Consider the following 55,825-nt stretch of genomic DNA (forward strand, 5'->3'; position numbering starts at 1 on the left):
TCGCGGATAGATGCTTTGGTAGAAATCTCAACACATTTTTCATATTGAGGTTTTGCTTTGTATTCCATGATACCAGGAATTTCGCGGAACTGGCGACGAACCTCGTTCACCATGTCCATCGCTGCTCTTCCCACCGCTGCAATAGCCAATGAAGAGAAGATAAATGGAATCATTGCTCCAACAAATAAACCGGCTAATACATCCGCTTTGTAAATATCGATAGAAGTGATTCCGGCGATACCTACGAATGCAGCAAATAAAGCTAAAGAGGTTAAAGCTGCAGATGCAATGGCAAATCCTTTTCCTGTTGCTGCGGTAGTGTTACCAACGGCATCAAGATTGTCGGTACGCTCACGAACTTCCGGAGGTAACTGACTCATTTCGGCAATACCGCCTGCGTTATCGGCAATTGGTCCGAATGCATCAATTGCTAATTGCATTGCTGTAGTTGCCATCATACCGGCAGCAGCGATTGCTACTCCGTATAATCCTGCAAAGTGATAAGAAGTCATGATACCGGCAGCAAGTACGATAATTGGTAAAACCGTAGATTCCATACCTACTGATAATCCGCCAATAATGTTGGTAGCGTGACCGGTAGCTGAACGTTGAATAATTGAATTAACCGGACGTTTACCCATTGCAGTATAATACTCGGTAATGATCGACATTAATGTTCCAACTACAAGTCCAACTAGAATTGCGTAGAAAACATTGATGGCAAGAATTTCACCGCCGCGTGCTGCATTTACCCAATGCATTTTTTCAGGAAGGAGTCCGATTACCAGGAAGTAAGATGCAATGGCAGTAAGTACGATAGATGACCAGTTACCCATATTAAGAGCAGCCTGTACAGAATCTTTTTCTCCTTTTACGCGCACAAACCAGGTTCCAACGATGGAGAATAAAAGTCCAACTCCGGCAATTACCATTGGTAATAAAATGGGTGCCATTCCACCGAATTCGTCATTCGATTTGATTTCTTGTCCCAATACCATCGTTGCTAAAATGGTAGCTACATATGAACCGAAAAGGTCAGCTCCCATACCGGCAACGTCACCTACATTGTCACCCACGTTATCGGCAATGGTTGCAGGGTTACGAACGTCGTCTTCAGGAATACCTGCTTCTACTTTTCCTACGAGGTCAGCTCCAACGTCTGCCGCTTTGGTATAGATACCTCCGCCCACGCGTGCAAAAAGAGCAATGGATTCAGCTCCTAATGAGAATCCGGTTAAAACCTCAATGGCTTTACGCATTTCTACTCCGGTGATGTCTGCTCCGGCAGGAACATACATATTGTAGAATACAATAAATAAAGAACCGAGACCAAGCACTGCTAATCCAGCAACTCCTAAGCCCATTACGGTTCCACCTGTAAAGGAAACCTTTAATGCTTTAGAAAGACTGGTTCTTGCTGCTTGCGTGGTACGAACGTTAGAACGTGTTGCAATGCGCATACCGATGTAACCGGCCAATGCTGAAAAAACGGCTCCGATAACGAAGGCCACGGCAATTACGGGACTGGAATGTTCTACCATGGTTCCGGAATAGGCCAGAAGAATTGCTGCGATAACTACGAAGTAGCCCAGAATCTTCCATTCTGCTTTTAAAAAGGCCATTGCTCCATTGGCAATATAACCTGCCAGCTCCTGCATATTGCTGTCGCCGGCTTCTTGTTTGTTTACCCATGCGCTTTTCACCGCCATCACTAACAGGCCGATGATTCCCATTGCAGGGATCAGGTAAATTAAATTGTCTTGTAAAAACTGCATAACAAATGAATTATGTTCTCTTCTGTCGAATTTTAAGGGGGGCAAAACTAGGGCTTAATAATGAAATCTGCAAACCCAAAGCAAATGGATGTCCGGCTGAGGTGGTTTATCCTTGTTTTTGGTCTTTTTGTCCATTAATTAGGATGCGTGCATAATTTCTGTAACAAAGAACGATGGCTTTCTGTTAAATCCTTTTAGTAAGGATTGAGACATGACAGGATTATTACCATTAACCGTTGAACAGAAGATAGAAACCAGAAATGCGGTTGTCCGCATTCACACGAATGGTTTATTGACTTTACATCATTTACCCGGTGTTACCGAATCGCATTTGGATGATTTTAAACGAAATCATGAAGCGTTGAAGGAATTAGCCAATGGAAGGCCTCGTCCCTTTTTAATGAATACGGGAGGTGTACACCGGATTTCTAATGAATCGAAATCCTACATGAATTCCACCTTATTGCATTTAGCAGAACGGATGGCTTTAGTTCCGGGGGATTCAAATGCCATGGCTAAAATGGCCATACGTATTTATTTGATTTTGCACCGGCCCGCCATTCCAACGGCCGTGTTTCGCGATGATGAGCAGGCCGTTAAGTGGTTATTGTCACAAAAAAAGGAGACCTGAGTCTCCTTTTTCGTATCAATATTTATACATCACTTCCTTTACTGCCCGAATAACACGCTCGGGGGAGGGAATAGCTTCTGCCATTAAGGAGGTGGCAAAAGGGAATGGGGTATCGGTTTGTGTAACGCGCCAAATGGGAGCATCGAGGTGATCGAACGCATAGCGCTGTACCCAATAGGCAATTTCAGACGAAATAGAAGCCAGCGGCCAGCTTTCTTCAACCACTACCAAACGATTCGTTTTTTTCACGGATTCAATTACGCAGTCGTAATCGATCGGACGAATAGTGCGCAAATCGATGATTTCTACTTCAATTCCTTCTTTTGCCAGTTCATCGGCAGCGGCCTGACACACTTTTAATATTTTTCCGAAGGTCACAATGGTGACATCCTTTCCTTTGCGTTTAATATCGGCAACCCCAATTGGAAGCACATACTCTCCTTCGGGAATCATGCCTTTATCGCCAAACATTTTTTCTGATTCCAAAAACACCACAGGGTCATTATCGCGAATGGCGGCTTTTAAAAGACCTTTTGCATCATATGGATTAGAAGGAGTGATCACTTTTAATCCCGGAACGTGAGCGTAAAAAGCTTCAAAGCTTTGAGAGTGCGTTGCTGCGAGCTGACCCGCCTGTCCGTTTCCACCGCGGAAAACGATGGGGACGTTGTATTGTCCGCCCGACATTTGCATCATTTTCGCTGCAGAATTAATGATTTGGTCGGCAGCCAGAATAGCAAAGTTCCAGGTCATGAATTCAACAATCGGACGCAGACCGTTCATAGCGGCACCAACTCCGATTCCTGCAAATCCTAATTCGGCAATGGGTGTATCGATAACACGTTTTGGACCGAATTCGTCCAGCATTCCCTGGCTTACCTTATAGGCACCATTATATTCTGCTACTTCTTCGCCCATCAGGAAAACACGTTCATCACGACGCATTTCTTCGCTCATGGCTTCACGCAGGGCTTCACGAAATTGTACTTCTCTCATTTCCGAAAAATTAGAACAGGGCAAAAATAACAAAAGAGCACTACAAACTACATAAAATATGTTTTTCCCTTGTATGGTATATATTTCTTATTTTCAAGCCCTTCTATGATGAGTGAAAAACTATTGGGCAGATTTGTGTTTTTTGGACTGTTGTTGCTGGGGATTTACCTCTTGCCCGGCAGGGTAATAGGTCCGGAATTCGACGGTATGCCGGGTGATTTGGGAGATACGCGCTTTAATAATTATATCCTGGAGCATGGTCACCGCTACCTTTGTGGTAAGGAAGACTATTTTTGGGGAGCTCCATTTTTTTATCCGGAGGCGAATGCTATCACCTATTCCGATAATTTATTGGGCGTTGTCCCTGTTTATTCTGTTTTCCGCTTTTTAGGTTGCGATCGTGAAACAGCATTTCAATGGTTTTTCATTGCCATTTGCATTTTGAATTTTCTGTCGGCCTTTTTTATGCTTAAAAAATGGAGTGGAGATGTAATTGCGGCATCCATTGGTGCATGGTTGTTTGCATTTGGTTTACCGGTAATTGCTCAGATTAATCATATTCAACTTTTACCCCGCTTTTTCGCTCCGATTGCCATAGTTTATTTGCTCCTTTTTTTACAATCACTCAAGTGGCAGGAATTATTGGTTTTGTGTCTGGCCGTTGTTGGTCAATTCTACGGTTCCATGTATCTCGGATTTTTATTGGTGTTGATCTTGTTCGTTATCGTTCTCGTACATCTTTTTTATCAGTCGTCGTACAAACAAATTACTTTTTCGCTCTTAAAAAATAATGGTCTTCGGTATGCATTAGTTCTAGCAGGCTCCGCCATATTGGTATTTCCTTTGGTTTGGAAGTATTATCAACGATCCAAAGAAATAGGGATGCGTCCCTGGGAAGAAGTAGAACCTTTACTTCCACGTTTGCAATCGTTCGTTTATCCGGGCAATGGCACGGCACTTTATTCCTTTTTAGAAGGAAATGCAAATGGATTACAATTCCCCTGGGAGCATGTGATTTTTCCGGGAGTTTTAGCAGTGCTGGCCTTACTCACCTGGCCATTTTTTTCGCGTATTACCCGGACTAAATCCGATGCAAATGGGAATGTTTTGTTTATTTCCTTTTTCATTATTTGCCTGTTGTTTTTGAGTGTAGGTGGATTTACCATGTATAAATTCATTTACAAACTTCCGGGTTATGGTTCAATGCGTGCACCTGTGCGTTTTATGTTGCTGTTGCTCTTTTTCTTTTCGGTTTTCATCACCCTTTGGGTGAAGGAATTAAGAAAGAAAAAAAATGGAACGATTGTTCTTGGTGTCATTCTTCTTTTTATGCCCATGGACCAGCTGGTGAAACAATCGAATTTAATTCGCCATTCGAAAGCGGAGTCGATGGCACGCATTGCACCCATCATTTCAAAAGCGAATGAACAACAGCCTGAAAAATGGAATGCCATGGTCTGGTTTGGAGCAGCAGGTGAAGATCCGAATCTGGTTCAGCTGGACGGAATGCTGGCGGCTCAATCGTGCGGAATGAAAACTGTAAACGGCTATTCTTCTTCTTCGCCATCCGGCTATTGGCCCTTTTGGGTATCACCCGGTGAAGAGACCTTGCGCGACTGGTTGAAATTCAAGGGTTATGAATCGGATAGTTCGAAAATCCTGATTCTTCGTCCCTAATCTGATTTTCTTCCGATTCCATCACGAAGATTTTTTCGTGCCTTGGTGATAATTTCTATTTTTGCCTTCTGAAAATTCTGAATTATGAAAATACTAGTTGCCATCAGTAAAGCGCCGGATACCACATCCAAAATTGCTTTTGCTGATAACGATACCAAATTCAATGAGGCCGGCGTGCAATACATTGTTAATCCTTACGACGAATGGTATGCTTTGGTGCGTGCTTTGGAATTAACCGAAACCAGTGGTGGAACGGTTACTACCATTACCGTTGGTACTCCAGCCGACGAACCCATTATTCGTAAAGCTTTAGCCATTGGAGCCACCGATGCAGTGCGCATTGATGCCGAAGCTACGGATGCATTTTTTGTTGCAAGTCAAATTGCAGCTTATGCAAAAGACAAAGGTTTCGACATGGTTATGCTGGGTAAAGAAACCATCGATTTTAACGGATCGCAGGTTGGGGGAATGGTAGCTGAATTGCTCGATTTACCTTATGTGTCGATTGCTTCCAAATTAGATGTTGCGGGTTCTACTGCAACTATTGAATGCGATATTCAAGGCGGAACGGAAGTGGTTGAGGCCAATTTACCATTGGTGATTAGCTGTGCTAAAGGAATGGCGGAGCAACGCATTCCGAATATGCGTGGAATTATGGCTGCCCGTACCAAACCATTGGCAGTTGTTCCTCCGGTGGAAGTTGCGAAACTCACCAACGTGAAAAAATTCTCGATGCCTCCTGCAAAATCTGCCTGCAAAATGATTCCTGCAGACAATGCCGGTTCATTGATTGAGCTTCTTCACAATGAAGCTAAAGTAATTTGATCATTCATTTAAGAAATTCGATATGGCTATTTTAATTTTTGCCGACACCAGCAATGGTAAAGTCTCTAAAAATGCTTTAGAAGCTGCTTCTTATGGAGCAAAAGTTGCCTCGTCACTTGGCACAAGCGCAACTGTAATCACTTTTGGAAATGCTGATGCCGCTGCATTGGCTGCTTTCGGAACGCAGGGTGTAACTAAAGTACTCGTGAATCGCTCTTTAAGCAATGCCGATTCGCGTCAGATTTCTAAACTGGTAGTAGGTGCTGCCGAAAAAGAAGGTGCCTCTGTTATTGTTTTTTCTCACGATTTGATTGGTCGCGCAGTGGCTCCGCGTGTAAGTGCACGTTTGGGCGCAGGATTGGTTTCCGGTGCTATTGATTATCCGAATACTTCTGCCGGTTTCACTGTAAAGGTGAATTTATTCTCCGGTAAAGCCTATGGTGAAATTGAAGTGCTTTCTGAAAAGAAAGTTATTTCTGTATTGCCCAATTCCGTTGGACTAGCCAATGCGGGTGGTTCTGCAAGTGTGGAAGATTTTGCATTTGATGCAGGTGCTTCTTCTGTGAAGGTGAAAGAAGTGAAGAAAAATGAAGGCGAAATTTCCTTGCCGGAAGCCGAATTGGTTGTATCTGCAGGTCGCGGAATGAAGGGTCCTGAAAACTGGGGAATGATTGAAGAGTTAGCTAAAGAATTGGGTGCCGCAACAGCTTGTTCGCGTCCCGTTGCCGATATTGGCTGGAGACCTCACCACGAACATGTTGGTCAGACCGGTATTGCCATTGCTCCAAATCTCTATATCGCCGTAGGTATTTCCGGTGCTATTCAACATCTGGCCGGTGTAAACCGCTCTAAAGTAATTGTGGTGGTAAACAGCGATCCGGAAGCTCCTTTCTTTAAAGCGGCCGATTATGGAATTGTTGGAGATGCTTTTCAGGTGGTTCCTCAGATCACGGAAGCGCTTCGCAAATTCAAAGCTTCTCATAACTAATTGTTGAGGTAATTTTTTTATTATCTTTAAAACGAAATAACAGGGAGGCTGATTGCTTCCCTTTTTTCTTTTTCATGGAAAAGATCAAATTGGAAATTGTAGGTTTATCCTATAGTCAGACGCAATCCGGAGCCTATGCTCTGGTTCTTGGTGAAGCCGGTGGTAAGCGACGTCTTCCTATTATTATTGGTGGCTTCGAAGCACAGGCCATTGCCATTGAGCTGGAGAAAATGACGCCTAGCCGACCTTTAACCCATGATCTTTTTAAATCTTTTTGTCAGCGTTTCGATGTGGGCGTAGAGGAAGTCATTATTTACAATTTGGTGGAAGGAATTTTTTACGCCAAAGTAGTTTGTAAGGGTGATGGCAAATCGGCAGAAATCGATGCGCGCACTTCCGATGCAATTGCTCTTGCGGTACGTTTTGGTTGTCCCATTTACACCTACGAGTTTATTTTAGCTTCTGCGGGATTGGTATTCGATGAAGAAAATTCGTCATCCGACGACGATCATGATGAGGCGGAGGAAGAAGTTGATCTGGGGGAATTGAGTCACCCCGCCGATTTTACAAAAATGTCGGTTAACGATTTGGAAAAATCCCTGCTGGAATCGCTGGAGGATGAAGATTACGAAAGAGCATCACGCATTCGTGACGAACTCAATAACCGCAAAAAAAATTAAGCATGAAATGGTGGGTCGCATTGCTTGCTGCATTGGTATTGTTGGCTTCGTGCGGACAACAACCGGAGAGCGATCCCGCAAAATTATTAGCCCGTAAGTGGGTTTCTTCTGCTGATTCAACACAATTCATTTTGTTTACCGGAAAAACGGATGTCGACCGGAATTTTTCATTGCATTTACAGGATTTCGGTAACGATACATTACAAGGAAGCTGGAAACTCGAAGGTGCCATTGTACATCTGAATATTCAGCGATCGGTTAAACTGGAACAGGAAGTAGATTCCTTATCATTCAGTGCCGGAGCGGAAGGATCGAATGTGCATTTGTATTCGAAAGAAGAAGAAATAGCGCGGATTGGAAATGATGGATTGAGTGATCTTGCTTTTCAAACTGATTTAATGATTGACACCTTAAGTGAACATCGTTTGGTGTTGGTTAGGAAAGGTGAAAGTCCGATGGTTTTTACCTATCACCCTAAACTAAAAACCTATTCCTTTTCTGTTGAATCTGTTTTAAGAGGTGTAGTAGGAATTTTGGTTTTGGTGTTTATCGGTTGGTTGTTTTCCGAAAAGAAAAAAGCGATCAACTGGCAATTGATATTAACCGGAATTGCTATTCAGTTTGTTTTTGCCATAGCAGTATTGCGCGTTCCATTTGTTGCTTCGATATTTGATGGGATCTCTCATTTTTTTTTAGGTGTGATATCATTTACGCAGGAAGGGACAACTTTTTTATTTAGTAGTTTTGGTACAGGGAAAATTGAAAATCCGTTAATGAATTTTGTGGTAATGGTTTTACCAACGGTTATCTTTTTCAGTGCGCTGACCAGTTTATTGTTTTATTGGGGGATTTTGCAACGAGTTGTTTATGCGCTGGCATGGGTGATGAAAAAAACGATGCGTCTATCCGGAGCAGAAAGCATGGCTGCCGCAGGGAATATTTTTCTTGGTCAAACAGAAGCTCCTTTGCTGATTAAACCCTATTTACCGAACATGACCCGTTCTGAAATCATGTGTTTAATGACAGGAGGAATGGCCACTATTGCAGGCGGGGTATTGGCTGCTTATGTCGGATTTCTCGGTGGCGATGATCCCCAGGAACAATTGTATTTTGCCAAACACTTACTGGCAGCTTCGGTGATGTCTGCCCCTGCCGCTATAGTAGCTGCAAAATTATTAGTGCCGGAAACAGAAGAATTTAATGCAGAAATGACTATTCCTAAAGACCGGATTGGATCGAATGCTTTGGAAGCGATTACCAATGGTACTTCGGATGGTTTACGTCTCGCAGCAAATGTGGCCGCCATGCTATTGGTGTTTATCGCGCTGATTGCAATGGGGAATTATATTTTGAAAGATTTTATCGGTGAACTGTCAGGAATTAACGAAGTGATAAAAGCCAATACAAATTACGATGGATTATCACTTCAATTTATTGTAGGATACATTGGTGCACCAATCGCCTACCTTATGGGCGTGCCTTCGGAGGATACGATTTTAGTGGGACAACTTCTCGGTGAAAAAACGATTCTGAATGAGTTTTACGCGTATACTACATTGGGGAATTTAAAAGCTTCAGGCGCGTTTCACTCGGAGAAATCCATCATTATGGCTACATATGTATTATGTGGTTTTGCCAATTTTGCCTCTATAGGAATACAAATCGGTGGAATTGGGTCTCTGGCTCCGAATAAAAAATCTACGCTTTCTCAGTTAGGGTTTAAAGCACTTATCGGAGGAACATTAGCTTGTTTATTCACTGCCGTGATGGTGGGGATGCTCATGTAATTTTTTTGTATCTTTTTCCTTGTGAAAATTTCTCGTCGACAATTTATTCCCGCTGCCTTATCGGGTATGGCCGTTATCGGTTTTTCGTCCTTCATTAACCTGGAAGAAAAGCAGAGACCCAGCACTATTAAAGCGCCTGCGCTAAAGCGTGGTGATTTAATTGCTGTAACATCACCTGCAGGTGCACTTCGTGATGCAGAAACGGCGCATGAGTTTAAAAAGAAGCTGGAAGATTTGGGTTTTCGCGTGAAGATGGGAGAAAGTGTTTTTTCTAAAGAAGGATACCTCGCAGGTAGTGATGATTTGCGATCGCGTGAATTGATGCAATTGATTACGGATAAAAATGTAAATGCCATTGTAGCCATGAAAGGCGGTTATGGCTGCGCACGGATATTGGATAAAATCGACTATGACATCATCCGCCAGCATCCGAAAATCATTATGGGATTTAGTGATATTACCTCACTCATCAATGCCATTTACGAAAAAAGCGGACTCATTTGTTTTCATGGTCCGGTAGGGAATTCCTCCTGGGGCGATTTCACCATGAAATATGTAGAGAGTGTATTGATGGAAGCGCATTCCACGCATTATTATCCCGGTAAAAAAGCGGAAGATCAAATCAGAACGATATCACCCGGTGAAGCAGATGGTATTCTTGTAGGTGGTAATCTGAGTGTTTTTTGTTCGATGATAGGCACACCTTATCTGCCGGATCCGAATGGAAAAATTTTGTTTTTAGAGGAAGTGAAAGAAGAACCTTTTCGGATCGACCGTATGTTGGCGCAATTAAAATTGTCGGGCTATTTACAATCGTTAAAAGGAATTGTAATCGGAAAATTCCGCGATTGTGTGGCAGAGGAAAAAGAGTTTGAAATAAAAACCGAAGTGCTGTTTGACACCTATTTTAAATCGCTGGGAATACCGGTTTACAGCGGAGCAATGATTGGGCACATTAGCGATAAATATACGCTACCCATTGGAGCAAAAGTGCGAATGAATGCCAATAAAGGTGAAATGCAATTGTTAGAACCTGCCGTTTTGAAATAATGGCTGATTAAGAAGGAACACTATGAAAAGCAAAAAAGAAAAACATCAACACACGCGCGCTGCGGAAAAGGGACAGGAACCTTCCGTGAAAACGAAAGCGAGTGATACACTTTCAGCAGGATTAAAGCGAAGTGCATTTCTTTTTTTAGCGCTGATTGGATTTTTGGTGTATTCCAACACCTTAAATCATGGTTATGTGCTGGATGATTTTTCGGTGATAAAGGATAATAAATTAACGACACAGGGACTATCTGCCATGCCGCAATTTTTTAAAACCGGATTGCGCGATGGAAATTTTCTGGTGGAAGATAATTTGTATCGTCCCATTACCAAAACCGTATTTGCAGCCGAATGGCAGATTGCTCCCGATCAACCTGCATTCGCTCATTTTGTAAATGTAATTTCTTACGCCTTTTTGTGTGGATTTTTCTTTTTATTACTGCTGAAATTATTTCCTGGAAGATTTTATTTAGCCTTTATATCGGCTTTGGTTTTTGCCGTTCATCCGATCCATACCGAAGTAGTAGCCAACATCAAGAGTATTGATGAGATTCTTGCTTTGATGATGGTGTTTTTAAGCATGTGGTTTGCTCATGATTATGCGATAGGCGGTAAAGCAAAATATTTACTTGCTGCTTCACTGATTTATTTGCTGGCCTTGTTTACGAAAGAAAATGCCATTACGTTTTTAGTTCTGGTTCCATTAACCATGTATTTTTTTACGGATACATCCTTTAAACGCATTGGAACCGTATTTGGCGTGATGGGTGTTTTCACTGTTATGTATCTGATGATTCATAAAAGCGTTATTGGAATGATTGGAGTGGATAATGTCCCTGTGGTTGATAATTCTCTATTCGTTACCCAATCGTTCGGGGAACAACGCATGACTGCCATTTACATTCTCGGACTTTATTTAAAATTACTCCTGGTTCCTCATCCGCTTTCCTGTGATTATTCCTACAATACTATTCCTATTGTAAGCAGTGCTGCTCATGCAGGATTCATCTTTTCCTTATTCATTCACGGCGGATTATTTGTTTATGCGCTGTTGAAATTGAAGTCGAAGAATCCCATTGCCTATGCGATTTTGTTTTATCTGATCAGTCTCTCCGTTGTAAGCAATGTTTTCGTGCTAATAGGAACCAATATGGGAGAGCGATTGTTGTTTGCTCCTTCGGTTGGATTTGTACTGGCAGTTGGATTACTGGTTGAACGTTTTGGAGGATTTATCTCTGAGCGGGAATTATCCTTTTCCAAATTATTTTCCCGACTTTCGTTTTCGGCCATCTTACTTCCTGTTCTTTTTGCATTTTCATACAAAACCATCGATAGAAACAGAGATTGGAAAAGTGATAATACCTTGTTTGAAGCCGATGTTAAAACAGTTCCCAATAGTGCACACATGTTGTATTATCATGCAGGTATGATTGCCAAACCGGATTCCTTAAAAATGATGAGTCCGGATCAGAAAATGATTACCCTGCAGAAGTCGGAACAAGAATTGTTGAAGGCATTGCAGATTTGGGAACCATTTCCGAATGTCCATGGATTAATAGCAAGAATTTATAAGGACATGGGAAATTATGAAAAAGCCATTTTTCATTATAACCGGACTTTATCGCTCAATAATAATGACCCTACGGCTTTTAATAATTTAGCCACCTGTTATTTTGAAACGGGTCGACTCCCACAAGCTGAATTTAATTTTAAAAAGGCAGTGGAGATAAGTCCGATTTGTTATGCCGACGCCATGTGTAATTTGGGAAGCGTTTACGGAACCATGGGTGAAATCAATTTGCAGCAGGGTAAACAAGATTCTGCAAAAATATATTTCGATCGGGCTATTGGTTTATTTAATCAAACGTTGGGATGTGATGCTAGCTATGAGAACGCGTATAAATTTTTAGGATTTACCTATCGAACACTGGGAGATTCAGTTAAATTCCGCGACTACATGTTTCAGTATGATCAGGTAGTAGCGAATAATGCAAAGGCAAAAGCAGTAAAATAAAAAAGGGGCGAGAGCCCCTTTTTCTTTATTTGGAAACGTAAATGCTTACACCAAATTCACAAGCACTGCAAATTCCGTAGTCATCCTTTTCTTCTCCCTTTTCTTTCCGGCAACCTTGAGCAATTAAGGTGCCTTCCAGAATTTTTCCGGGTTTTATACTTCCTTTTTTTTCTTCACCAAACGAACTCTTCACTAATTTATCGTAATACGATGATTTAAATTTTACGGTTAGTTTAATGGTGGAGTTGTTTTTTACTTCAATTTGGTAATGGCAAGCAATTCCTTTTCGTTTTACCAGGGCAATACGATATTCGATATCGGCAGTGGTTTTGTCTTCGAAATATACCGTTTGTTTGGTCCATGGTGTAAATTCTCCCATTTTTCCATCTGCCGGCGGACGAACACCGCTTACAACTTGTGCCTGAGATTGTAGTTGGAATGCAACGACAAATAAAAACAGAGTGATTGATTTAGCAATTAAGTTTTTCATAGTTTAATGATGGGTTTAGTTTGTACACTGGAAGAGTTGTTTTCGATACTTAAAAAGTAGATACCCGGAAGCAGTGAGGAAATATTTATTTTTTCCGATGAGTTAAGCTGACTCAACTGCATAACGATTTTCCCGCTTAGGTCGGAGATGCTCGCTGAAGAAAAAATTTCATTGGAAGTACCTCCGGATATGGCGATAAAGTCTGCGGTTGGATTTGGACTAATAGAATACCGGATTGGATTGTTTTCCTGAATGGAATTTGTAGCTTCAATGCACCATGCTGTGGTTATGCTTCCGTCATTTTCACTGCGGTACAATAATTTTTTACCTGTGTTGATGTCGTACCAGGTGTAGTAATACGAATCAGGACCAAGACTGTTTGTTCTGAGTTCAGAAATCATAGCCACATTGCTGAATGATCCTTGTGGAAGAATTAAGGTTCCGAATCCGCAAAAGGTTACTGTGCGGCTACCGGTTTGATAACTGGAAACAGTAGTAGCATCGCTGTAGTTTGTTTTCGCATAATTATCCGTAAAGCTTTGTCCGTAATTAAACGGAAAGATTAAATGCTTATCCGGGTCCTGAAAAATTTCATGTTGGGCACTGGGTTCGTAAGATCCCCATTCAGTTAAACTATCTGCACTAATTCCATAATAATTGTAAGGAAGATTAGCCGTAAGTGCCGGATCATATTCGCAATAGTTGGCGGAACTGTACATGCTTTGATAAGGCGTAGTATTGGGATTTTGAAAGGATAAATTAATAGTAGGATATCCCGCCATAGCTGTTAATCCCGAAGCATCCCAGGTAACACCATTTCCGGTGGTGGTGGATAAGGCCGTATTATACGAATTGTTATTGGCTACCTTAACGGAAACAGATTGACTGAGAGAAACACTAAAGTTGGCGTAGCTGAGGGTTTGACTCCTTCCGTTGGTAAAAAGAAGTAGTGCTGGAATAATAAAGTAGATTTTTTTCATCGCTTCAAATGTTTACACAAATGTTAAGCGAGAATCAGAAAGAGACAATACGCAAAAAGTAGTAAAATTCAGGCCAGGTTTTTTCCGGATATTTTATTGATGGCCATAGTACGGGAATTCACCTGCAGCTTTTCGTAAATGTTCCGGATGTGAGTCCGTACCGTTTCAGTGCTGATGAATAATTCTTCTGCAATTTCTTTATACCGTAACCCTTTTGCCAGTCGATCTAAAATTTCCTTTTCACGAAGTGATAATTTACTCCACTCATCTTCTTCGGTTGTTGTTCCGGAGAATGAGCTAACCACTTTACGCGCAATGCTGCTCGACATGGGTGATCCGCCTTGTTGTACTTCAACAATCGATTCCAGGATTTTGGATGGGGGAGTGGTTTTGCTCAGATATCCTGTTGCTCCTGCCTTAAGTGCTGCAAAAACTGTTTCGGAATTTTCGAGTGAAGTGCACATGATAAACTGTGTGTTTGCTTTTTTCTTTTTAAGCAGCTCCACACACTCAATACCGCTCATGCCGGGCAAATGAATATCTACCAATACCACATCTACCTCCGCCACTTGCAAAGCGGAAACCGCATCTTCGCCGTTTTCGAAACTGGAAACGAGCTCAAAATCCGGATGTCCCTTTACAATAACAGAGAGCATCTCACGGATTTCTTTTTGGTCTTCGATGATGGATACTTTTATTTTCATGGAATCGACTTCAAATCTACTTCGCTATTTTTAGTTAGGCATCACATAAAAGTAGTATTCTGCAATTCGGGGTGAATGGGAATGCTTAAACGGACACGTGTGCCTTCCGGGGAAGAATCAATTTCAAAGGAACCTTTTACATCTTTGAGGCGTTGCGACATGTTTTTAATTCCGTTGGATGTTTTTCTGATTTGCTCCACATTAAATCCCTTGCCATTGTCGAGAATCTCTACCATAAACCGATAGTTATCAATTTTCATGTTAATGGTAATCCACGAAGCTCCTGCATGTTTTACCACATTGTTTAAGGCTTCTTTAAAAGCCAGGAATAAATTACGTTGTACATCTTTCGATAAAATGTAAGCCGGCACCGGATCGGTGATGTTGTAGTTTGTTCGTATGGACAAATCTTCGAAATAATCACTGCAGTATTCGTGCATTTTAGCAACCAGGTTATCGAGTGTATTGTTTTCCGGATCGAGGGTCCACACCAGATCGCGCATGTTTTCAGAAATATTTCTGGCTGTTTTGGATAAGGTTTGAATGTTTTCACTGGCTTTTTCATTGCTTTCCAATAGAGGAAGTGTTCCTTCCGCCAGCAGGTACAATTTAGAAATGCCGGAACCCAATTCGTCATGAATGTTTCTTGCGATTCGCATCCGTTCTTCATTTTCTTTTTCGCGAATGGCGTTTAAGCGGATGTTTTCCTGTTTCTGCAGTTCTTTTAAAAAATTTAATTTTTGCGCAGATAAATACCGGAAATAAATGAGCGTTCCCGTAAACAGGATAATAATAAACAGAACGATGAGAAGAATAAACTGATTTTTCTTTTCACTGATCTCCAGTTGTTGTTCGGTAAGGATAATTTTTTGCTCCTGAATTTTATGTTCTTTTTGTACCGTTTCGTATTGGGTATGAATGATGTTGAGTTGACGATAATTTTCCTGATTGAGCAATGAATCTTTTAATTCATCGTGTTTTTTATGAAAAAATAAAGCCGTATTCACATCAGCAATCTGCTCACTCAGCTCGGCAATTTGTTTATAGAAAATAAGTAAAATATCCTTGTTCCTTTGAATTTGACGGGTTAATTTAATCGCTTGCTTCAAAAAGATTTCCGATTTACCTTTTTCATTTAGCTTAATGTATGTTTTAGAAAGATTAATCAGAGAATTGATTTGTCCGACCACATTAGAAGTGTTTTTTCTGATCAGATCTTCCTCCAGAAAATTTTGCAATGCCAGCTGATAATTTCCCAAATCATAATATAATTCACCCCGTGCAGATAATGCGCCGGCAAGACTGATCTGGTCTGTATTTTTTTTCAATCCCTCTATGGCCTGATCGAGTAGTACAATGGCCGAATCGTTTTCATTTTTGTGGTGGAGACATTTTGCCAATTGTACATACAGACTAAAACCAATATAATCGATTTCTGTATTAAAGGTGCGCTGAATTCCTTTTCTGGAGTGATATTCTGCTTCCGGATAATTATCGAGATGAATGTAAATATCACCCATGAATAAATGTAAACGCGGATTATAATATTCAGCGTCCGTAAATTTGGAATAGGTGTTCAAATAGATGCTCAGTGCTTTTTCATATTGTCCCAATTCCTTATAACAACCCGCCACATTAAATATGGTAGATGCTAAAAGTCGTTTGTTCCCAACCGGAATAGCCAGCAAATACGTTTTCTGATGGTAAAAGAGAGCAGAATCATAATTGCCCAGGGTTTCGTAACAATTTCCAAGACCATTATATGCGTTGAGAATGCTTCGTTGGTCGTTCACCTCTTGTGCAAGTCGCAAACATTCTTTTGCATATTTAATTCCCAGACGGGGATTGATCAGTGCATTTTCGAAACTAAGGGTGTATAGTGCATTTAGTTTTGAAGGAATATCAGTACTGGTATCCGCAACAACTTTCATGCTGTCCAGATATTCCGGACGGGTACTGTATATTTCATTCGCAGAAAAAAGAAAGAACTGCAGAAGCAATACAATTGTTCTGAACAAATTTATTTTTCGTTTTGCCTCGATTTTTCCCTTCACACGGTGAACCATTATTTCTGTATGATGATACCAAACAGCAGATAAAAATAATGATTCAGGGGAATTAACATCATATTTCTTCGACCATTTATGATAAATGGAGGAATAACCTATAAACAATTTTAGAGTAGAGATTTAAATTATGGTTTTATCCTTTCAAATTCAATTTGTTCGTCATAGATCATTTGTCCGTTGGAGTCTACTCTCACCGCAGCTAGTTGAAATGAATTATGTTTTTGCTTTACCACTGAATAGACCAGAACATAATCTTCATATGGATCGGAAGTCATAAATAAAAATCGTTTTTCATCGGTTTCGTCCAATTTCCAGAATAAGCCATTTTCTATACTATTCATATTTAAAAACATGGGTAAGTCGGTATCCGCTGAATCCAATTCAACATATACATTGTTGTAGTCTGTTGCATTATCGTAAAAGCGAATAATACACATATCGTTAATTTCCCGGCTGGAAGTGAGTTGCCCGTTGGTATAATACGATTTTGTAATTTTTTTAATATTAAATACACCGGAGAATTTGTACTGGAGCCAGGCCTGTTTTTCGCAGGAGGAAAGTCCAATTCCCAGAATGATAAACAGGATGAAATACTTTTTCATGTTCACTGAATTAAAATAGCTTCAATTTTATGCCGAGACTAAAATAAAATCCGCGGACATCTGCTTGTACTTTGTTTTCTTTATTTTCGAAATCGTAGCTGGTGGAATTATTCATATAGCTTTGATAATCTTTTGGAAGAATTTCGAAATCGGCATCTCCACTAAAACTAACCAGTGCAGAATTGGTATACATTTTCTCTTCTAAAAATGATCCTCCCATACTAAAGCGGTAATTGATTTCGGAGAATATGACAATACCGGCTCCTTTACTTTTGCCAATGGAAAATCCCATTTGAACCCCCGGCACGCCGATGAAAGAAGTACCCGAATAGGTTCCGTTCAGAATTAATTCTGTCCCCCTGCTAATGGTTCCGTTTGGATATTCGAAGGATGAAATCAAATCGTGATTACTTAATCCAATTCCGAAATAGGCGGTAAAAAATCCATTTCCCTCTGCCATTCCATAGCCTACGGGACAATAAAATTCATTGACGCGCATGGTAAAATTTCGTGTTCCGTTATTCAGTTTTGCAAAGGCATTACTTTCCATGCGTGCGTGACGAAATCCCAGATACATACCACCAAACATATCCCAATAATCACTTTTGGGCGCAATCAGGTCGATGCCCCAGCTCAGTCCGGTGGCCATTCCTAATCTCATGCGCGATTTTAGAACGTTGTTTCCAAGCAGTGCTTCATATGAATTGCCAAATGCTCTAAAATCTTTGCTGGTGTGGTTTCCTATTGCTCCCGAAAACGAAAACAAAATCTGTGCTGACGAAATGGAGACAACAATCGCTAGAACTATAGAAAGAATTATTTTTTTCATTAGTCGTCATGCTTTAACATGAATGAAATACTGATTCCGAAGTTGGTGGACATAAACTGATATGCTTTTGTTCCATCGTCCAGTAATAAATCGGATACACCAAAAAATTGAAAATAGGGTCGGAATTGAATTGGTTTAAGATCGTACACCGCATAGAGTGAAAAGCCATTGAGGATATCCGGAAAATTGAACATCTTCGACCATCCCTCACCATGTTTTTTCCATCGTATCCGAAATGCTCCCATATCATATCCAATTCCGATTCTCGGATTTTTGAAAACGGAAACACCCATCGTGAATGAACCGATAATGCGTTTCAGTTTTGCCGAATAGGTTCCATATCTGTCGCCAACGGTTCCTTCATTTTTGGTTTTTGAAACTTTGCGCATATAAACAAAATCGAACGTAATGGGAAAATCATTGTCTAAATGTGCCGATAAACCCATATTAAAACCTAAGAGGTAATTGGGCATGGAGAAATCTTGGTTGAGATAAACTTTGTTTTCGTATGCAATATGATCGAAATACGAATCTCTCCGAACCGGACTAGCGATGGTTGCACCCAGAGTGATACTGGATTGGGCATGCGTTTGAAACATGGAAAGGAGTAACGACAAAATCGTTATTCCTGATTTTAATTTCCTCATTCGCTGATTGAATTTGATTCAAATTTAAACCAGCGATGAATCGGAAAAACTACGGTAAACAACCTATTTTATCCAGCCCAGTTTTCCCGGTCGAGACTTCGGTATTGAATGGCTTCGGCAATGTGTTGGGTTAAGATGGAAGGCGATTTGTCGAGGTCGGCGATGGTTCGTCCCACTTTTAAAATGCGGTCATAGGCACGTGCCGATAATCCCAGTTTATCCATGGCGGTCCGCATTAATTGTTCACTGGCATGATCTATCCTGCAGACATCGCGCAATGTTCTGCTGCTCATTTGTGCATTGCAATAAATTCCATTTAATTCTTTGAATCGTTCTTCCTGAATTTTTCTTGCATCAATAACACGTTCTCTAATTGGTCTGCTTGCTTCACCGGGTGATTTGGACGATAATTCATCATAGGAAACCGGTGTTACTTCAATATGAATATCGATACGGTCGAGGAGGGGACCGCTGACTTTATTGAGGTACTTCTGAACGGTTCCGGGAGGACAAACACATTCTTTTTCGGGGTGATTAAAATATCCGCATGGACAGGGATTCATTGCTGCCACCAGCATAAAACTCGCAGGAAACTCAACCGCAAATTTCGAACGTGATATAGATACTTTCCGGTCTTCTAATGGTTGACGCATTACTTCGAGAACCGTTCGTTTGTATTCCGGTAATTCATCTAAAAACAATACACCATTATGAGCAAGCGATATCTCCCCCGGTTGTGGAAATCCACCACCACCAACAAGTGCAACATCCGATATAGTGTGATGAGGAGCTCTAAATGGTCGTACTGTAATCAGCGAATCGTTTTTGCTTAGCTTTCCGGCCACCGAATGTATTTTGGTGGTCTCTAATGATTCCTCAATAGAAAGTGGAGGCAAAATGGTACACAATCGTTTTGCGAGCATGGTTTTTCCTGCGCCGGGGGGACCAATTAAAATAATGTTATGTCCGCCCGCTGCTCCGATTTCAAATGCGCGTTTAATATTTAATTGTCCTTTTACATCCGAAAAATCGAAATCGTAGGCATCAAGTTGTTCATAGAATTCGCGACGAATATCCACTTGTGTCGATTCTATTTTTTGTTCGCCGTTAAAAAATGCTATCACCTCGGAAATGTTTTCTACGCCGTAAATCGCAAGCCCCTCTACAATAGCTGCCTCTCTTGCATTTATTTTCGGAAGAATGATTCCTTTAAATCCATCTTCCTTCGCTTTAATGGCTATAGGTAAGACTCCCTTTACAGATTGAAATCCTCCGTCGAGTGATAATTCGCCCAATAGAATATAATCTGATATTTCCTCATGAGGAATTTGTCCCGATGCAGCGAGTATGCCAATGGCAATGGATAAATCGTACGACGATCCTTCTTTACGGATATTGGCGGGAGCAAGGTTTACCGTAATTTCTTTTCCGGTTGGAATTTTATAATCCAGGTTTTTAAGCGCTGCACGGATGCGTTGTTGACTTTCCTTAACGGCAGAGTCGGGTAGTCCAACCATATGAAAATACACCCCTCCTCCGTGAATATTTACTTCGATGGTGACAATAGTCGCCTGGATGCCAACTACGGCACTGCCAAATGTTTTTACCAGCATGTGAAAATAGATTTAGATGTTTTGCTCGATATAATCAATCAGAGCATGAATCACTTTAATGTGAATTTCCTGAGCACGGTCGGCATAAGGAAAATGTGGAGCACGAATTTCAACGTCGCAAAGTCCATTCATTTTACCACCGTCTTTTCCGGTTAAACCGACCACCTTCATTCCATTCGCTTTAGCGGCTTCAATCGCCCTTAGCACATTGGAAGAATTGCCGGAGGTAGAAATCGCTAGTAATACATCTCCTTTTTTACCAATCGATTCGATATAGCGGGAAAAAACAAATTCAAAACCATAATCATTTCCTACACAGGATAAGTGAGATGGGTCGGAAATGGATAGCGCGGGGATTGATTTTCGGTTATCACGGTACCTGCCGGTGAGTTCTTCTGCAAAGTGCATGGCATCACACATGGAGCCTCCGTTACCGCAGGAAATGATCTTCCCGCCGGCTTGAATAGAGGTCGACATTAAGCGGCCTGCCTCAGCTATGGCATGAAAATTGTTTTTATCGGCCATGAAAGCTTCCAGGGCCTGTTGAGCTTCAGCAAAATGCTGTTCGATGCGGTGAATACTCATCAGCTTGATTTTGTGAGGTAAAGGTAGTGGAAGAATAAGTTATTACAAATAGAAAAAAATAAGTAGATTTACTGTTCGATAAAACCAATACAAACATGAAAAACAGCTTACTAGCACTCTTGTTGTTCGTTGTTGCCGCGCCGGCCTTCGCTCAGCAACCCAAAAAAGAGTTAACCTGTTATGAGGCTTACAAAAAAGAATTCGATGAACGCGGAGCTTATACGGTTGACGATGGTAAATACACCGGTGTGGTCATTTCTATCATTACAGCAGAAGGAACGGATTGCGTTTTCGGTAAAGCCCAGGTTGAAGGTGGAATTGTTACCAATATCTGGCTACAGTATGAAGACAATACCTACGATTTTCTGGATCGTAAATACATCGGTTCTAAATCAGTAAAAATCAATAATGGAATTACGGATCCACTGAAAACAACAGCTGGTGAAACAATTTATGTGATTTTCGTTGATAAAATCAAACCGAAAAAGAAACAGCTCAAAAAAGTTACGGGTCCTACCACCGGATTCTGATTATAAAATCTCAAGCGTATGCGCGTTAAATTCGGACTACTCTCGCTGATTGTTCTAAGTGCCTTGGGCGTTGAAATCCTTTCGTCTTTCTCCACCGGAATGAAAAAATTGCCGGATGATGAGAAGTATAAGGTCATTAAAGTAAACGGACAAATTCTGGTTAAAAAATCAGGAAAGCCTTTGAGCACAGGTGATGAGTTACTGGCTTCTACACCACTCGATTTTAAAACCACCGATTCCAGAGCTGCAGTTATATCACCCACTAAAGGTCGGTTTGTATTAACAGCGCAGGCAGAAACCGGTAAAACCAATCTGGTACCCGGAATGAATAATGTATCCAGCAGAAGTGGTGCTTTGATCAATGTGATTGATTTGAAAAATCATTTCTCCGGAGATTATTTAATTCTGGATCACTGGAAATTGAAAATCGGAAATGAAGCTTTCCCACAGAGTGACAAGAACTTTTTCTTTCTTCGGTTTACCTACAACGGAGAAACCATCAACAAACGCCTGAAGCACGATGGTGATTCTGTTATTCTGGAAAGAAGTTCAATTTTTTCTATCGACAATAAACCTGTTGATGAAATTCAGAAACTCGAATGCGGATTGTATTATCGCAAATCGGAGACCAATGAGAATGTAAGCATCGCCAGCTTTAATGCAATTTTTCCTGCACTAAAAGATCTAACCGGTGAAATTCAAATTGTGCTTGATAATTGTGCCTCCAAAAAAACGGCAGAGAAAATAGATGAAGTTTCTGCTTATCTCAATGAGTTTTATGGCAAAACAGATCGCGATAATCTCGTGAACTGGATGAAAGCCAATCTGAAATATTAATTGAAAATAACAAACAATAAAAAAGCCCTCAGCAATGAGGGCTTTTTTTTATGAATGAAATCCGAGTCGTTTTTCCATCTCGGAGCTCAGCCTGGGAAGTTTATTTCCTTCGATGAGGAATGAAGTTAGTGCAGCGACTTCTTTATAGATGTAGTGTTTATCCATCGCATTTTTAAGGTAATCTTTTCCTGAAGATCCACCTGTTCCGGTACGCGTACCAATGATGCGGTGCACCATGTTCATGTGACGGAATCGCCAGGTGCTTAATTGCTCATCCACTTCGAGCAAGAGGTTTAACAGACGGAATGGTGTTTGAAGCATAGGATAGCCTCTGTACAACATGATAAATAGTGCTGCACGACTAGCTCTTGCCGATAGTTGGCGCTCACCGGTGGAATTATCGGAGAATACTTCGTAAAAATGACCGAGATTATCGCGTTCACCTTCTACCAGACTTTTGGAATAAAGATTTTTAAAATCGCTCCAGAAGATATGCTGACCATCCTCTTCGGGGAATAAAGACTGATACGATTTCCACAAACTTTCCTCTTCGAAAAAAGGCATGCGCTCCAGCCATTTATTGACTAATTCCAATAATGTAGGTTGCTCCTCTACACTTTTGATCAAGTCAACTTGTGCGGGACGCAATTGCGATACGTAATATTCTTGTCCGTAACGATGCTGGTATTTTAATCCAAGTTTCGCTTCAGTTACTTTGAATTGCCAGCTTTGAAAACCGGATGCGGGACGAAGCAAATCGCGGAAATCCAGAAAATCCATTGGCGTCATGGTTTCCATAATATCGATTTGGTGCACCAGCACTTTTAGAATGGTCACCATACGTTCCATCCGATGCACCACTTTTTGTAATTCCGGTGAATTATCGTTCAGAACGGGTTTATTCATAATAGCTGCCACCGAATCGATTTCGAATAAAATTTGCTTGAACCAGAGTTCGTAAGCCTGATGAATAATGATGAATAAGGTTTCATCATGTGCATCAATTCCCTTTTTACCGCTTTCGGTTTCTTGTGCGTTGAGGATTTTCTCCAGTTGAAGATAATCGCTGTAATGGACTCCGTGTTGACTCATAATCTAATTTGAAAGTGCTAATATAGGTGTAGTAGATGTAAAATAAATGATTTTTAGCAGGAATCAGATTTCATTTAGATGATAAAGGGTTAATCCTGCTATTGGGGATTCTGTAATTGTACCAAGGGTAAATCCGAGTTCATTGCACACATCGCGAAAAATATCTGCATAAAAAAATGCAATGGAACCCGTGGCATTTATACTCAGGTTTTTAATTTGATAATGCGAAATATGTTTGTTGAAAAAGGCGAGAAAACCTTCCTTCACCAGACGGTGCATGTAAGGATCTGCGCTATTTCGGTATACAAACGGAGAAAAAGAAGCCATGTAACGATTTGCCAGTGGTTCAGAATATATTTTCTTTATGATTTCATCTTTTTTAAGTGCGTATTCAGTTTTTAATTTTTCTGCTAAATGTGCAGGTAATTCGCCATATAAAAATGCCCGCAATACATTTTTTCCAATCCAGGCTCCACTGCCTTCATCGCCCAGGATGTATCCTAAAGATGGACGTGCATGTAAAATATGAAGACCGTTAAAATGACAGGAATTGGATCCGGTTCCCAAAATGCATGCAATCGCTTCCCGGTGACCGCATAATCCACGCGCGGCACCAAGCATGTCGGATTCTACCTCAATTACAGCTGCTGGAAATAAGGTGGATAAGCATTGAAATACGGGTTGACTCCTCTCGGTACTGGAACAGCCGGTGCCGTAATAGAAAATGGATTTTATCGTGTTGGAATCGGGAAATCCGGCGATGGAGAACAAGGATTGAATGGTGGTCCGGATTTGTGATTCGTCCTGAAGCAGCGGATGAATTCCAGGTGTGTTGAACTGAAGAATTTTTTGATCAGCCTTTACGAGTCGCCATGCTGTTTTGGTGGATCCGGAATCTGCTATTAAAATCATTTTCGTGGATGAAATTGATGTGGGTGTCTGCAATAAAACAAGTTCTGTCCAAATACCAATCCTTCGATTAATTCGGGGTGAACTATTTGTTAAATTTACGGGATTACCGCCGATTTCATGAAAAAAACAACGCAAATCTTATTGCTCTTTTTTGCACTGCAGCTGGGACTTCAAGCACAGAATATTAACCATTGGGAAAGTGCCGTAACCGAAACTTCTGCCTGCAAGTACATCGTTCCAAATTCAGGCACTTCCGCAAGCTGGATTCAAAACGGATTTAACGATTCCGGTTGGCAAAACGGAGTAAATGGATTAGGTTATGGCGATGGCGATGATAACACAGTGTTACCCAATGGAACGGTGAGCGTGTATAGTCGATTTTCCTTCAGTATTACAGATACTTCTCAATTGGAATACGCCGTGCTGCATGTCGATTATGACGATGGATTTGTAGCCTATTTAAACGGAACAGAAATCGCACGATCGAATATAGGAACGTCAGGAGTTCAACCCGCTTATTCCGATCTGGCTCCCGCAATTACAGAAGCGGTGTTGTATCAGGGACAAGTACCACAGGCGGTTTATCTCGACAAATTGCAATTGTCGACCCTTCTTCAGAATGGAACAAATGTACTGGCCATTGAAGTCCACAACCAAAGTGCAGGTTCATCCGATTTATCATCCATAGCGGTGTTAAGTTTTGGAATTAATACACCTTCAAATTTATTTTCTCCCACTCCCACCTGGTTTGTTGCGCCATTTGTTTTTTCATCCAGCAACTTGCCAATTATGGTGATTAATACCAATGGACAAACCATTCCTGATTCTCCGAAAATCACATGTGATATGGGGATTATTTACAATGGGGTTGGACAACGCAATCACCTGAGTGATCCTTTTAATGATTATAACGGACAAATCGGAATTGAGATAAGAGGATCTTCTTCGCAGATGTTTCCTAAAAAAGGATACGGATTTGAAACGCGCGATGCTATGGGTGCAAATTTGAATGTTTCACTCTTGGGATTGCCGGTAGAAAATGATTGGGTGTTGTATGCACCGTATACGGATAAAACATTAATGCGCAATTTTCTGACCTATCGTTTCGGAAGAGATTGCGAACGATATGCGCCCCGAACCGTTTTTATTGAGTTGGTGATTAATGGTGAGTACATGGGTGTATATATTCTCACCGAAAAAATTAAAGTTGATCAATATCGGGTAGATATTGCCAATTTATTACCGGGAGATATTGCCGGTGATGAATTAACAGGAGGATATATTTTAAAAATTGACAAGTTTACGGGAGGCGGACAAGCTTTTCAATCGGCATATGCCCCTTATGTTGGATCAACTCAACAAGTGAATATTTTATATCATGATCCGGACGACACCGATTTAATGCCGGAGCAAATGACCTATATTCAAAATTATGTTCATGCCTTTGAAGATGCGTTAGCGGGACCAGATTTTATGGATCCGCTTATTGGGGTAAGAGCCTATGCTGATTTAGGTTCTTTTATTGATTTTTTTATTGCAAATGAATTAACCCGAAATGTTGATGGTTATCGTTTGAGTTCATTCTTCTACAAGGATAAAAACAGTAATGATTCGCTTATTCATATGGGGCCGTTATGGGATTTTAATCTTGCTTTCGGAAATGCAGATTACTGCGATGGTGGATTAACTACAGGATGGGCGTATCAATTTTATCAGGTTTGCAGCTGGGACGGATTTCAGGCACCATTCTGGTGGGAGCGTTTAATGCAGGATTCCACCTTTACGCACGATTTAAAATGCCGTTATCTTGAATTGAGAAATACGGTAATGAGTGATATGTATTTATTTGAATTGATTGATTCCAACAGAGTGTATCTGGATGAATCGCAAAGCCGGAATTTTCAGAAGTGGCCCATATTGGGAACCTATGTTTGGCCCAATAATTATATCGGAGCAAGTTATCAGGATGAAATTGATTATTTAAAAACATGGATTCATGATCGTCTCGCCTGGTTGGACAATAACATGCCGGGAGATTGTTATGATTTAACCACTGCTGATTTGAATGTAGAGGAAATTCAAATTTATCCGAATCCCGGAAACGATGTGATTCATATTAATTCCGGTTCGTTCAATATGATTCAATTGGAATTAATGGATATCAACGGAAGAATTGTAAAATCGATTCCGCTTCAGCATGTCAACTTGTATCATTTGCAATTGGCTGAATTCAGTAGCGGAATTTATTTTGTAAAAGTTCATCTGGAAAATGAAATCGAATTCACACGAAAATTGGTGGTGTCGCGATAAATGATTTTCAGGAAATAAAAAAAGCGGGGAAATCTCCCCGCTTTTTTTATTTGAATGAATGCATTAGATTTTTTCAGGCAAGGTGTATTTGCGGCCTTCGTTTTCTTTTTTGAGGTAATCCATCAGTGGTGAGAAATAATTCACCATGGCACGGGCACTCATATCTTCTCCCACATTTTTTTTGAGATGTTCTCTCCAGTCCACCGAAGCTCCCGGATGCATGAGTTCCTTCAGGAATTTTCCAACTTCTTTATTCCCCCAATAGTTGGTGTTGTGCGGATCTTGTTTTAAAATTTTATTGGCAATATGTTCATGAAACTGGAACAATAAAATATTACTCATGGCATAATCATAATATTGAGCAGCATCGTCATTGATATGTGTTTTGGTAGCCGCATCGCAATATTCTTCTCCGCGTTCTGTAGGTGGAACAATTCCCTGATATTTTGCTACCAATTCCCACCATTTTTTGTTGTATTGATCCGCAGGTAATTTATTAGCGTATAATTCATATTCGAATTCCGTCATTACTCCTGCTGCCCATGGAATAACAACCACATAACTGAGTGCTTCTTTCAAGAGGACTTTTACCGAATCGGCATTCGCATTTTGGTCAATTAATCCACGTCCCTGTAAAAATGATTTTTGCATGGATGCAAGTCCAATCATCGTGCCGAAAGCTTCATGATAAGCACGATTTGCTCCATTGCGAAGGATAATCGGAACTTCCGGATTGGAGTATTCAAGGAAGTAATAAATATGTCCCAATTCATGCAATACCGTCTCCCACCATTCGCTATTGGCCTCTACACTCATGAGTGAGCGAACATCCTGATCGTTGTTCATGTGCCATGCCGATGCGTGGTTGTTTTTGCTATAGGTTGCATCTTTTGGAAGTGGATACAAACTCGATTTTTCATGAAAGCTTTTTGGTAATGCAGGGAATCCCAATGAAACATAAAAGGCTTCTCCTTCACTCATAATCCATTCCGGTGTTTTTTTATTGAGCGCACCTTCAACATCAAATCCTTCCACATCAATCATTGCTGTCCAGTCTTGTCCCCATCTGTTCGGTAACCAGTGTGCAGGTAACATATCGGGAACCGGTTGATTGTATTTTTTTGCCAGCTCATAACGTGCCCAGGTGTGGAGTTCGCGGTAAATCGGCCATAGGTCATTAATCATATCGTGACAAACCTTTCTTAATTCTTCGGTGCTCATTCCGTATTCAGAAACCTGATAAGCGAAAAAGTCATGATAGCCCAATGCTTCCACCGAACGATTGCGAAGGTCCTGCAGTTTTACGAGTCCTTCTTTTAATCCCTTACCAACTTCTTTACTGGCCGACCAAGCCTCGAGGCGTTTGCTGATATTTTTCTCCGATTTCAGAATACCTTCAATGTCGTTGGTGCTCACTTTTTTTCCGTCAATGGTATAATTGAATGAATAGAGTTTTTCGGTCTGTTCATTTTGTGCTTTAATCCGTTCTTTCACTACTTCACCGGCAGCTTCCGGTGATGATCCCGCCATGAATAAAATGTATTCTAATTGTCGGCGTTGAATATCGCTCAACTCTCCTTTTTTCTCGAGGTATTTTTTCGCTTTATCCGAATTCTCTTTTGAACCGACATATTTGCTCATGGCTTCATCGGCCTGACCCGCATTATAAGAGGCGGTGGTGTCTCCCGGAATAATTTTGGTTTGCATGGCCCACTGCGCTTCATTTTGTGCAGCCAGCAATTCCTGGAATTTTGCGTTGTATTCGTCCAGATATCCTTGAACTTCTTTTTGAAGTTCCGACGAACTTCCATTTTCTTGTTTTGGTTTTTCTTCTGAAGAAGAAGAGCAGGCAGAAAATAATACGATGGCTAATCCAGCCACGATCCATTGTTTTTTCATGGGCTTATAATTTGATGCTTAAAAATAGAATAAAGCAGACAGTAAGCACTGCCGTTCATGTATTTTTTTCAGGTAAAATACGTTTGATTTTTCCGGTTTCGGTCAACATGAAACTGTTTAACGATCTGATTTCCCGCGGAGCATTGTTTTTGCCCATGCTTTCACGAAGGTGATTGAGCAGGAGTGAGGTGGTGGTTGAGTCTGGTTGGGGACCTTCAACTACAAGGATAAGTTTTTGTCCCAGTTCAACATCCGCTGCTCCACACAGATAAAATCTGCGATCGTTTAGTAAGGGTGCGATTTGTTTTTCCAGTTCTTCAGGAACAAGTTTAATTCCTCCCGAATTAATGATGTTATCGTATCTGCCCAGCCATTTGAATTTTTTGAAGTCGACAAATTCAACTAAATCATTTGTCACAATTTTTTCATCACTAAGGTGAGCTGCTTCAATTACAAGACAATTTCTTTCGTCGGTGTAGGCGTTTACTCCTTTCATTAAGGAAAAGACTTCACTTTTGTCTTCTCCATTTAATTTTTGAATCGCCACATGCGTGATGGTCTCTGTCATACCATAAGTGGAATAACATTTTGTTTTTACCGGCTGAATTTGACGTATCAATTCAGCACTTGTTTCTCCACCTCCGATAATGAGTTGATCAATATTTTCGAGTTTGATTTTACTTGCGGGATCTGAGAGAATTCGGCTCACTTGCATGGGCGTCATGGCGCAAAAACCGAAGTGTTCGCTTTCATTTATTTTTTCGAGCGGATTCGAACTTGGTTCTACACTAATCAAATCCCATTCTCCAAGCATGGCACGGACCAACATTAATTTTCCGGCGATGTATTGGGTGGGTAAACATAACAGTGCACGCGTGTTTTTTTTGAGATTAAAATAAGAAATCGTCATTGCCGCACTGGCGAGCATTTTTTTCTTTTCGAGTAGGATCGTTTTTGGTGTTCCCGTACTGCCGGAAGTTTTTACTTCAACAACCAATTCATCATTCCACCATTGTTCAAGAAACATTCGTATCTGATCATCCTGAACAAGATTTAAATGTTGAGCATCAATCTTAATTCCGTTCAACAATAAATATGTGGTTGTATTATTCAAATGGATATTCGCGTTTACGATCCGGATGAAAATGTAGTTGTCCGTTTTTTACCTCGAGGGAGGATTCAAAATTATTGGTGTATAAAGCTCCGGTTCCGAGTCCTTGCGGTAAATTATTTTGTAGCGTGGCGGTCCATTGTGCTATTGCATTTAATCCAATATTCGATTCGAGTGCAGAGGTGATCCACCAGCCAATGTTTTTTTGTTCAGCAAGAGCAATCCATTCTTCCGATGAAATAAATCCCCCGGTTAATGAGGGTTTTAAAATAATGTATTGCGGTTGAATTTCATTCAGCAATTCTATTTTTTGAGGAAGCTGGGCTATTCCGATCAATTCCTCATCCAGTGCAATCGGCAGTGGTGTGTTTTTGCACAGTTCTGCCATGGATTTTAATTGTCCCTGCTTAATGGGCTGTTCAATCGAATGCAGTTCTAAACGCGCTAATTTTTCGAGTATTCCGGCGGCTTCATCCGGATGAAATGCGCCATTGGCATCGACACGGATTTCTATTTGTTCGGAGGTAAATTCAGATCGAATTTCTGAAAGTAGATGGTATTCATCTTCAAAATCCAGCGCTCCGATTTTTAGTTTAATGCAGCGAAAACCTTGTTCAATTTTTTCTTTCACCTGTGCCCGCATTTGCTCAATGGGTGCCATCCAAACCAAACCGTTGATGTCAATCGCTTTTTCTCCACGGGTAAATGCAGATGGAAAAAGTATGCCCTTTTGGTTTTTGTCCAAATCCAGCAATGCCTGCTCCAGCGCAAATCGCACGGAAGGGAATTCCAGTAAATCGTGTTGCAACCATTGGGGATTGTCGGGGGAGTTGCATACATCGGCAAGGATGTCCTCGATGTCGGATTCTTTTTCGGGACTTAATCCCCTCAGCCAGCCCACCTCGCCAATTCCTCTGGCGTGATTCATTTGGGTGTCCTCTAAAACCAGAAACCAGGATTTTTTCTCAGTAAGAATTCCTCTGGATGTCCCCGAAGGTTTCCTGAATTTGAGCACATATGGGAAAAAAAAGCCGCGGATCATGGGTGACAAATGTAAGATCTCTTAGGGCATTTTGATGCAAGCCGATGCGAAAGATTCTTATTTCTTGGTTATTTTTATCCTATGAAAGCTGTGTTATTTATCGATCGCGACGGCACCATTATCGTGGAGCCTCCTGTAACGTTTCAGATTGACGCTCTGGACAAACTTGAATTTGTTCCCGGGGTAATCGGTGCACTGGCCGATATTCGTAAGAATAGCGCTTACGTGTTTGCCATGGTGAGTAATCAGGATGGATTGGGCACGGCGGCTTATCCAAAAGAAAATTTTGAAGTGGTGCAGCAAAAGATGTTGAAGACACTGGAAGGAGAGTCGGTCCGTTTCGATGCGATTCATATTGATGAACATTTTCCGGAGGACAATCACCCAAACCGCAAACCCGGAATTGGAATGTTATCGCAATATTTTTCCGGCGATTACGATTTAAAAAACAGTTTTGTAATTGGCGACCGCAATACCGATATTCTTTTAGCAAAAAACCTGGGTTGTAAAGCCATTTTCATTCGTAATTACGATCAGGTGGATCCTTCACTTCGTGAATATGTTGCATTGGAGACTTCCGATTGGAATGAAGTTCGCAGGTTTTTATGCCAACCATCCAGAAGCATCCACCATCAGCGCAAAACGAAAGAAACGGACATTCACATTAACTTAAATCTCGATGGCACGGGTGAAGTGGAAATTTCTACCGGACTCGGTTTTTTTGATCACATGTTGGAACAAATTGCCCGTCACGGATTACTTGATTTAAAATTAAAAGCAAAAGGTGATTTACACATTGATGAACATCACACCATAGAAGATGTTGGTATTGCCCTGGGAGAAGCCTTTTATCTCGCACTGGGTGATAAACGCGGAATTGAACGTTATGGTTTTTGTTTGCCGATGGATGATTGTTTAGCACAGGTTGCACTGGATTTTGGAGGACGAGCCTGGATAGAATGGAAAGCCGATTTTAAGCGCGAAAAAGTGGGAGACATGCCAACGGAAATGTTTTTCCATTTTTTTAAATCCTTTAGCGATGCGGCAAAATGTAATTTGAACATTCAGGCAGAAGGCGTAAATGAACATCATAAAATTGAAGCCATCTTTAAAGCATTTGCTAAAGCCATAAAAATGGCCGTGAAAAAAGATCAGAATAAATTAGTTCTGCCCAGTACCAAAGGGATATTGTAATTAAGAAGAAATACTATTTTGATTTGGAGCGATGTCCCAATTTCATAAAGTATTTTTCAAAATAGTGATACACGAAATAACTCATCACCAGTGAAACGGGAATTGCAATCAGCCAATTGAAACGGATTAAATCCGGCATGCCTAATTTGCAGAGAATCATTTTTAACGCAATACCTGATAAACTAAATACGATAGGGTGTAAGAGATAAACAGAATAACTGGCTTCTCCCAACCAGCTGAGCGGAGTATGAAGATTTTTTGGGAGCTGACCTTTTACTTTATAAATACCCAGCACCATCATAAAACAGCTTAAGGTAAAAATCAGCCGATTGTAACCGGTAACCAGATAAATGTTATCGCCATACGAAGGATATGCAGTAAACAATGCTAAACCTCCAATCATGAATAACCAGCTGTATTCATTTCGAATTTCTTTTTTCTCGCTGAGAAAACCAATCAGATAACCACCTAAAAACAGAAATACCTGGTTCAAGGGATTTACATAGTTGCGCCATTGTTCGGTGATGGTTTTTTCGGGACTCAGAATTGAAAACGCAAACTGGAGATAGATCAGAAAAATGAGTGCGCTGATCAGATAAAAAACGGATTTGTTGTTTTTGCTGAAATAAATGAAAAAAGGGAAAAACACATAGAAGACCAGTTCATTTCCGATGGACCACACTCCGGTGGAGAAGTAGGTGTCCCATTTTACAAATCCAAATAATCCGCTCAGATTTAAAAACAAATTTTCCCAATTGGGTATTTCTCGTTTTAATAAAACGCTTGCAATGGTAGCCAACCATAGCAAAGGGAAAATCCGGAAGAATCGTTTTTTAGCAAACTGAAAAAGATCTTCCCGGTTAGGAACCATGCGTTGGATGTACACATGATAAAGTGTTAAACCGCTAAGCACATAAAAAATGGAAACACCGTAAACACCCACACGACCCATAAACGATTTCGATTCGAAATTTCCGTAGGTCCACGACAAATAATGGTACAGCATTATTCCAAATGCTGCAATGCCTCTGAGGTAATCGAGATTGTGTAAACGGTTCATCAGTTGCGGATCACTCTGCGGATGATTCTGTTTTCTTTGGAATTACTCAATTGAATGAGATAGGCTCCTTTTGAATAATTACTCAGGTCAACCACCGTTTTACCGGTGAAAACACCACTGTAAACAAGTCGACTGCGGGTATCGAATATTTCAATTTTATTTTGTTCGGCCGAAGTTGTTTCAATAGTGAAAATTCCATTATTCGGATTCGGATAAATTAAAAGTTCAGGAGATGAATGGTCTGCTTCCTGAATACCCACAAATAAGTTGGCATCATTGGTAATGCTTCCCGTTCCATTAATAATCCAGTTGTTGGGATCAATGCCGTTTACGGATGCAAAAGAAGGAACATTCGGAATGAGGAATTGTTCCATGTTGGAGGCAATCTGAAAACGAATGATGGTGTCCGGCAATGATGTTCTGCTGAATTTTAATTCAAGATCATTGGTAAATGTTGGAGTAACTCCGGAAGCAGAGGTGCTGTGGGTAATTTGAACATGCATGTCGTTTCCACTTTTATTCCAGCGAACCTGATAGGTTGGAAATCCTTCTCCAAAATACCATTCCTGCATAAAATTGGTAAAGTCGAGTCCACTCACCGTTTCTGCCACATGAATAAAATCCAAACCTGTAGCTACTGAATCTTTAAAATCGATTTGATATTGCTTCAGCGTATTGAAAAAATCGGTATCGTCGTTCATTAAAAAGCGCAAAGTATGAATGATCGCAGCGCCTTTGTCATACACTAATCGTCCGTCGAAAATACTTGCATCATTGAGGGAGTCCAACACCCAAACCGAACCGCCGGGTTGCGATTTGATGTTTTGATGACGATTCGCCATATCCATGATTTGCTGACCCGGATATAAATTTTCCAGCATCAGGTATTCCGAATAGGAAGCAAATCCTTCATTTACCCAGATATCGCACCAGGAGGCACAAGTTACCTGATCGCCAAACCATTGATGTGCTAATTCGTGACAAGTAAGTGTATTGCTGAAAAATCCCTGGGTAGTCATGGTTTGATGTTCCATACCACCACTGATTGGAGCCATGCAGTGACCGTATTTTTCATCGGCAAATGGATATGGACCGAACAATACATCATAGAGCACAATGAAATCTGCGGTCTCGTCGATATCCGCCTGGAAATTGGGTAGTGTACCGGGATTATTGTAAATATAATTCTGAATTAAAACCGGACCTGATCCTGCAGGGTATGCGGTTACGTTGTACTCAATGTATTCAGCAACAGAAACGGAAATTAAATAATAGTCGATCGGGTGACGATGTTTCCATTCGTAGCGGGAAGTTCCGTTGCCCAGATCAACCACCTGTTGCAATAATCCATTAGAACCGGCTTTGCAGGCATTGGGAACGGTGATCCAAACTTCACAACTGTCTGCTTTATCTTTTAACGATTGCTTGCAAGGAAACCATTCATAAGCAGCAAATGGTTCCGATAAACTCCAGGTGACCTGATTTCCCCAGGAAGGAGAAAATGCATTGGTCATTCCGCCTCCGCCAAGTGGATTAGTTTGCGCTGTAGGAGGAGTTCCATTGTATTCTACGCGAATAATAAAGTTCTCATTCTGCAATTTATTCACCGGAATTTTAATGGCCGTATTTATTCTCGAATAAGAAACCGGATTTCCGTCGACAAACATTCCTGTTATGGTAAACGAACTGAAAAATTCTATTAAAGCAGAATCCAAATCCTCATTGGCACTGGCGTGAATTTCAGTTGCGCCGGAAAGGGTGGTGCTGGTGTTGGTCATTGCCAAATCGAGAAAATAAAAATGAACATCGTATCGTTCAGTTTCTGCTATTTGAGAAATACTGAAAGTATTACTCCGCAATTGCTGATTTTGAAACGATTTTACATGCGAGCAATGTCCGCTTTGATCTTGTGCCTGTACAAGCGCAGGAAGAAAAAGCAATAAAAAGGCTATTTTTTTCATGATGAAGAATGAATCCGAAATATAAGTAAAATAGTTTGCTGAGAAGCCTTTATTGAGGGAACGGAGAAAGGTTGGCAGTTAGAGGATTAAGTTCCTGCCGAATGTAACCCCGCCATCTATCTCTGAATTCTTACTGCATGTAAATAGGAAGCAATTACGTTTATCCTTGAACTTTGTGCTTTAGACTAAGCAGCCATTTCATTGCTTCTTGCTCATTGGTAAATGATTTCATGGGGATAGGTGGATTTTGTAAAGCAAATACCATTTTCATAACCAATTGAGATAATCCTGGTTTGGATACCATGGCCATGGCGGAATAAATCTCTGCCACTTTTTTCGAAGAGTGTTGGCGTGTTGCTTTGTCGGGAACAGGCGATTTAGTTAAGTGGATTAACAAAGGAACCGGTTTTCCGCCTGTAATTTTTTTAACCAGCGCTACATTTTCATCTATAAGCGAAACCGTACGTTGAATGTTTTTCGAATAAGAAATTAAAATTCCGTTATCGAGAAGTTGATAATCTGCTATGGTCCCCTGTATTAAATCCTGTTTCATTTTTTTTCTCTTAACGATGGAAAATTATCCAAATCAATATCGGGAAATTCCCCATTGCATTTCTTAATCAGTTTGCCGACCAATCCATTTTTTTCATCGGGTCGACCAACACGAACGGATAAAAAGCATTCCGGATTGGACTCATCAATATATTCATCTGCCGAATAAGATTCTCCTGTTACTGCATCTTCATCGATTTCGCTGCCCAGAAAAAATCCGGATCCAATTTTTGCTCTGCCTTTAAATTCCGCTTTTTTATCCTTTTCCTCAAAGGTTATCAGGTACGAAAGCGAAGTGTATTTATCGCGTAACAACTCGACTTGAATTTTAAGTTTGTTTTTTTCTCCCTGTAGTATCGTTTTTGAGTTTAGCGCAGGTTCCTGTGGGAAAAAGATAGTGTCGGTATCATTTGAAATAATCAGATGATCCTTGATCACTGTTTTTTCAGCGCCGATATTATTTTTAATTTCTTCAAGTAGCTCTTCATCATAAAGAGAACTCATTGGCGTTTCCAGTTCTTGTTGCGATTCTGTGAGACTGTCCTTAGCCACGGGTTTTAATTCATTTTTTTGCTCGGTAGAGGTGCACGATAGTACCAGCATGAAAATTGGAATAAGCAGAATGTTATTTCGCATAACGTTTTTTAAAGAAGTGAAAAATATAAATGACGGATAATAGCATAAAGGGTAATGCGCAAAGCAATATCCGAAAATGAAGCGTTATTAATCCAATAAAAAAGAGTAATCCAAAAAGCGGGAGGAGCATCACAAACGAAAAAAGGGCGGTCCATTTCGATTTGTCAGGATATAGTGCGGAGTACAAGAGGAGGATTTGTCCGACTAAAGGAAAAATCACCATGGGATGAAATAGAACATCCTTAGCGGGAAAACCTGAAAATAATAGTTCTCTTTCCAATTGAAACGTATACGCATGTTGTGTTCCCCACTCGGTATATCCAATGAGTGTGCATAAAAATGCCATCAAAAAATACATCCGTTTTTGCTTCATTCTTTTCGTTTAAACTCAATCAGGTATCGGGTAGGAAAATCTTTGGTGATAAATTCCGAAGGATATCCTGAACCACTCAATTCATAGATGATGATTAAATGTTCATTTTCTATTTTATAGAGCGCTTTAAAATGCAGGTCGGTATTGGGCCCCTCCTTTCCTATAATATCCATTGTATTTCCATTTACTCTGATAATTCCCTTATCGGTATCTTCTGCTTTTACCACATAGGTGCTATCCTTAATGGTGAGCGACTGATTGGCGTAATAAGAAGGCGGCACATCATTCCCCTGAAATTCCTGCCTTACGGGAATCCAGGTTCCCTGTAGCGTTTGTAGTTGACTTTTCGGTTGTGTGGCGCATGACCAAATCAATAGAATAAAAAGCAGGAATGCAGTTCGATTTTTCATGCGGAAAAAATACAATATTTTCTTTCACTGGCGATTAGAATCCGTATAGAATGTTCTTTTTTCCTATTTTTGATTTGCATGAATCACGCTTTGGTTATACAAGGAGGAGGTTTCCGTACGGCTTATAGTTCGGGTGTACTGGATGCTTTTATGGAATTGGATTATTTTCCCTTTAACCAAATTGTAGCGGTTTCCGGTGGAGCAATTGCTGCTTCCTATTATATTTCCCGTCAACCGCGGAATTGTTTTAATTCCATTTGCTTTCTTGCCGAAAAGGGAAGATTTGTAAACATAAGCGGCGTTTTCCGTTCACGGCCATTAATGGATGTTGATATTTTTCATGCCATTTCTTCCACGCATTTTCCATTTGATAAAACAGCAGCGCTCCGTCACCTTCGTGATAAGCAATTCAGAATTGTAATGACCTCCCGCAAAAGTGGTCAAGCTTTCTATTGTGATCCCACTCAATGCCAATGGGAGGAGGCGGTAATTGCATCTTGTTCGCTTCCTTTTATCACCAAGGGTGAACAATTTATTTTAGGCGAGGCGTACATGGATGGAGCCTGGAGTGATCCCTTGCCGGTGGAATTTGCATACGGACAAGGCGCTCGAAAAATTACGGTGGTGCGGACCACTCCTCAACATGAAAAAGGCACAAAAACCTGGTTCGATCGGGTGGGTGAGTTGTATTACCGCAATCACCTTCCTTTAAAATCGACATTTTCCGATAATCATATTTACTTTAATAAAGCCATAGAATTCCTCAATCACCCTCCGGCTGACCTGGAAGTGAACCAAATTGCGCCTGCTACTCCATTGAAGGCCGGTTTATATACCACTTCCAAAGCGCTTCTTCATGAAGATTATCATCAGGGATTGGAGGCGGGACGCCGTTTTGTGAATCAGGAGCTTAGTTTGACTGTATAATTTTTTTTATTTCTTTTTGTGTAACCAAATGGTTTCCTATATTTGTAACCAAATCGTTACATATGGAGACCCGCAGAGATGTTTTTCAAGCTATAGCAGATCCTACCCGAAGGGCTATTTTGGGTTTGCTGGCTACGCAGAGCCTTACCTTAAATGCCCTGGCCGAAAATTTTGAGGTGAGTCGTCCCGCCATTTCCAAGCATGTCAAAATTTTAAGCGAGTGTGGTTTAATCGAGATCGACCCCAATGGCAGGGAGCGTTATTGCAGAGCGCGAATGGATAAATTAAGCGAGGTATCAGATTGGGTAAATCAATACAGCAAATTCTGGGAATCGCAATTGGATGCCCTGGATCTTTATTTACAGCAATTACAGAACAGAGAACATAAAACAGAACCCAAAAACAAAAATCATGGAAAAACCATTTAAGATTGTCCGCACTTTAAAAGCTCCGCGTGAGCTGGTGTTTGAGGCTTTTACTCAGGAACAGCACCTGAAACATTGGTGGGGACCAACCGGTATGCAGTTGGAAGTAATTAAACTGGATGTTCGCGAAGGCGGAAGTTTTCATTATAAAATGATTGGTGAAAACGGTATGTTTGGATTTGGTATTTTTCATTACCGGAAAATTAATGCACCAAACAGCATTGAATTCACCAGTTCATTTGCCGATGAAACAGGAGAGATTATTCGTCCACCATTTCCCGGAAATTTTCCGCTTCGTGTTTTGAATGTGTGGGAATTTTCGGAAGAGAATGGAGAGACCACCATTACTTTACAAGGCTGGCCTTTATCTGATGATCCGAAAGAAATCGATTTCTTTGCGGGTATGCACGAAAGTATGAATGGAGGTTTCTCCGGGACATTTGCAAATCTGGAAGCATACCTCACGAAAATTATGCAATCGTAATTGGTATAGAAATTTTTATAATAAAAAAGGGCAGGATGATTTTCCTGCCCTTTTTATTTAAGCTTGTTTTACCAGCTGAATTTCGCCGTGTATTTTAATATCATCACCCAGCAAAAATCCTCCTGCTTCTAATGGAGCATTCCAGTTTAATTCCCAATCCTTACGGTTGATTTTTCCATCCACCGTAAATCCTGCTTTCTGATTGCCCCATGGATCTTTTGCAATACCGTTGAATTCGGCATTCAGTGTTACTTCTTTGGTGATTCCTTTAATTGTCAGATCACCAGCTAAAGTCATATCCGAACCATTGGCTTCTACTTTTTTTGCAACAAATTTCAATTCAGGAAATTTATCCGCTTCAAAAAAATCACCACTGTGCAAATGTGCATCGCGTTGATCGTTGTTGGTAAAAATGGATTTGATTTCGGCTGTGACTTCAACTTTAGCTCCCGAAAAATTTTCTCCTTCGGTTTCTGCTGTTACCTGAAACGATTTGAATGAACCGTTTACATTCGAAATCATTAAGTGACGGATTTTAAATCCTAATTCGCTGTGGGTTGGGTCGAGCGCCCATTTAATTGTTGACATATTTTTTAAGTTTTAGTACAATTGTTGTATATACAAATGTATGGATTCTTTTTTATTTTCAAACTGCTAAACCGATAATTTTTGTCATTTTTTCAGTAGTGTTTGTAAATCAGCCGATTTTGAATGAACTTAGACCAAAATTTAGAACACCATGAATCCAGACATGATTGCACCTTTTGCTATAGTGGGAGTGATTGTCCTCCTGCTTTTAATTTCAACTTTTTCCACAATCCAGCAAGGAACAGTGGGAGTAATTACCGTTTTTGGTAAATACCGTCGCATTATGTTGCCCGGTTTAAATATGAAAATTCCTTTTATTGAGAAAGTTTTTCGTCGCGTTAGTATCCAGAACCGTTCCGTTGAACTGGGTTTCCAGGCGGTAACGGTGGACCAGGCCAATGTGAATTTTACGGCGATGTTGTTGTTTTCGGTGTTGGACCAACAAGAAGAAACGATAAAAAACGTGGCCTTTAAATTCGTTGACGAGCGAAATTTTATGCAGGCTTTGGTTCGTACGGTAGAAGGTTCTATCCGCGCTTATGTGGCCAGTAAAAAACAAGCAGAAATTTTATTGCTGCGTCGCGAAATTGTAGAAGAAGTGAAAGGTCATCTCGATAAAACACTTGAAGATTGGGGGTACCATTTGCTCGATCTTCAGATGAATGACATCACGTTTGATGATGAAGTAATGCGCTCCATGGCGAAAGTAGTAGCCTCTTCCAATATGCGTGCTGCTGCAGAGAATGAAGGTCAAGCTTTATTGATCACCAAAACCAAAGGTGCCGAAGCGGAAGGTAATGCAATTAAAATTGCTGCAGAGGCCGAAAAAGAAGCGGCTATTTTGCGCGGTCAAGCCGTTGCCCGTTTCCGTGAAGAGGTGGCTAAAGGTCTTTCCGGTGCTGCGAAAGAAATGCAACAGGCGAATCTCGATTCCAGCTTTATTCTCTTCACCATGTGGACAGAAGCCGTTAAGAATTTTGCGCAAGAAGGAAAAGGAAACCTCATTATTCTGGATGGCTCAGTAGATGGCATGAAGAAAACCCTGAAAGAGTTATCTGCCGCCTCTAAAATGGGACTGTTCGAAAACCCTGAAAAACAGGACTAATCCTCGTTTTAAACGATAATTTTCAGAAAAGGCGTATTTCCATCCGGATTTGCGCCTTTTTCTTTTGAGCAAAGCCTTATTTCCCTTACATTTGCAGCCCAAATCACAGGGATATGTCAACCGGTATAAAATTCTTCGCGGGCCGTGCAACGCAGGATCTTGGAAAAAAGATCGCTGAAAGTTATGGCGCCAATCTTGGTCAGGTAGCTGTTTCCACCTTCAGTGATGGTGAGTTTCAGCCTTCCTTTGAAGAAACCGTGCGCGGTAAAGATGTTTTCATTGTACAAAGCACCATTCCACCGAGTGATAATTTATTCGAATTGTTGTTGCTCATCGATGCAGCGAAACGTGCCTCGGCGAAACGTGTGGTTGCAGTGATTCCTTATTTCGGATTTGCCCGTCAGGATCGTAAAGACAAACCCCGTGTTTCCATAGGCGCGAAACTGGTAGCGAATTTACTTACTGCAGCCGGTGTGGATCGTATCGTTACGATGGATTTGCATGCGGATCAGATTCAGGGATTTTTTGAAGTTCCGGTGGATCATCTTTTTGCGAGCACCGTATTTATTCCCTATGTACAAAGTTTAAATCTACCTAATCTTACCATGGCAGCACCGGATACCGGAGGAACAAAACGTGCCAATGCTTATGCGAAGTACCTCAATTGCGAATTAGCGATTTGTTATAAACAACGCAAAAAAGCAAACGAGATTGAAAGCATGACCGTAATTGGTGATGTTGCCGGGAGAGATATTGTGTTGGTGGATGACATCATTGATACTGCAGGTACATTAACCAAAGCGGCAGACATGATGCTAGAGCGTGGAGCGAGCAGTGTTCGCGCTATTTGTACACATGCCGTTTTATCGGGCAGTGCTTACGACCGCATTGAAAAATCAGGAATTTCCGAATTGATCGTTACCGATACCATTCCGCTTCGTCAGCAAAGCTCCAAAATCCGGGTGCTTACCGTAGCGAATTTGTTCAGCGATGTAATCAGCCGCGTTCAAAATTTCGAATCAATCAGTTCACATTTTATTATTCAGTAACCAATTAATTAAACATACAAAATGAAAAAAGTATCATTGAGCGGTTCGCCAAGAGCGGGCGTAGGGAAAAAAGATGCTGCCGATTTGCGCAACGAAGGAAAAATCCCTTGTGTTCTTTACGGAGGCACAGAACAAGTTTCTTTCAGTGCAAACGAAAATGAATTAAAAAAAATCGTTTGGTCGCCAGATGTATTTATGATTGAGCTCGACATCAACGGCAGAAAAGGTAATGCCCTGATTAAAGATGTTCAGTTTCACCCGGTGACAGATCGTTTAGTTCATATTGATTTTCTTGAACTTTTCCCTGGTAAACCAGTTAAAGTAAAACTTCCTGTTCGTCTTGTTGGATCTGCAGAAGGTGTTAAAAAAGGTGGTAAACTTCTTCAGAACTTCCGTAAAATTTCTGTTTTCGGTGCTCCTGAAAATCTTCCTGATTTAATTGAAGTAAATGTTGAAGCCTTGAACATTGGCGAAAATATCCGCATCAAGCATGTTTCTATTGACGGTATCCGTCTGTTAGAAGCTCCTGAAGCAGTTATTGCCTCTGTACAAACTACCCGTAATGTTGCTCAGGAAGCTGCAGCAGCTGCTACCGGTAAGAAATAATAAATTGCATTCGCTATGAAGTACCTCATCGTAGGATTAGGCAACATTGGTAGCGAATACGAAGATACCCGACATAATATCGGATTTTCAGTGCTGGACGCTCTCGCAAGGGCGTCCAGTGCTGTTTTTAGTCAGGACCGACTCGCTTATCACAGCGAAATAAAATTCAAAGGCCGTACGCTGGTTTTAATCAAGCCAACCACCTACATGAACCTTTCCGGTAAGGCCGTCAATTATTGGTTGCAGCATGAAAAAATTCAGGCGGAAAACATGATGGTGGTAACGGATGATTTAGCACTTCCATTCGGAAAAATAAGGATTCGTCCCGCAGGAAGCGATGGCGGACATAACGGACTAAAAGATATACAGGCCACCTTGGGACATGCCAATTACCCCCGCTTACGTTTTGGAATCGGTGCTGAATTCTCTAAAGGAAAACAAGTGGATTATGTATTGGGCAAGTGGAGCGAAGAAGAATTAAAAACACTTTCTGCACGTATTGATCTTGCTTGTGAAGCAATAAAAACATTTGCAGCAGCTGGATTGCAGCATGCCATGAACGGCTATAACAACAAATAATATTTTCCTAACTTACTGGAAAATATTTCTCCATGTCGCTATCGGAAGAGCGTAAAAAAAACAAAGAAGAAAGTCTGAATGTGTGGAATGGTCTGGCCGATGTGTACCAGAAAAAATTTCAGCCTATTCGTATTTACGATGAAAGTTACCGGGAATTAATTAAGATGATACCGCCTTCATCCCATGTGTTGGAATTGGGTGCGGGACCCGGAATGATTTCATCCTTTGTACATGCTTCCAGAACTGATTTACGTTTCACTATAACTGATGCAGTTCCTTCGATGGTAGAATTAGCGGCACGAAATCTTCCAACTGCAAAGGTTTTTCAATTGGATACGGATCAGATTTCAACCTTAACAGAAAATTACGATGCTGTGATAATGGGTTTTTTAATTCCTTATTTATCGATGACGGAATTGGATGATTTGTTTTGCGATTTAAAAATGAAAACGAATACGAATTGCGTCGTCTATGTAAGTTGGGTAGAAGGTAACGAAGAAGCATCGGGATGGAAAATAAATTCACGTGGTGAACGGGTTTACTTTTATTATCACCAGGGTGAAAAGGTGTTGCAAAGCTTGCTTAGGTATTTCAGTTTAACAGAAAGTAAATTATTACAGGTAGAATATCCGGTGGAGAATGGACAAGAAATTCATTCCATAGCTATATTAAAATTGCGCAGAAAAATTAATGCGTAGATTTAAAATTTCAGATGAAAACAAAGTATAATTTTCTTATTCCGATTGGCGCAATTTTACTTACGCTGCTGTTGTTTTATGTTCTGAGCAATTTTGTGTTAGTGGCAAATCCGGATCATGCACCTGTGGCAGCCAATGGAAAAGGTGTTGCCAAAGGTCTTTCGATTTTTGCTGCGTCGCTAAAGCAAATTTTTCTTCAAATTTATTTTTCACTGTGGTCGGCAGCTATTTCGCTAATGGGAGTGCTGTTATCCCTTTCGCTTGCCTTAAAATTTCAGAAACGAGATTCGGTTTATTTGCAGGGAATAAAAAATGCAATAGGAATTAACATTATTGCTTTTGGACTCCTGGTATTCTTTTTAATATGGATATAAAAAAATCCCGAACGAATCCGGGATTTTTTTGACTTAGATTTTTACTTCCGCTTTTTTCTTTTTAAAGAATAAGTTGAAGTTTTCGAAGATCACATAGACCTGCATGATATTATTCTTTTCAATTTTATGTCCTGTTTCTACAAGTTGATTAGTAACGCTGTTATAAGAACTCGATACACGGTTTGCAACTTGTAATCCATATCCCAATTCGAAGCGCATCGGGTATTTCATTTTAGGTTTGTATCCCAATAAACAAAAGGTTCGATTTTGATCCCAAAGTTTATTGTTATTGGTGTTTTCTCCTAAACCTAAAAACACTTCATTCCAGGTAACGATATAAAATGTTTTATCTTCTAATGTTGTGTGTTTTCCCAGTGGAATGGTAGCACGTAAAAAATAACGCATTCTCATTTTATAGTTGTTCGAAGGAAAATCCAATCCCATTCCATATCCTACACCTCCGGAAGTATCTGCCACTTTGGTTCCGATATAACGGAATTCATAACGGTATCGCTGATCGATCATTACTCGTCCGATTTTATTGCTGAGGGTTAATTGCGGACAAATTCTGAATTCGGGTTGAATCAAGGTTTTTCCTCCTCCTTCACTCGGCGGAGTCCAAGTTTCCCAAAATCCCAATGGCGACAATGATAAACGAACTGATTCATTCAATTGATAGTGGATCCATGGGCGATATACATGCTGAAATTTGTATTTGAATAAATTTCCAGTTGCATTGGATACATCATCAGGGTCCGACATTCTTCTATACTGATAATCGAGCTGCCATTTGAATTTGCCGCCGATCTTACCGTTAATTACGGTTTCCGTCCAAAATGAATTGCGCTGAAAATATTCTCTTTGCTGCGCATTAAGGCTTGATCCCAATAGCAATAGGATAAAAATCACTACACTTTTAATACTTATTGAATTAACCCTCATAATTGTTTTTTTATGTTGGGGCAAAATTAAGTTCATGATTTATTCATAAATGATCACTTAATTTATCTTTGTATTAATTAAATATTAAGCTGGTTAATTTAATGTTACCAAATATTAATCATTGATTTCCAGTGATTTTATAGCTTTGTTGTGTGAAAAATCTAAGACTCGTTGCGCTGTTCACAGTGCTTTATTACCCACTATTGGCGCAGAAGTCAAACCTGGAAATCGGGATTGGAATTGGAAATAATGGTCAACTCGAAAAAACGATGAATGACTTCTATTTCTATGGTCACGAAACAGCCTATTTAGATGATACCTGGGACGATAAAACGAATACGATGAAGTTTTCCTTTACCGGGGCTTATTTTATAAAGGATGACGTTGCGCTTCGTGTAAAAGCAGGATATGCCATTCGCAGGGATCAGTATGCACGGGTGAGGCCAACGGAAATTGTTGATTATACCATCGAGCAAAATGTGGTAAATGTAAATCCGGGAATTTCATTTCAGAAAAAATGGGAGCGGTTTAAATTGACCACCGGTTTCGAAATTCCTCTATTTTTTGTGAATCAATTTTTGATTCAGGAGAACTATACACAGAAACCCGATTCAGTGAACATCGCATTTCAGAATGTCAGTACCCTTACCATGCCCGGGGGAATGATGTTTGGGTTAAATCATTTTGTTGGAATTCGCTATCAGCTTAATGATGTCATTGGTATAGGTGCCGAATTCAATTACGGATTACTTTATTCGAAGTTAGGAGGGGAAATTGTACAGGAAGGAACCACGACGATTCCTGCTTTTGCTACCTCGGTTTATAAGTACACTAAAACCTATAACAAACTCTTTTTTTCGTCGCCCGAAATTTCTATGGGGATTTATTTTAATCTGACGCGTTAAATACACCGCCTTTAAATGGGCCAATCGGTACGTTCCTACACTTTGAATCGAAGGAGGATGGGTATTTACTACATTGAAATCTCATGGCCTCCTCTCTCTATATTGCCTTGTTGAAGAAAATGCTGGTAGATTATGATGCTATTGAAACTTCAGAATGGCATCCTTTATTTATCGTTGAACCGAATTACAAAACGTTTTGGTTATTTCCGCTTGATCGTTTGTTGCGGAAAAGAAATTTTTCGATTGGAAAATTAATTCCCGTTACAGAAGAATTACGAGTAGAAGGTCTCGATTGGCCGGCCAGGGCAAAAACCATGATCGGATTAAAGCGACTTGACAATATTGAGTTGTGTGTAGAATCCATATTAAAAGATAATATTCCCGGCGACTTTATAGAAACCGGTGTTTGGCGTGGTGGGGCCGGAATGTTGATGCGTGCTATCTTGTTGGAGAAAAATATTGTTGACCGAAAAATCTGGTTGGCAGATTCATTTCAAGGTTTGCCCAAACCGGATGAAAAAAATTATGCAGCAGACAAAAATAATCCGCTGTATAAATACAAGATTCTTAAAGCGAGTCTGGAAGAAGTTATTCAAAATTTTAAAAAGTTTGATTTACCACTGGATCAAGTTGAATTTGTTCAAGGCTGGTTTAAGGACACCCTGCCTCAATGTAAAGTAGAACAACTCTCACTCCTTCGACTGGATGGCGATTTATATGAATCCACCATATTGGCGCTTGACCATTTATACCCCAAACTTTCTCAAGGCGGATTTGTAATTGTAGATGATTATAATGCCTTTCCAAATTGCAGAAAGGCAGTTGATGATTTTCGGACCAAATTTGGAATAAATCAGGAGCTAATTACGATTGATCGCGAGGCTGTGTATTGGAGAAAATGAAGGAGAAAAAAATTCAGCATATTTATTGGTTCGCTTATTATGGACTTTCATCTCCAAGCGTAAGATACAGGGCCTTATTTCCATTGCAGGATTTTAATGCAAAAAGGGAAATAACTTATGATTTAGTTTTGCCCGGATATAAAATCAAAAACTTACTTCAATTTTTTAAGGTATATTTTTCTATTCTCTTTTTTAGGAAAAAGCATTCGATCATCGTTATACAACGAATTCAATCGCGCTTTATTTATGCTTTTCTTTTGAAGCTTCTGATTAGAATTAGAAATGACAATACGATTTATGATTTAGATGATGCAGATTATCTCGATACGGATCCAACTACCATTTATTATTTTGCGAAACATTGTTCTGCAATTGCGGCCGGAAGCGAGCGCATTAAAAGGCATTTGGAGGCATTTAACAGAAATGTTTTTCATGTTACTTCACCAGTGGTTGATTTAGGTATCTGCAAAGGCAAGCGAAATGAAAAATTCACCATCGGCTGGATAGGCGATTTCGGAGGTGAACACCGGCGCTGTCTGGAAGAGCTGCTGTTTCCTGTGTTAATTGATATCGATTTTCCGGTTACTCTTGTACTAATGGGAATTAAAACATTCGAAGAGAAATCTCAGGTTTTGCAGCAATTTACTTTTTCAAAAACCATTTCTTTAGAAATACCAATGGATATTGACTGGACGAATGAGCACTCAATTCAACAGGAAATCTCCAAATTTGATGTTGGTATAGCAACACTGAATAATAAACCGATTCAACTCTCTAAATCCGGAATTAAGGCCAAGCAATATCTCAATAATGGAGTGCCAACCATCAGTTCTGATTTAAAAGAAAACAATCGTTTTGTTATGCATGAGAAAAATGGTTTTCTCTGTACCACATCAATAGAGTTTCTTAAGTCTATTCGGCGCTTAAGGGATATGGATGATTCGAATTATGAATTAATGGTGACTGAAGCCTTAAATTCGAGGGTTTATTTTAATCATGATTATTACTATCATGCTATTCTGGAGATGGTAGATTAGATGTATATATCGCTTTAAACTGCTTAATGTCGAATTATTCCAATTAGTGTCAGGATAATTCTATATTTGGAAATGCATCTGAATCCCGAAATAGTTCAACTTTCTGAAAAACGGTTATTCGGGAAAATGGGATTAATTTCATTTGCGCAATTTAATGTTGCGCCCATTTGGAAATCCTTTCAGCAGGAGAAGCATGGTTTAGTCCCAGCAAAACCCTTTGAAGTTATTTCAGCAGCGGTATATCCTTCCGGATTTTTTAAATCATTTAATCCCACAACTCCATTTGAAAAATGGGCAGCCCTGGAAGTAAAGCACGATGCAAATCTGCCGGATGGATTTTTAGAATTAATTATTCCAGACGGATTCTATGCCCGCTTTTTATATAAGGGATCATCTGCAGACCGAAGTTTTATGCAGTCGATTTTTAGCGAGTGGTTGCCTGCTTCAGAATATGAATTAGATGATCGTCCACATTTCGAGATCCTGGGTCCTAATTACCGGAACAATGATCCTGAATCGGAAGAGGAGATTTGGGTGCCGGTTCGGAATCGATAAGCGTTATTGATTAAAAGCTATCAATCCACTTCAAAACCTTCTTTTAAACGAATTCCGGTTAACTCCCGAATTTCAGCAATGAATTGATCCAGCTGTTCTTCATTTTCGGTGGTGAGCAGGAGAATTTCATTTTCCTTGTAATCCCTGATTGAAATGGACCAGGATGGGACACCCCTAAGCTTGTTCCTTCGTTCTTTGTAATAGACAACAGTTGATTTTACCAGTTCTTTTACAGTATAAAAGGGGATTTCAAAACTGTTGTTGTAAATTATTTTTTTGTTGTCCCCATCAATGGTGATGCTTAAATTTTCATAGGCCCGTTTCATGAAAATAATGCCCGGAAGAATAAACAACAATGGAAAGGGGAAAAAATAAAGTAATGATTGGGGTGATTGACTGACCAGCCCATAGAGTATCAGTATTCCGATGGCAATGAAACCTAAAGCCCATTGGTATAGATAGGTTGAATTGGTGGTGATAAAGATTTTATTCTCTTCCCGACTTACAAACCGGTAGGAGTATTGCTCTTTTTGTGGACTTATTAAAGATGGAATCAGATATTTGGTGCTCTTAAGGATAAAATTAAATACCCGGTCTTCCCATCTTATTTTAGATTTTTTTTTCATGCTTTAAATTCCCGCACTTATCAGCATACAGGTATAGGAAAACAAAAAAGATGACACATTAATTATTCGCGATTTGATGCCTGAATTTAATTGCCGGTTTTCCACTTTATAATATCGTTTAAATGTAATCACCGTAAAGGTGTAGGTAATAATATAAACCATCATAATATCGATATGTGCGGTTCGGATAGGTTTTGGTCCGCCTAACATTTGAATTTCCCAAATGAACCAGGTAGAAAATCCAACCAATGCAAGGTACATGGCTCTTAATGGATTTTCGTTTTTAAGCAGCCACTTAAAATTGGTTCTTTCTGAATAAAAGACATACATCTCCAGTCCGGTCGAAAAAAGTGTTAATCCAAAAAGTCCCAAATAGAATTTAGACGCGATGCTTTTGGGAAGATCAAAATAATGAGGGATGGCATAGAGGAGGAGAAAATATTGAAATAGCGATAGAAAAATGAAAATTCCTCCTACTGCTTTTGCATTTTCATTCAGATAGTATTTGTCTTTTAGAAAAAGAGCCATCGATAAATTGACCCATAAACTGAATAGAAAAAATGCAATACAAAAAACACCCATGATGTAGTTCGGTTCATTGGGATCAATTGCAGCATATATGGCTTTTCTAAAGGGTGCCGTAATTAGAAATGAAACCCCTAGTGCAAAATTGACCAGGGTGTCGGGATTAAAGGGAAGTTTAATTTTTTGTTTCATTGATAATTTAAATTTTACGGCGGTCATTTTCTCCAAGACTTTCCCATAATATCTGCATGATGGTTTCTTCCACTTTAGCACCATTTCCATTTAGCGGATGAATGGACCGGATAATATTCATGCGGAGATCCAGATTTTTTTCCGGAGAATTTTCGGGTTTCATTCCGAGGGCATTCAGTTTAATTTCGGCATCCGAATAGCCTTGCAATGTATCATTGAGCTCAGCACATTGGTAACACATGCCTTGCTTGTTGATGATGGCACATCGGTGCTGGTATTTCTCCTTCAATTCTTTTCTTCCTTCGAACAACAAGTGTTTAACCACGCCTTCGCTTAAATTTAAAATATCAGCAATTTCATTTCGTTTAAACTCATACACTTCTTTTAGAATGATGGCAATTTGTTTTTCAAGAGAAAGATTTTTAGTGATGCAGGTAAAACAATAATTGATGTGTTCTTCCAGTTCAAATTTTTGTTCGGTCTGACTCCGGAATGATCCGACTATTTTCTCCAGATTTTTAGGATCCGATTCTGCTGCTTTTCTGCAGGTGTCCTGCGCATCCAATTCCCATCGGCGTTTTACCCGTTGCTGATCTCTCGCAATATTGGTAGCAATACTAAATACCCAGGTTTTTAAAGAGGATTCTCCCTTGAATAAGTGATATTTTTCGCTGGCACGGATAAAGGTGTCGTGAAGAATATCTTCGGCATCCTGTTTATTGGCTGTTAAACGGTAAAGGTAACCTAACAGTTGGTCGGAAAAATTGGAAAAAGCAGATGAAATTTCAGAATTCATATATCCAAATACCTGGTCTTGTTCTAAACAGTGGCGAAATATACAACCATTGAAAGATACAAAAAAGATAGTGGAAATAATGACCTTGAAAAATCAACAAGTTTTAGCACAACTGCTCATTGCTAATTACCAATAATGGAAGTGTGGTGCTCACGGTCATGGTTCCTGAATTGCTGTTTTTTATCAGCGACTCGAAAAATCCCATGCGGTGGTGGACCATTACCAGTAAATCGGCATGGTTTTCTGTAGTTCCATCAAGAATACCTTGCTGGATATTTTTGTTGCGCACATATTGAAATTGGTAATCCAGATCTTTGAGAAGTGGTTTTAATTTTTCCTCCATCTGTTGATCGGGTTCTCTTTCGTTTTCTTTATTAAGGACATGCAACACATCCAGTTTTGCCGCATTGATTTTTACCATATTTCTTAAGGTGGTGAGTTCACAATTTTCTTTTATGTATTGTGCATCGCAGGCATAGGTTATTTTTTTAATGCCTTTATACTTGCTGGTGTCCGGAACAACCAGTAATGGAAATTGCATTAATTGAATTGCGGAAGTGGTAGTGTTTCCAAACCATTTATATTCCGGCAAATTATTTTGAATGCCCATAACGACTAAATCTACCCGATGATCCGAAGTATATTCTTTCAGGTTTTCGATCGTGTCGTTTTGGCGGATTTCAAAATCAACCGCAATACCGTATTTTGAATGAAGGTCCAGTGCTATTTTGTTTAATTCACTTTTATGTTGTGCCATTAATTTATCGATGGTTCCGGTATTTGCAAGTGCATTACTGGCATGAATACTTAATTTAAACACATGAAACAAAGTTAATTTTGCCCCTGAAATACGGGCTAACTCAGCAGCATAGTGAGTGGCATTATTTGCAGGTTCAGAAAAGTCGGTGGGGACCAAAATGGACTTCATATTGCTTTTTTACAAAAATGAAAAAGCCATCAGGTCCGGGTTATGACTTGCATCATGAATTTTTATGATGTTATACGGAAAATTGACTTTCTTTTTGTTCTAATTGGTGAATTTAAGCTGATGTACATCTATAACGATTAATTGTGGTCCCTTTCTCGCCTTCCCGTTTTTCTTTCGGGGTGTTACAATGCGGAAAGAAGGGTAGGGAATAGTATCAACCTGTTGATGACGATAAACTACATTGGCAGCTTTTGCCCATTGACCGAAGATGTCAACGGTATAATTATGCTGCTTTAACAATCCTGTTTGTGAATCGAAAATGAATTCTTGTTTTTTGCAGTGGGTTGGAATATCATTCGGGAATTCTGCAATGAGCATTCCATCTTTTGGAGAGGTCCATTTTATTTTTTCGTTAGAAAGCAGATTTGGAAGCGTGAAATAATTCCAAAATGCATAATTGGCAAAATAGCACATATCGAGATCATCCCATTTGAAAAATCGTCTGCCTCCGGGAAAATACGAACGAGCATTTTTGCGTTCGCTAAGTGTATCGCCTTTGGTGTTTACAAGGCGTACTGTTTCTCCATCGAGAACACCAGTTATATCCGGATTTTTATTAATGGGACTAATACTGCACCATGGACGATGGATTTCCATTTTAAGTTTAACATGATCAAATTTATTTCTGCCTTTTAGCCGAAATGCCAGCCCATGATCCGAAACCTCTGCTTCAATGTATTTATAATTGCGCCATACATGACTTCCTCCGTAGGCACTTATTACTTTTTGCTTAAGCAAGTTCAGGCTACTATCACTGGAATTTTCAGTTTCATTTCCCATTATCTGGATTTTATTTTTTGAAAGTACATCAGTCCTCGAACCGGGAATCTCATTGATGATACCAAGGAAGGCAAACAGAATCAATTTTGCATTCATCGATTCAACTTATCACGCAGTGAAATTATTATCCAATTTGCGACCCAGGTTTCTATTAAACTTAAAGGTATCGCATAGGTTAAAATTTCAACAGGTAGGACTTTCATGTTCCCGATAACCAGCCACATTTGTACAAAGGAGAAAAACCATGTAATCGCAGTGCTGTCCCTCATGGAGAAACGCTTGCTGATAATGGAAATCAGGATAGCGAATATCAATGCCCATAATCCCCAAATTGCACCGTTGACAGGTTCCGTAGGGAATTGAAGTCCCATGTTTTCATAATGTTTTGTCCAAATGGCTATTAGCCAAAGCTGGTTTCTGCCAAATTCGCATAAGCTTATCCAAATCCAGGCGATAAACACGGGTAGAATTATTGAACGGAGGTTTTTCATATTGACTTTTTATTGTTTAGACGAATTAGCGTGTAAAAACGGTCGGACATATTTTTGACTGAGACTTCTTTTTTCTTTCGCGCCGCAACGATTATAACAGCGTATATATTGAGGCGACCTAATTTTTAAATTATTATATTCAAACTATTAAAATTCATTTATATTCATCAAAATGTTTTTTATATATGAAAAATAGGGCTTTTCATTTTTTGTTTGTACTGATAACAAGTGTTTTTTTTGCGCTATTTTCTACTCATGGATTTTCCCAGGATTCTCTAAAAAAATTGATTGTTACTCCTCTCATAGGTGATTTTTATATTTACACCACATTTGGAGATCCGGGTAATGGCAGTGCTTATCCAGCTAATGGTATGTATTTAGTGACAACAGAAGGCGTTGTTTTGTTTGACACCCCCTGGGATACAACGCAATTTTTACCCTTATTACATCATATTGAAAAAAGCCATCATCAAAAAGTAGTAATATGTTTTGCTACCCATTTTCATGAGGATCGAACTGCTGGATTAGAATTTTACCGGAAGAAAGGAATTAAGACATACACCTCTAAATTAACGGATGAATGGTCGGTTAAAAAACAACAACCACGCGCTGAATTTTTGATGTTTAAGGATACATTGTTTCAAATTGGAACCTATCAGTTTGAAATGATTTATCCGGGACCCGGACATGCGCCTGATAATATTGTATTTTGGTTTGACAAGGAAAAAATTCTTTATGGCGGATGCTTAATTAAAAGTAAAGACGATCGGCATTTAGGAAATTTGTCAGATGCCAATATAGATGAATACGCCAACAGCTTGAAAAAATTAAAGATGAAGTGTCTAAATCCAGGTTACGTCATACCGGGTCATAACAGCTGGAGTGATCCTTCTTCGTTGGAGCATACGCTAAAAATGGCAGAGCGTGCTAAAAGAAAAAAGAAAAAGAAGAACTGATAATTGAAAGTAATACTTCTTTAATGCGGTGCAGTTATTGCTTTTTTATCACCCGGTGAAGAAATTGCCTTTTGTAGGGTATAAATGATTAATTTTGGAAGATATAAACGAATTGTCCTATGTCTGAAGAAATGAAAAAATGTCCGCAGTGTGAATGTCCTTATGGCTACGCTTTGCGCGACGATTTGTATTGTTGTCCGGAATGTGCCCATGAGTGGAATCCTGCTGAATTGGCGGCAGAAGGTGCATTGGTGGTGAAAGATTCCAATGGAAATATTCTTCAGGATGGAGATTCGGTAATTGTGATTAAAGATTTACCGGTGAAGGGAGCTACGGGTCCCGTTAAAGCAGGTACCAAGGTGAAAAAAATTCGTTTGGTGGAAGGAGATCATAATATCGATTGCAAGATTGACGGTTTTGGCGCTATGGCCTTGAAATCGGAATTTGTCAGAAAAGCATAAGGAAGAAATCCTTGAAGTGAATTAAAATTTAATGTATGGCAAAGCCTATTTCTACCTGTGTTTGGTATCATTCATCCTTGTCGTTATCCGACATTATGAATTATTACCAACGTATTTTCGCTGAGCAATTTTCATTTGGTTCGATCAATAAAATCAGTGATACGCCCAGTGGTGCAACTGAAATGTGCAATGCCGAATTATTAGGTAATTCCTTTATGTTTATTAAAACAGCTGAGGAACATCAGCCCATTAATGATGCCATATCATTTGTAATTCATTGTAAGGATCAACAGGAAATAGATAAGTATTGGGATTATTTTACCAATGAGGGGAAAGCATCTCAGTGTGGTTGGTGCATTGATAAATTTGGATTGCGTTGGCAAATCATTCCTGAAAATCTAGGTGCATTAATGGCGAAACCCGGTTCATGGGAAGTGATGATGAAGCAGCAAAAAATTGTGATTTCAGAATATTAATTGGAGATTATGACCACCACGCCAGAGCATGATGCTAAAATTGCTAAAATCACCTTTGCATCTGTTTATCCCCACTATCTGAACAAAGTGCTTAAAAAGGGAAGAACAGAATTGGAGTTGTTAGAAGTGATTGAATGGTTGACCGGTTTTAATTCGAAGGAAGTAGAAAAATTTATTCAGGAAAAAAATACATTCAGCGAATTTTTTAAGCAAGCGAAAGTAAATCCCAATGCTAAGCGTATCACCGGTGTGATTTGTGGATACAGAGTTGAAGAAATTACTACTGAACTGACCAGGAACATCCGTTATTTGGATAAGTTGGTCGATGAACTGGCAAAAGGGAAAAGCATGGATAAGATTTTAAGGAAGTAAGGCGAAGGTAAGTGGCCGACAGGATTTCTTTGAATGAGGAGTTGATACAATTTAATCCGAAATAAAAATGAACTACGCCATACATACTCCCCGTGTAGATCTCCAAATGGATTTACCACTTTATCTTCCGCTTGGATTTATTTTAATTGCATTACTTACTGTTTTTCTTTTTGTCCGCTCAGGCAGTAGTACTGTTTTAAGTTTAGTTGTTGTTGGTTGGACCATCCTTCAGTCGGTACTAGGAATTTTGGGTGTTTATCAGGACACTGAATCGCTTCCTCCGCGATTGATGTTAATGGGGATTTTTCCTGCTGTCATTTTTATTGTGTTTTTATTATCCAGTCATTGGGGCAGAAAAAATAATGCAGCCTTTCAGGCAGAACGATTGACCCATTTACACATCATTCGCATTCCCGTAGAAATTAGTTTATCTCTGCTTTATCATGCAGGTTTAATGTCGGTGTATATCACCTATGAAGGAACCAATTTTGATTTATTCTCGGGAATTACTGCGCCAATCGTAGCATACTTTATATTTCGGTCCGGGAAATTATCGAAACGCGTTTTATTGATCTGGAATTTTATTTGTTTGGGTTTGTTGCTAAATGTGGTTGTTACCGCCATTTTTGCATTTCCTTCTCCGTTGCAAAAGATTGCATTTGATCAACCTAATGTTGCTGTATTGTTTTTTCCATTCAACTTGTTGCCAACCTTAATTGTACCTCTTGTGTTATTGTCACATTTGGTAGTGATTCGACAATTGTTGAAGAAATAATGGATTGAATATTCTCTTGGTAAATGCTGTTCGATCAATGCTTGTTATTGGGTTTGGAGTTGAGTTTGTAGAATACAAATCCAAATCCGGCCACCAGGTGAAGCATAACGATGATAAAAATAATTGTTCCCATGATGATTAATTTTTATGCAATTACGGGAATGATTTGATTTATGAATGTGATTAAAGTCCTAAAGCGAATGATTGTCATCATATTTTAGGCTAAAAAGCAAGTCCTCGTTGTGTTTCTGCTTCTTAAGGGCCATTTTTTTGCCTTCTGGTTGCTTAAAACGACCGATTGTTTAGTTTGAAGCCATGTATGAAGCAAAATGAATAGATTTATTTGTCCT

At 39.9% G+C, this 55,825-nt stretch carries 60 protein-coding genes; 30 read left to right on the forward strand and 30 right to left on the reverse strand.

Annotated elements, in window-relative coordinates; all coding sequences use genetic code 11:
* A partial coding sequence (locus K1X56_07480; GenBank protein MBX7094542.1) for a sodium-translocating pyrophosphatase occupies nucleotides 1–1,775 on the reverse strand: 1,775 nt, incomplete at its 3' end.
* 211 nt (nucleotides 1,776–1,986) lie between these two features.
* On the opposite strand from K1X56_07480, the gene K1X56_07485 reads away from it, so the two are divergent.
* Entirely contained in the window at nucleotides 1,987–2,406 is a 420-nt protein-coding gene (locus tag K1X56_07485) for a hypothetical protein (protein MBX7094543.1), read from the forward strand.
* Between the two features lie 15 nt (nucleotides 2,407–2,421).
* On the opposite strand, the gene K1X56_07490 is transcribed toward K1X56_07485, so the two are convergent.
* Nucleotides 2,422–3,402 (reverse strand): pyruvate dehydrogenase complex E1 component subunit beta, encoded by a 981-nt coding sequence (locus K1X56_07490; protein MBX7094544.1) that lies wholly within the window; start codon nucleotides 3,400–3,402, stop codon nucleotides 2,422–2,424.
* Between the two features lie 108 nt (nucleotides 3,403–3,510).
* Here K1X56_07490 and K1X56_07495 point away from each other — a divergent pair, with 108 nt between their 5' ends.
* From K1X56_07495 to K1X56_07525, 7 genes are all read left to right on the forward strand, one after another.
* Nucleotides 3,511–5,079 (forward strand): hypothetical protein, encoded by a 1,569-nt coding sequence (locus K1X56_07495; protein ID MBX7094545.1) that lies wholly within the window; start codon nucleotides 3,511–3,513, stop codon nucleotides 5,077–5,079.
* An 84-nt stretch (nucleotides 5,080–5,163) separates the two neighbouring features.
* A complete protein-coding gene (locus K1X56_07500) occupies nucleotides 5,164–5,904 on the forward strand; it encodes an electron transfer flavoprotein subunit beta/FixA family protein (GenBank protein ID MBX7094546.1) in 741 nt (246 codons plus the stop codon).
* Nucleotides 5,905–5,926: 22 nt separating this feature from the next.
* Nucleotides 5,927–6,892: an electron transfer flavoprotein subunit alpha/FixB family protein gene (locus K1X56_07505; GenBank protein MBX7094547.1), complete on the forward strand. Its 966-nt coding sequence runs from the start codon at nucleotides 5,927–5,929 to the stop codon at nucleotides 6,890–6,892.
* A gap of 74 nt (nucleotides 6,893–6,966) precedes the next feature.
* Nucleotides 6,967–7,572 (forward strand): bifunctional nuclease family protein, encoded by a 606-nt coding sequence (locus K1X56_07510; GenBank protein MBX7094548.1) that lies wholly within the window; start codon nucleotides 6,967–6,969, stop codon nucleotides 7,570–7,572.
* Nucleotides 7,573–7,574: 2 nt separating this feature from the next.
* Nucleotides 7,575–9,359, forward strand: coding sequence for a Na+ dependent nucleoside transporter (locus K1X56_07515; protein MBX7094549.1), 1,785 nt, complete (start codon nucleotides 7,575–7,577; stop codon nucleotides 9,357–9,359).
* Nucleotides 9,360–9,380: 21 nt separating this feature from the next.
* Nucleotides 9,381–10,409, forward strand: a complete 1,029-nt coding sequence (locus tag K1X56_07520; GenBank protein MBX7094550.1) for an LD-carboxypeptidase — start codon at nucleotides 9,381–9,383, stop codon at nucleotides 10,407–10,409.
* Nucleotides 10,410–10,431: 22 nt separating this feature from the next.
* Nucleotides 10,432–12,423, forward strand: a complete 1,992-nt coding sequence (locus K1X56_07525) for a tetratricopeptide repeat protein (GenBank protein ID MBX7094551.1) — start codon at nucleotides 10,432–10,434, stop codon at nucleotides 12,421–12,423.
* A 25-nt stretch (nucleotides 12,424–12,448) separates the two neighbouring features.
* On the opposite strand, the gene K1X56_07530 is transcribed toward K1X56_07525, so the two are convergent.
* The 9 genes from K1X56_07530 to lpcA form a co-directional block, all read right to left on the reverse strand.
* Nucleotides 12,449–12,913 (reverse strand): hypothetical protein, encoded by a 465-nt coding sequence (locus tag K1X56_07530; GenBank protein ID MBX7094552.1) that lies wholly within the window; start codon nucleotides 12,911–12,913, stop codon nucleotides 12,449–12,451.
* Nucleotides 12,910–13,893, reverse strand: coding sequence for a T9SS type A sorting domain-containing protein (locus tag K1X56_07535; protein MBX7094553.1), 984 nt, complete (start codon nucleotides 13,891–13,893; stop codon nucleotides 12,910–12,912). Before K1X56_07535 ends, K1X56_07530 begins: the two co-directional genes overlap by 4 nt.
* A 68-nt stretch (nucleotides 13,894–13,961) precedes the next feature.
* Entirely contained in the window at nucleotides 13,962–14,597 is a 636-nt protein-coding gene (locus tag K1X56_07540) for a response regulator transcription factor (GenBank protein ID MBX7094554.1), read from the reverse strand.
* Nucleotides 14,598–14,638: 41 nt separating this feature from the next.
* Nucleotides 14,639–16,528, reverse strand: a complete 1,890-nt coding sequence (locus K1X56_07545; protein MBX7094555.1) for a hypothetical protein — start codon at nucleotides 16,526–16,528, stop codon at nucleotides 14,639–14,641.
* 263 nt (nucleotides 16,529–16,791) lie between these two features.
* Nucleotides 16,792–17,268: a hypothetical protein gene (locus K1X56_07550; protein ID MBX7094556.1), complete on the reverse strand. Its 477-nt coding sequence runs from the start codon at nucleotides 17,266–17,268 to the stop codon at nucleotides 16,792–16,794.
* A 10-nt stretch (nucleotides 17,269–17,278) separates the two neighbouring features.
* Nucleotides 17,279–18,097: a hypothetical protein gene (locus tag K1X56_07555; protein ID MBX7094557.1), complete on the reverse strand. Its 819-nt coding sequence runs from the start codon at nucleotides 18,095–18,097 to the stop codon at nucleotides 17,279–17,281.
* Entirely contained in the window at nucleotides 18,097–18,744 is a 648-nt protein-coding gene (locus K1X56_07560) for a hypothetical protein (protein ID MBX7094558.1), read from the reverse strand. The genes K1X56_07555 and K1X56_07560 overlap by 1 nt, the downstream gene beginning before the upstream one ends.
* Nucleotides 18,745–18,812: 68 nt before the next feature.
* Complete coding sequence (locus K1X56_07565; GenBank protein MBX7094559.1) at nucleotides 18,813–20,357, reverse strand: YifB family Mg chelatase-like AAA ATPase; 1,545 nt, start codon at nucleotides 20,355–20,357, stop codon at nucleotides 18,813–18,815.
* Between the two features lie 12 nt (nucleotides 20,358–20,369).
* Nucleotides 20,370–20,936, reverse strand: a complete 567-nt coding sequence (gene lpcA / locus K1X56_07570) for a D-sedoheptulose 7-phosphate isomerase (GenBank protein MBX7094560.1) — start codon at nucleotides 20,934–20,936, stop codon at nucleotides 20,370–20,372.
* Nucleotides 20,937–21,037: 101 nt separating this feature from the next.
* Between lpcA and K1X56_07575 the strand changes: the two genes are divergently transcribed.
* Together K1X56_07575 and K1X56_07580 are read left to right on the forward strand one after the other, a co-directional pair.
* Nucleotides 21,038–21,472 (forward strand): hypothetical protein, encoded by a 435-nt coding sequence (locus K1X56_07575; GenBank protein ID MBX7094561.1) that lies wholly within the window; start codon nucleotides 21,038–21,040, stop codon nucleotides 21,470–21,472.
* An 18-nt stretch (nucleotides 21,473–21,490) separates the two neighbouring features.
* Nucleotides 21,491–22,309 carry a hypothetical protein gene (locus K1X56_07580; protein MBX7094562.1) on the forward strand — a complete coding sequence of 273 codons (819 nt, stop codon included), beginning with the start codon at nucleotides 21,491–21,493 and terminating at the stop codon, nucleotides 22,307–22,309.
* 48 nt (nucleotides 22,310–22,357) lie between these two features.
* Here the strand turns inward: K1X56_07580 and K1X56_07585 are convergent, their stop codons facing one another.
* Together K1X56_07585 and K1X56_07590 are read right to left on the reverse strand one after the other, a co-directional pair.
* A complete protein-coding gene (locus K1X56_07585; protein MBX7094563.1) occupies nucleotides 22,358–23,401 on the reverse strand; it encodes a tryptophan 2,3-dioxygenase in 1,044 nt (347 codons plus the stop codon).
* Between the two features lie 63 nt (nucleotides 23,402–23,464).
* A complete protein-coding gene (locus tag K1X56_07590; protein MBX7094564.1) occupies nucleotides 23,465–24,313 on the reverse strand; it encodes a hypothetical protein in 849 nt (282 codons plus the stop codon).
* 117 nt (nucleotides 24,314–24,430) lie between these two features.
* Here K1X56_07590 and K1X56_07595 point away from each other — a divergent pair, with 117 nt between their 5' ends.
* Nucleotides 24,431–26,623, forward strand: a complete 2,193-nt coding sequence (locus K1X56_07595) for a CotH kinase family protein (GenBank protein MBX7094565.1) — start codon at nucleotides 24,431–24,433, stop codon at nucleotides 26,621–26,623.
* A 63-nt stretch (nucleotides 26,624–26,686) separates the two neighbouring features.
* Here the strand turns inward: K1X56_07595 and K1X56_07600 are convergent, their stop codons facing one another.
* From K1X56_07600 to K1X56_07610, 3 genes are read right to left on the reverse strand one after another with little or no spacing between them, the layout of a single operon-like run.
* Nucleotides 26,687–28,522 carry a M2 family metallopeptidase gene (locus K1X56_07600; GenBank protein ID MBX7094566.1) on the reverse strand — a complete coding sequence of 612 codons (1,836 nt, stop codon included), beginning with the start codon at nucleotides 28,520–28,522 and terminating at the stop codon, nucleotides 26,687–26,689.
* Between the two features lie 55 nt (nucleotides 28,523–28,577).
* Nucleotides 28,578–29,609: an AMP-binding protein gene (locus K1X56_07605; protein MBX7094567.1), complete on the reverse strand. Its 1,032-nt coding sequence runs from the start codon at nucleotides 29,607–29,609 to the stop codon at nucleotides 28,578–28,580.
* Between the two features lie 19 nt (nucleotides 29,610–29,628).
* A complete protein-coding gene (locus tag K1X56_07610) occupies nucleotides 29,629–30,675 on the reverse strand; it encodes an o-succinylbenzoate synthase (protein MBX7094568.1) in 1,047 nt (348 codons plus the stop codon).
* Nucleotides 30,676–30,756: 81 nt separating this feature from the next.
* Here K1X56_07610 and hisB point away from each other — a divergent pair, with 81 nt between their 5' ends.
* Nucleotides 30,757–31,869, forward strand: coding sequence for a bifunctional histidinol-phosphatase/imidazoleglycerol-phosphate dehydratase HisB (gene hisB / locus K1X56_07615; GenBank protein MBX7094569.1), 1,113 nt, complete (start codon nucleotides 30,757–30,759; stop codon nucleotides 31,867–31,869).
* A gap of 13 nt (nucleotides 31,870–31,882) precedes the next feature.
* On the opposite strand, the gene K1X56_07620 is transcribed toward hisB, so the two are convergent.
* The 6 genes from K1X56_07620 to K1X56_07645 all read right to left on the reverse strand — a co-directional run bounded on the left by K1X56_07620 (nucleotide 31,883) and on the right by K1X56_07645 (nucleotide 36,861).
* Complete coding sequence (locus K1X56_07620) at nucleotides 31,883–32,929, reverse strand: acyltransferase (GenBank protein ID MBX7094570.1); 1,047 nt, start codon at nucleotides 32,927–32,929, stop codon at nucleotides 31,883–31,885.
* On the reverse strand, nucleotides 32,929–34,890 hold the full coding sequence (locus K1X56_07625) for a T9SS type A sorting domain-containing protein (protein ID MBX7094571.1): 1,962 nt from the start codon (nucleotides 34,888–34,890) through the stop codon (nucleotides 32,929–32,931). Before K1X56_07625 ends, K1X56_07620 begins: the two co-directional genes overlap by 1 nt.
* Nucleotides 34,891–35,050: 160 nt before the next feature.
* Nucleotides 35,051–35,443 carry an STAS/SEC14 domain-containing protein gene (locus tag K1X56_07630; GenBank protein ID MBX7094572.1) on the reverse strand — a complete coding sequence of 131 codons (393 nt, stop codon included), beginning with the start codon at nucleotides 35,441–35,443 and terminating at the stop codon, nucleotides 35,051–35,053.
* The gene (locus K1X56_07635; protein MBX7094573.1) at nucleotides 35,440–36,045 is read right to left on the reverse strand and encodes a hypothetical protein; all 606 of its coding nucleotides are present in this window, start codon (nucleotides 36,043–36,045) and stop codon (nucleotides 35,440–35,442) included. The genes K1X56_07630 and K1X56_07635 overlap by 4 nt, the downstream gene beginning before the upstream one ends.
* Nucleotides 36,046–36,067: 22 nt before the next feature.
* Nucleotides 36,068–36,424, reverse strand: coding sequence for a hypothetical protein (locus tag K1X56_07640; GenBank protein MBX7094574.1), 357 nt, complete (start codon nucleotides 36,422–36,424; stop codon nucleotides 36,068–36,070).
* 23 nt (nucleotides 36,425–36,447) lie between these two features.
* Complete coding sequence (locus K1X56_07645; protein ID MBX7094575.1) at nucleotides 36,448–36,861, reverse strand: TIGR03067 domain-containing protein; 414 nt, start codon at nucleotides 36,859–36,861, stop codon at nucleotides 36,448–36,450.
* 78 nt (nucleotides 36,862–36,939) lie between these two features.
* Between K1X56_07645 and K1X56_07650 the strand changes: the two genes are divergently transcribed.
* The 3 genes from K1X56_07650 (at nucleotide 36,940) to K1X56_07660 (ending at nucleotide 38,697) form a co-directional block, all read left to right on the forward strand.
* The gene (locus tag K1X56_07650) at nucleotides 36,940–37,788 is read left to right on the forward strand and encodes a patatin family protein (protein MBX7094576.1); all 849 of its coding nucleotides are present in this window, start codon (nucleotides 36,940–36,942) and stop codon (nucleotides 37,786–37,788) included.
* 62 nt (nucleotides 37,789–37,850) lie between these two features.
* Nucleotides 37,851–38,216 (forward strand): metalloregulator ArsR/SmtB family transcription factor, encoded by a 366-nt coding sequence (locus K1X56_07655; GenBank protein MBX7094577.1) that lies wholly within the window; start codon nucleotides 37,851–37,853, stop codon nucleotides 38,214–38,216.
* The gene (locus tag K1X56_07660) at nucleotides 38,200–38,697 is read left to right on the forward strand and encodes an SRPBCC domain-containing protein (protein MBX7094578.1); all 498 of its coding nucleotides are present in this window, start codon (nucleotides 38,200–38,202) and stop codon (nucleotides 38,695–38,697) included. Before K1X56_07655 ends, K1X56_07660 begins: the two co-directional genes overlap by 17 nt.
* Before the next feature lie 57 nt (nucleotides 38,698–38,754).
* On the opposite strand, the gene K1X56_07665 is transcribed toward K1X56_07660, so the two are convergent.
* On the reverse strand, nucleotides 38,755–39,285 hold the full coding sequence (locus tag K1X56_07665) for a YceI family protein (GenBank protein ID MBX7094579.1): 531 nt from the start codon (nucleotides 39,283–39,285) through the stop codon (nucleotides 38,755–38,757).
* 163 nt (nucleotides 39,286–39,448) lie between these two features.
* Here K1X56_07665 and K1X56_07670 point away from each other — a divergent pair, with 163 nt between their 5' ends.
* The 6 genes from K1X56_07670 (at nucleotide 39,449) to K1X56_07695 (ending at nucleotide 43,696) form a co-directional block, all read left to right on the forward strand.
* Nucleotides 39,449–40,390: an SPFH domain-containing protein gene (locus K1X56_07670; protein ID MBX7094580.1), complete on the forward strand. Its 942-nt coding sequence runs from the start codon at nucleotides 39,449–39,451 to the stop codon at nucleotides 40,388–40,390.
* A gap of 113 nt (nucleotides 40,391–40,503) precedes the next feature.
* Nucleotides 40,504–41,439, forward strand: coding sequence for a ribose-phosphate pyrophosphokinase (locus K1X56_07675; GenBank protein ID MBX7094581.1), 936 nt, complete (start codon nucleotides 40,504–40,506; stop codon nucleotides 41,437–41,439).
* Between the two features lie 21 nt (nucleotides 41,440–41,460).
* Nucleotides 41,461–42,045, forward strand: a complete 585-nt coding sequence (locus K1X56_07680) for a 50S ribosomal protein L25/general stress protein Ctc (protein MBX7094582.1) — start codon at nucleotides 41,461–41,463, stop codon at nucleotides 42,043–42,045.
* A gap of 15 nt (nucleotides 42,046–42,060) precedes the next feature.
* The gene (gene pth / locus K1X56_07685; protein MBX7094583.1) at nucleotides 42,061–42,624 is read left to right on the forward strand and encodes an aminoacyl-tRNA hydrolase; all 564 of its coding nucleotides are present in this window, start codon (nucleotides 42,061–42,063) and stop codon (nucleotides 42,622–42,624) included.
* A 32-nt stretch (nucleotides 42,625–42,656) separates the two neighbouring features.
* Nucleotides 42,657–43,322 carry a class I SAM-dependent methyltransferase gene (locus tag K1X56_07690; protein MBX7094584.1) on the forward strand — a complete coding sequence of 222 codons (666 nt, stop codon included), beginning with the start codon at nucleotides 42,657–42,659 and terminating at the stop codon, nucleotides 43,320–43,322.
* Between the two features lie 14 nt (nucleotides 43,323–43,336).
* Nucleotides 43,337–43,696 carry a hypothetical protein gene (locus tag K1X56_07695; protein ID MBX7094585.1) on the forward strand — a complete coding sequence of 120 codons (360 nt, stop codon included), beginning with the start codon at nucleotides 43,337–43,339 and terminating at the stop codon, nucleotides 43,694–43,696.
* A 33-nt stretch (nucleotides 43,697–43,729) separates the two neighbouring features.
* Here the strand turns inward: K1X56_07695 and K1X56_07700 are convergent, their stop codons facing one another.
* Nucleotides 43,730–44,638 (reverse strand): DUF2490 domain-containing protein, encoded by a 909-nt coding sequence (locus tag K1X56_07700; GenBank protein MBX7094586.1) that lies wholly within the window; start codon nucleotides 44,636–44,638, stop codon nucleotides 43,730–43,732.
* Between the two features lie 152 nt (nucleotides 44,639–44,790).
* Here K1X56_07700 and K1X56_07705 point away from each other — a divergent pair, with 152 nt between their 5' ends.
* The 4 genes from K1X56_07705 to K1X56_07720 all read left to right on the forward strand — a co-directional run bounded on the left by K1X56_07705 (nucleotide 44,791) and on the right by K1X56_07720 (nucleotide 48,037).
* The gene (locus tag K1X56_07705; GenBank protein ID MBX7094587.1) at nucleotides 44,791–45,543 is read left to right on the forward strand and encodes a hypothetical protein; all 753 of its coding nucleotides are present in this window, start codon (nucleotides 44,791–44,793) and stop codon (nucleotides 45,541–45,543) included.
* Between the two features lie 83 nt (nucleotides 45,544–45,626).
* Nucleotides 45,627–46,445: a TylF/MycF family methyltransferase gene (locus K1X56_07710; GenBank protein MBX7094588.1), complete on the forward strand. Its 819-nt coding sequence runs from the start codon at nucleotides 45,627–45,629 to the stop codon at nucleotides 46,443–46,445.
* 257 nt (nucleotides 46,446–46,702) lie between these two features.
* A complete protein-coding gene (locus tag K1X56_07715) occupies nucleotides 46,703–47,482 on the forward strand; it encodes a hypothetical protein (GenBank protein ID MBX7094589.1) in 780 nt (259 codons plus the stop codon).
* A gap of 66 nt (nucleotides 47,483–47,548) precedes the next feature.
* Nucleotides 47,549–48,037: a GyrI-like domain-containing protein gene (locus K1X56_07720; protein ID MBX7094590.1), complete on the forward strand. Its 489-nt coding sequence runs from the start codon at nucleotides 47,549–47,551 to the stop codon at nucleotides 48,035–48,037.
* A 20-nt stretch (nucleotides 48,038–48,057) separates the two neighbouring features.
* Here the strand turns inward: K1X56_07720 and K1X56_07725 are convergent, their stop codons facing one another.
* From K1X56_07725 to K1X56_07750, 6 genes are all read right to left on the reverse strand, one after another.
* Nucleotides 48,058–48,663 (reverse strand): hypothetical protein, encoded by a 606-nt coding sequence (locus tag K1X56_07725; protein MBX7094591.1) that lies wholly within the window; start codon nucleotides 48,661–48,663, stop codon nucleotides 48,058–48,060.
* 3 nt (nucleotides 48,664–48,666) lie between these two features.
* Entirely contained in the window at nucleotides 48,667–49,380 is a 714-nt protein-coding gene (locus K1X56_07730; GenBank protein ID MBX7094592.1) for a hypothetical protein, read from the reverse strand.
* Between the two features lie 7 nt (nucleotides 49,381–49,387).
* Nucleotides 49,388–50,176 (reverse strand): RNA polymerase sigma factor, encoded by a 789-nt coding sequence (locus tag K1X56_07735; protein ID MBX7094593.1) that lies wholly within the window; start codon nucleotides 50,174–50,176, stop codon nucleotides 49,388–49,390.
* 103 nt (nucleotides 50,177–50,279) lie between these two features.
* Nucleotides 50,280–51,104 carry a universal stress protein gene (locus K1X56_07740; GenBank protein MBX7094594.1) on the reverse strand — a complete coding sequence of 275 codons (825 nt, stop codon included), beginning with the start codon at nucleotides 51,102–51,104 and terminating at the stop codon, nucleotides 50,280–50,282.
* A 99-nt stretch (nucleotides 51,105–51,203) separates the two neighbouring features.
* A complete protein-coding gene (locus tag K1X56_07745) occupies nucleotides 51,204–51,944 on the reverse strand; it encodes a hypothetical protein (GenBank protein ID MBX7094595.1) in 741 nt (246 codons plus the stop codon).
* A gap of 92 nt (nucleotides 51,945–52,036) precedes the next feature.
* Nucleotides 52,037–52,405 carry a hypothetical protein gene (locus K1X56_07750; GenBank protein MBX7094596.1) on the reverse strand — a complete coding sequence of 123 codons (369 nt, stop codon included), beginning with the start codon at nucleotides 52,403–52,405 and terminating at the stop codon, nucleotides 52,037–52,039.
* A gap of 215 nt (nucleotides 52,406–52,620) precedes the next feature.
* Here K1X56_07750 and bla point away from each other — a divergent pair, with 215 nt between their 5' ends.
* The 5 genes from bla to K1X56_07775 all read left to right on the forward strand — a co-directional run bounded on the left by bla (nucleotide 52,621) and on the right by K1X56_07775 (nucleotide 55,475).
* Nucleotides 52,621–53,391, forward strand: coding sequence for a subclass B1 metallo-beta-lactamase (gene bla / locus K1X56_07755; GenBank protein MBX7094597.1), 771 nt, complete (start codon nucleotides 52,621–52,623; stop codon nucleotides 53,389–53,391).
* 119 nt (nucleotides 53,392–53,510) lie between these two features.
* Entirely contained in the window at nucleotides 53,511–53,852 is a 342-nt protein-coding gene (locus tag K1X56_07760; protein MBX7094598.1) for an alkylphosphonate utilization protein, read from the forward strand.
* Between the two features lie 35 nt (nucleotides 53,853–53,887).
* Entirely contained in the window at nucleotides 53,888–54,328 is a 441-nt protein-coding gene (locus K1X56_07765; GenBank protein MBX7094599.1) for a VOC family protein, read from the forward strand.
* A gap of 9 nt (nucleotides 54,329–54,337) precedes the next feature.
* Nucleotides 54,338–54,700 carry a DUF2200 domain-containing protein gene (locus K1X56_07770; protein ID MBX7094600.1) on the forward strand — a complete coding sequence of 121 codons (363 nt, stop codon included), beginning with the start codon at nucleotides 54,338–54,340 and terminating at the stop codon, nucleotides 54,698–54,700.
* 67 nt (nucleotides 54,701–54,767) lie between these two features.
* Nucleotides 54,768–55,475, forward strand: coding sequence for a hypothetical protein (locus tag K1X56_07775; protein MBX7094601.1), 708 nt, complete (start codon nucleotides 54,768–54,770; stop codon nucleotides 55,473–55,475).
* The last annotated feature ends 350 nt before the right edge of the window (nucleotides 55,476–55,825 follow it).

The organism is Flavobacteriales bacterium, from assembly GCA_019694795.1.
Taxonomy (GTDB): domain Bacteria; phylum Bacteroidota; class Bacteroidia; order Flavobacteriales_D; family UBA2798; genus UBA2798.

Coding starts and splice junctions, on each gene's coding strand:
- K1X56_07485 (MBX7094543.1), top strand. CDS start 1,987: ATGACAGGATTATTACCATTAACCGTTGAACAGAAGATAGAAACCAGA.
- K1X56_07490 (MBX7094544.1), bottom strand. CDS start 3,402: ATGAGAGAAGTACAATTTCGTGAAGCCCTGCGTGAAGCCATGAGCGAA.
- K1X56_07495 (MBX7094545.1), top strand. CDS start 3,511: ATGAGTGAAAAACTATTGGGCAGATTTGTGTTTTTTGGACTGTTGTTG.
- K1X56_07500 (MBX7094546.1), top strand. CDS start 5,164: ATGAAAATACTAGTTGCCATCAGTAAAGCGCCGGATACCACATCCAAA.
- K1X56_07505 (MBX7094547.1), top strand. CDS start 5,927: ATGGCTATTTTAATTTTTGCCGACACCAGCAATGGTAAAGTCTCTAAA.
- K1X56_07510 (MBX7094548.1), top strand. CDS start 6,967: ATGGAAAAGATCAAATTGGAAATTGTAGGTTTATCCTATAGTCAGACG.
- K1X56_07515 (MBX7094549.1), top strand. CDS start 7,575: ATGAAATGGTGGGTCGCATTGCTTGCTGCATTGGTATTGTTGGCTTCG.
- K1X56_07525 (MBX7094551.1), top strand. CDS start 10,432: ATGAAAAGCAAAAAAGAAAAACATCAACACACGCGCGCTGCGGAAAAG.
- K1X56_07530 (MBX7094552.1), bottom strand. CDS start 12,913: ATGAAAAACTTAATTGCTAAATCAATCACTCTGTTTTTATTTGTCGTT.
- K1X56_07535 (MBX7094553.1), bottom strand. CDS start 13,893: ATGAAAAAAATCTACTTTATTATTCCAGCACTACTTCTTTTTACCAAC.
- K1X56_07540 (MBX7094554.1), bottom strand. CDS start 14,597: ATGAAAATAAAAGTATCCATCATCGAAGACCAAAAAGAAATCCGTGAG.
- K1X56_07545 (MBX7094555.1), bottom strand. CDS start 16,528: ATGAAAGTTGTTGCGGATACCAGTACTGATATTCCTTCAAAACTAAAT.
- K1X56_07550 (MBX7094556.1), bottom strand. CDS start 17,268: ATGAAAAAGTATTTCATCCTGTTTATCATTCTGGGAATTGGACTTTCC.
- K1X56_07555 (MBX7094557.1), bottom strand. CDS start 18,097: ATGAAAAAAATAATTCTTTCTATAGTTCTAGCGATTGTTGTCTCCATT.
- K1X56_07560 (MBX7094558.1), bottom strand. CDS start 18,744: ATGAGGAAATTAAAATCAGGAATAACGATTTTGTCGTTACTCCTTTCC.
- K1X56_07565 (MBX7094559.1), bottom strand. CDS start 20,357: ATGCTGGTAAAAACATTTGGCAGTGCCGTAGTTGGCATCCAGGCGACT.
- K1X56_07575 (MBX7094561.1), top strand. CDS start 21,038: ATGAAAAACAGCTTACTAGCACTCTTGTTGTTCGTTGTTGCCGCGCCG.
- K1X56_07580 (MBX7094562.1), top strand. CDS start 21,491: ATGCGCGTTAAATTCGGACTACTCTCGCTGATTGTTCTAAGTGCCTTG.
- K1X56_07585 (MBX7094563.1), bottom strand. CDS start 23,401: ATGAGTCAACACGGAGTCCATTACAGCGATTATCTTCAACTGGAGAAA.
- K1X56_07590 (MBX7094564.1), bottom strand. CDS start 24,313: ATGATTTTAATAGCAGATTCCGGATCCACCAAAACAGCATGGCGACTC.
- K1X56_07595 (MBX7094565.1), top strand. CDS start 24,431: ATGAAAAAAACAACGCAAATCTTATTGCTCTTTTTTGCACTGCAGCTG.
- K1X56_07600 (MBX7094566.1), bottom strand. CDS start 28,522: ATGAAAAAACAATGGATCGTGGCTGGATTAGCCATCGTATTATTTTCT.
- K1X56_07610 (MBX7094568.1), bottom strand. CDS start 30,675: ATGATCCGCGGCTTTTTTTTCCCATATGTGCTCAAATTCAGGAAACCT.
- hisB (MBX7094569.1), top strand. CDS start 30,757: ATGAAAGCTGTGTTATTTATCGATCGCGACGGCACCATTATCGTGGAG.
- K1X56_07620 (MBX7094570.1), bottom strand. CDS start 32,929: ATGAACCGTTTACACAATCTCGATTACCTCAGAGGCATTGCAGCATTT.
- K1X56_07625 (MBX7094571.1), bottom strand. CDS start 34,890: ATGAAAAAAATAGCCTTTTTATTGCTTTTTCTTCCTGCGCTTGTACAG.
- K1X56_07630 (MBX7094572.1), bottom strand. CDS start 35,443: ATGAAACAGGATTTAATACAGGGGACCATAGCAGATTATCAACTTCTC.
- K1X56_07635 (MBX7094573.1), bottom strand. CDS start 36,045: ATGCTGGTACTATCGTGCACCTCTACCGAGCAAAAAAATGAATTAAAA.
- K1X56_07640 (MBX7094574.1), bottom strand. CDS start 36,424: ATGGCATTTTTATGCACACTCATTGGATATACCGAGTGGGGAACACAA.
- K1X56_07645 (MBX7094575.1), bottom strand. CDS start 36,861: ATGAAAAATCGAACTGCATTCCTGCTTTTTATTCTATTGATTTGGTCA.
- K1X56_07650 (MBX7094576.1), top strand. CDS start 36,940: ATGAATCACGCTTTGGTTATACAAGGAGGAGGTTTCCGTACGGCTTAT.
- K1X56_07655 (MBX7094577.1), top strand. CDS start 37,851: ATGGAGACCCGCAGAGATGTTTTTCAAGCTATAGCAGATCCTACCCGA.
- K1X56_07660 (MBX7094578.1), top strand. CDS start 38,200: ATGGAAAAACCATTTAAGATTGTCCGCACTTTAAAAGCTCCGCGTGAG.
- K1X56_07665 (MBX7094579.1), bottom strand. CDS start 39,285: ATGTCAACAATTAAATGGGCGCTCGACCCAACCCACAGCGAATTAGGA.
- K1X56_07670 (MBX7094580.1), top strand. CDS start 39,449: ATGATTGCACCTTTTGCTATAGTGGGAGTGATTGTCCTCCTGCTTTTA.
- K1X56_07675 (MBX7094581.1), top strand. CDS start 40,504: ATGTCAACCGGTATAAAATTCTTCGCGGGCCGTGCAACGCAGGATCTT.
- K1X56_07680 (MBX7094582.1), top strand. CDS start 41,461: ATGAAAAAAGTATCATTGAGCGGTTCGCCAAGAGCGGGCGTAGGGAAA.
- pth (MBX7094583.1), top strand. CDS start 42,061: ATGAAGTACCTCATCGTAGGATTAGGCAACATTGGTAGCGAATACGAA.
- K1X56_07690 (MBX7094584.1), top strand. CDS start 42,657: ATGTCGCTATCGGAAGAGCGTAAAAAAAACAAAGAAGAAAGTCTGAAT.
- K1X56_07695 (MBX7094585.1), top strand. CDS start 43,337: ATGAAAACAAAGTATAATTTTCTTATTCCGATTGGCGCAATTTTACTT.
- K1X56_07700 (MBX7094586.1), bottom strand. CDS start 44,638: ATGAGGGTTAATTCAATAAGTATTAAAAGTGTAGTGATTTTTATCCTA.
- K1X56_07710 (MBX7094588.1), top strand. CDS start 45,627: ATGGCCTCCTCTCTCTATATTGCCTTGTTGAAGAAAATGCTGGTAGAT.
- K1X56_07725 (MBX7094591.1), bottom strand. CDS start 48,663: ATGAAAAAAAAATCTAAAATAAGATGGGAAGACCGGGTATTTAATTTT.
- K1X56_07730 (MBX7094592.1), bottom strand. CDS start 49,380: ATGAAACAAAAAATTAAACTTCCCTTTAATCCCGACACCCTGGTCAAT.
- K1X56_07735 (MBX7094593.1), bottom strand. CDS start 50,176: ATGAATTCTGAAATTTCATCTGCTTTTTCCAATTTTTCCGACCAACTG.
- K1X56_07740 (MBX7094594.1), bottom strand. CDS start 51,104: ATGAAGTCCATTTTGGTCCCCACCGACTTTTCTGAACCTGCAAATAAT.
- K1X56_07745 (MBX7094595.1), bottom strand. CDS start 51,944: ATGGGAAATGAAACTGAAAATTCCAGTGATAGTAGCCTGAACTTGCTT.
- bla (MBX7094597.1), top strand. CDS start 52,621: ATGAAAAATAGGGCTTTTCATTTTTTGTTTGTACTGATAACAAGTGTT.
- K1X56_07760 (MBX7094598.1), top strand. CDS start 53,511: ATGTCTGAAGAAATGAAAAAATGTCCGCAGTGTGAATGTCCTTATGGC.
- K1X56_07765 (MBX7094599.1), top strand. CDS start 53,888: ATGGCAAAGCCTATTTCTACCTGTGTTTGGTATCATTCATCCTTGTCG.
- K1X56_07770 (MBX7094600.1), top strand. CDS start 54,338: ATGACCACCACGCCAGAGCATGATGCTAAAATTGCTAAAATCACCTTT.
- K1X56_07775 (MBX7094601.1), top strand. CDS start 54,768: ATGAACTACGCCATACATACTCCCCGTGTAGATCTCCAAATGGATTTA.